53 protein-coding genes, 1 rRNA gene and 2 pseudogenes (1 of these 56 running past the window's edge) are annotated in these 56774 nt (G+C 69.9%); 36 read left to right on the forward strand and 20 right to left on the reverse strand.

The features are described from left to right. Positions 1-85 (forward strand): 5S ribosomal RNA (gene rrf / locus ACGFJ2_RS56045); the annotation flags it as partial. A 237-nt stretch (positions 86-322) separates the two neighbouring features. Here rrf and ACGFJ2_RS56050 read toward each other — a convergent pair. Both ACGFJ2_RS56050 and ACGFJ2_RS56055 read right to left on the reverse strand, forming a co-directional pair. Further along, positions 323-991 carry a methyltransferase domain-containing protein gene (locus ACGFJ2_RS56050; RefSeq protein ID WP_393483115.1) on the reverse strand — a complete coding sequence of 223 codons (669 nt, stop codon included), beginning with the start codon at positions 989-991 and terminating at the stop codon, positions 323-325. 238 nt (positions 992-1229) lie between these two features. Then, complete coding sequence (locus ACGFJ2_RS56055) at positions 1230-3125, reverse strand: hypothetical protein (protein ID WP_393483118.1); 1896 nt, start codon at positions 3123-3125, stop codon at positions 1230-1232. Here ACGFJ2_RS56055 and ACGFJ2_RS56060 point away from each other — a divergent pair. After that, positions 3075-4370, forward strand: a complete 1296-nt coding sequence (locus tag ACGFJ2_RS56060) for a hypothetical protein (protein ID WP_393483121.1) — start codon at positions 3075-3077, stop codon at positions 4368-4370. The two genes, ACGFJ2_RS56055 and ACGFJ2_RS56060, sit on opposite strands and share 51 nt — an antisense overlap. Before the next feature lie 70 nt (positions 4371-4440). Here ACGFJ2_RS56060 and ACGFJ2_RS56065 read toward each other — a convergent pair whose 3' ends face one another. Then, positions 4441-5367 carry an MBL fold metallo-hydrolase gene (locus ACGFJ2_RS56065; RefSeq protein ID WP_393483124.1) on the reverse strand — a complete coding sequence of 309 codons (927 nt, stop codon included), beginning with the start codon at positions 5365-5367 and terminating at the stop codon, positions 4441-4443. Positions 5368-5475: 108 nt separating this feature from the next. Between ACGFJ2_RS56065 and ACGFJ2_RS56070 the strand changes: the two genes are divergently transcribed. Continuing rightward, positions 5476-6021, forward strand: a complete 546-nt coding sequence (locus ACGFJ2_RS56070; RefSeq protein ID WP_357958322.1) for a single-stranded DNA-binding protein — start codon at positions 5476-5478, stop codon at positions 6019-6021. 557 nt (positions 6022-6578) lie between these two features. Here ACGFJ2_RS56070 and cpt read toward each other — a convergent pair. From cpt to ACGFJ2_RS56085, 3 genes and pseudogenes are all read right to left on the reverse strand, one after another. Then, positions 6579-7115, reverse strand: coding sequence for a chloramphenicol phosphotransferase CPT (gene cpt / locus ACGFJ2_RS56075; RefSeq protein ID WP_357958323.1), 537 nt, complete (start codon positions 7113-7115; stop codon positions 6579-6581). Positions 7116-7698: 583 nt separating this feature from the next. Beyond that, positions 7699-9555, reverse strand: a complete 1857-nt coding sequence (locus ACGFJ2_RS56080) for a DUF1015 family protein (RefSeq protein WP_393483292.1) — start codon at positions 9553-9555, stop codon at positions 7699-7701. A gap of 246 nt (positions 9556-9801) precedes the next feature. Continuing rightward, positions 9802-10110 (reverse strand): annotated as a pseudogene (locus tag ACGFJ2_RS56085) (DUF1015 family protein); the annotation flags it as partial. On the opposite strand from ACGFJ2_RS56085, the gene ACGFJ2_RS56090 reads away from it, so the two are divergent. Then, positions 10109-10531, forward strand: a complete 423-nt coding sequence (locus ACGFJ2_RS56090) for a tetratricopeptide repeat protein (RefSeq protein ID WP_357958326.1) — start codon at positions 10109-10111, stop codon at positions 10529-10531. The pseudogene ACGFJ2_RS56085 and the gene ACGFJ2_RS56090 overlap by 2 nt on opposite strands. Positions 10532-10906: 375 nt before the next feature. Here the strand turns inward: ACGFJ2_RS56090 and ACGFJ2_RS56095 are convergent, their stop codons facing one another. Then, positions 10907-11497 carry a plasmid pRiA4b ORF-3 family protein gene (locus ACGFJ2_RS56095; RefSeq protein WP_357958329.1) on the reverse strand — a complete coding sequence of 197 codons (591 nt, stop codon included), beginning with the start codon at positions 11495-11497 and terminating at the stop codon, positions 10907-10909. A gap of 519 nt (positions 11498-12016) precedes the next feature. On the opposite strand from ACGFJ2_RS56095, the gene ACGFJ2_RS56100 reads away from it, so the two are divergent. Further along, the gene (locus ACGFJ2_RS56100; RefSeq protein WP_357958331.1) at positions 12017-12988 is read left to right on the forward strand and encodes an HAD-IIA family hydrolase; all 972 of its coding nucleotides are present in this window, start codon (positions 12017-12019) and stop codon (positions 12986-12988) included. A gap of 3 nt (positions 12989-12991) precedes the next feature. On the opposite strand, the gene ACGFJ2_RS56105 is transcribed toward ACGFJ2_RS56100, so the two are convergent. Beyond that, the gene (locus ACGFJ2_RS56105) at positions 12992-13339 is read right to left on the reverse strand and encodes an SCP2 sterol-binding domain-containing protein (RefSeq protein WP_357958333.1); all 348 of its coding nucleotides are present in this window, start codon (positions 13337-13339) and stop codon (positions 12992-12994) included. Positions 13340-13466: 127 nt separating this feature from the next. Here ACGFJ2_RS56105 and ACGFJ2_RS56110 point away from each other — a divergent pair, with 127 nt between their 5' ends. The 13 genes from ACGFJ2_RS56110 (at position 13467) to ACGFJ2_RS56170 (ending at position 26144) form a co-directional block, all read left to right on the forward strand. Next, positions 13467-13673 carry a hypothetical protein gene (locus ACGFJ2_RS56110; RefSeq protein WP_357958335.1) on the forward strand — a complete coding sequence of 69 codons (207 nt, stop codon included), beginning with the start codon at positions 13467-13469 and terminating at the stop codon, positions 13671-13673. Continuing rightward, positions 13670-14482, forward strand: coding sequence for a TlyA family RNA methyltransferase (locus tag ACGFJ2_RS56115; RefSeq protein ID WP_357958337.1), 813 nt, complete (start codon positions 13670-13672; stop codon positions 14480-14482). Before ACGFJ2_RS56110 ends, ACGFJ2_RS56115 begins: the two co-directional genes overlap by 4 nt. Continuing rightward, positions 14479-15378 (forward strand): NAD kinase, encoded by a 900-nt coding sequence (locus ACGFJ2_RS56120; protein ID WP_357958339.1) that lies wholly within the window; start codon positions 14479-14481, stop codon positions 15376-15378. The genes ACGFJ2_RS56115 and ACGFJ2_RS56120 overlap by 4 nt, the downstream gene beginning before the upstream one ends. Before the next feature lie 64 nt (positions 15379-15442). Then, entirely contained in the window at positions 15443-17152 is a 1710-nt protein-coding gene (gene recN, locus ACGFJ2_RS56125; protein ID WP_357958341.1) for a DNA repair protein RecN, read from the forward strand. 73 nt (positions 17153-17225) lie between these two features. Continuing rightward, complete coding sequence (gene steA, locus ACGFJ2_RS56130; protein WP_357958343.1) at positions 17226-18422, forward strand: putative cytokinetic ring protein SteA; 1197 nt, start codon at positions 17226-17228, stop codon at positions 18420-18422. Then, positions 18419-19393: a copper transporter gene (locus tag ACGFJ2_RS56135; RefSeq protein ID WP_358195101.1), complete on the forward strand. Its 975-nt coding sequence runs from the start codon at positions 18419-18421 to the stop codon at positions 19391-19393. Before steA ends, ACGFJ2_RS56135 begins: the two co-directional genes overlap by 4 nt. Before the next feature lies 1 nt (position 19394). Next, the gene (locus tag ACGFJ2_RS56140) at positions 19395-20255 is read left to right on the forward strand and encodes a hypothetical protein (protein ID WP_357958347.1); all 861 of its coding nucleotides are present in this window, start codon (positions 19395-19397) and stop codon (positions 20253-20255) included. A 126-nt stretch (positions 20256-20381) separates the two neighbouring features. Further along, positions 20382-22010 (forward strand): murein biosynthesis integral membrane protein MurJ, encoded by a 1629-nt coding sequence (gene murJ, locus ACGFJ2_RS56145; RefSeq protein WP_393483134.1) that lies wholly within the window; start codon positions 20382-20384, stop codon positions 22008-22010. Positions 22011-22019: 9 nt separating this feature from the next. After that, the gene (locus ACGFJ2_RS56150; RefSeq protein ID WP_393483137.1) at positions 22020-23117 is read left to right on the forward strand and encodes a glycosyltransferase family 4 protein; all 1098 of its coding nucleotides are present in this window, start codon (positions 22020-22022) and stop codon (positions 23115-23117) included. Between the two features lie 181 nt (positions 23118-23298). Then, positions 23299-24279 (forward strand): TerC family protein, encoded by a 981-nt coding sequence (locus ACGFJ2_RS56155; RefSeq protein WP_357958353.1) that lies wholly within the window; start codon positions 23299-23301, stop codon positions 24277-24279. Positions 24280-24383: 104 nt separating this feature from the next. Then, on the forward strand, positions 24384-25025 hold the full coding sequence (locus ACGFJ2_RS56160) for a phosphatidylserine decarboxylase (RefSeq protein WP_357958355.1): 642 nt from the start codon (positions 24384-24386) through the stop codon (positions 25023-25025). Continuing rightward, positions 25012-25833, forward strand: coding sequence for a CDP-diacylglycerol--serine O-phosphatidyltransferase (gene pssA / locus ACGFJ2_RS56165; protein ID WP_357958358.1), 822 nt, complete (start codon positions 25012-25014; stop codon positions 25831-25833). The genes ACGFJ2_RS56160 and pssA overlap by 14 nt, the downstream gene beginning before the upstream one ends. A gap of 38 nt (positions 25834-25871) precedes the next feature. Then, on the forward strand, positions 25872-26144 hold the full coding sequence (locus ACGFJ2_RS56170) for a hypothetical protein (protein ID WP_393483141.1): 273 nt from the start codon (positions 25872-25874) through the stop codon (positions 26142-26144). 12 nt (positions 26145-26156) lie between these two features. Here ACGFJ2_RS56170 and ACGFJ2_RS56175 read toward each other — a convergent pair whose 3' ends face one another. Further along, positions 26157-26813 carry an MBL fold metallo-hydrolase gene (locus tag ACGFJ2_RS56175; RefSeq protein ID WP_357958362.1) on the reverse strand — a complete coding sequence of 219 codons (657 nt, stop codon included), beginning with the start codon at positions 26811-26813 and terminating at the stop codon, positions 26157-26159. Further along, positions 26810-27577, reverse strand: a complete 768-nt coding sequence (locus tag ACGFJ2_RS56180) for a maleylpyruvate isomerase family mycothiol-dependent enzyme (RefSeq protein WP_358195137.1) — start codon at positions 27575-27577, stop codon at positions 26810-26812. The genes ACGFJ2_RS56175 and ACGFJ2_RS56180 overlap by 4 nt, the downstream gene beginning before the upstream one ends. A 218-nt stretch (positions 27578-27795) precedes the next feature. On the opposite strand from ACGFJ2_RS56180, the gene uvrA reads away from it, so the two are divergent. The 8 genes from uvrA to whiA all read left to right on the forward strand — a co-directional run bounded on the left by uvrA (position 27796) and on the right by whiA (position 37407). Continuing rightward, complete coding sequence (gene uvrA / locus ACGFJ2_RS56185) at positions 27796-30636, forward strand: excinuclease ABC subunit UvrA (protein WP_357958366.1); 2841 nt, start codon at positions 27796-27798, stop codon at positions 30634-30636. Between the two features lie 309 nt (positions 30637-30945). Then, positions 30946-31371, forward strand: a complete 426-nt coding sequence (locus ACGFJ2_RS56190; RefSeq protein WP_393483146.1) for a Rieske (2Fe-2S) protein — start codon at positions 30946-30948, stop codon at positions 31369-31371. Positions 31372-31475: 104 nt separating this feature from the next. Beyond that, entirely contained in the window at positions 31476-31931 is a 456-nt protein-coding gene (locus tag ACGFJ2_RS56195; RefSeq protein WP_357958370.1) for a Rieske (2Fe-2S) protein, read from the forward strand. Between the two features lie 74 nt (positions 31932-32005). Next, on the forward strand, positions 32006-32416 hold the full coding sequence (locus ACGFJ2_RS56200; protein ID WP_363994490.1) for a Rieske (2Fe-2S) protein: 411 nt from the start codon (positions 32006-32008) through the stop codon (positions 32414-32416). Between the two features lie 72 nt (positions 32417-32488). Continuing rightward, positions 32489-34423, forward strand: coding sequence for an excinuclease ABC subunit UvrC (gene uvrC / locus ACGFJ2_RS56205; protein ID WP_357958374.1), 1935 nt, complete (start codon positions 32489-32491; stop codon positions 34421-34423). A 22-nt stretch (positions 34424-34445) separates the two neighbouring features. Beyond that, positions 34446-35312 (forward strand): RNase adapter RapZ, encoded by an 867-nt coding sequence (gene rapZ / locus ACGFJ2_RS56210; protein ID WP_357958376.1) that lies wholly within the window; start codon positions 34446-34448, stop codon positions 35310-35312. Positions 35313-35437: 125 nt separating this feature from the next. Next, positions 35438-36355: a uridine diphosphate-N-acetylglucosamine-binding protein YvcK gene (gene yvcK / locus ACGFJ2_RS56215; RefSeq protein WP_357958576.1), complete on the forward strand. Its 918-nt coding sequence runs from the start codon at positions 35438-35440 to the stop codon at positions 36353-36355. A 71-nt stretch (positions 36356-36426) separates the two neighbouring features. Beyond that, a complete protein-coding gene (gene whiA / locus ACGFJ2_RS56220) occupies positions 36427-37407 on the forward strand; it encodes a DNA-binding protein WhiA (protein WP_357656688.1) in 981 nt (326 codons plus the stop codon). Positions 37408-37720: 313 nt separating this feature from the next. Here the strand turns inward: whiA and ACGFJ2_RS56225 are convergent, their stop codons facing one another. Then, a complete protein-coding gene (locus tag ACGFJ2_RS56225; protein WP_393483151.1) occupies positions 37721-38332 on the reverse strand; it encodes a hypothetical protein in 612 nt (203 codons plus the stop codon). A 186-nt stretch (positions 38333-38518) separates the two neighbouring features. Here ACGFJ2_RS56225 and gap point away from each other — a divergent pair, with 186 nt between their 5' ends. The 5 genes from gap (at position 38519) to ACGFJ2_RS56250 (ending at position 42232) form a co-directional block, all read left to right on the forward strand. Beyond that, a complete protein-coding gene (gene gap / locus ACGFJ2_RS56230; protein WP_225291408.1) occupies positions 38519-39523 on the forward strand; it encodes a type I glyceraldehyde-3-phosphate dehydrogenase in 1005 nt (334 codons plus the stop codon). After that, on the forward strand, positions 39523-40710 hold the full coding sequence (locus ACGFJ2_RS56235; protein ID WP_358195207.1) for a phosphoglycerate kinase: 1188 nt from the start codon (positions 39523-39525) through the stop codon (positions 40708-40710). Before gap ends, ACGFJ2_RS56235 begins: the two co-directional genes overlap by 1 nt. After that, positions 40707-41489 carry a triose-phosphate isomerase gene (gene tpiA, locus ACGFJ2_RS56240; RefSeq protein WP_357958579.1) on the forward strand — a complete coding sequence of 261 codons (783 nt, stop codon included), beginning with the start codon at positions 40707-40709 and terminating at the stop codon, positions 41487-41489. The genes ACGFJ2_RS56235 and tpiA overlap by 4 nt, the downstream gene beginning before the upstream one ends. Before the next feature lie 99 nt (positions 41490-41588). After that, positions 41589-41819 (forward strand): preprotein translocase subunit SecG, encoded by a 231-nt coding sequence (gene secG / locus ACGFJ2_RS56245; protein ID WP_214636246.1) that lies wholly within the window; start codon positions 41589-41591, stop codon positions 41817-41819. Between the two features lie 68 nt (positions 41820-41887). After that, complete coding sequence (locus tag ACGFJ2_RS56250; RefSeq protein ID WP_214636247.1) at positions 41888-42232, forward strand: RNA polymerase-binding protein RbpA; 345 nt, start codon at positions 41888-41890, stop codon at positions 42230-42232. Between the two features lie 229 nt (positions 42233-42461). Here ACGFJ2_RS56250 and ACGFJ2_RS56255 read toward each other — a convergent pair whose 3' ends face one another. The 5 genes from ACGFJ2_RS56255 to ACGFJ2_RS56275 all read right to left on the reverse strand — a co-directional run bounded on the left by ACGFJ2_RS56255 (position 42462) and on the right by ACGFJ2_RS56275 (position 48454). Then, positions 42462-44165: a hypothetical protein gene (locus ACGFJ2_RS56255; protein WP_393483156.1), complete on the reverse strand. Its 1704-nt coding sequence runs from the start codon at positions 44163-44165 to the stop codon at positions 42462-42464. Then, complete coding sequence (locus ACGFJ2_RS56260; RefSeq protein WP_358195227.1) at positions 44158-44868, reverse strand: hypothetical protein; 711 nt, start codon at positions 44866-44868, stop codon at positions 44158-44160. Before ACGFJ2_RS56260 ends, ACGFJ2_RS56255 begins: the two co-directional genes overlap by 8 nt. A gap of 27 nt (positions 44869-44895) precedes the next feature. Continuing rightward, positions 44896-45351 (reverse strand): hypothetical protein, encoded by a 456-nt coding sequence (locus ACGFJ2_RS56265; protein WP_363994473.1) that lies wholly within the window; start codon positions 45349-45351, stop codon positions 44896-44898. An 82-nt stretch (positions 45352-45433) separates the two neighbouring features. Further along, on the reverse strand, positions 45434-47038 hold the full coding sequence (locus ACGFJ2_RS56270) for an amidohydrolase (RefSeq protein ID WP_393483159.1): 1605 nt from the start codon (positions 47036-47038) through the stop codon (positions 45434-45436). Between the two features lie 24 nt (positions 47039-47062). Continuing rightward, complete coding sequence (locus ACGFJ2_RS56275; protein ID WP_393483162.1) at positions 47063-48454, reverse strand: NAD(P)/FAD-dependent oxidoreductase; 1392 nt, start codon at positions 48452-48454, stop codon at positions 47063-47065. A gap of 96 nt (positions 48455-48550) precedes the next feature. Between ACGFJ2_RS56275 and ACGFJ2_RS56280 the strand changes: the two genes are divergently transcribed. Next, positions 48551-49573 carry a GNAT family N-acetyltransferase gene (locus ACGFJ2_RS56280; RefSeq protein WP_357958392.1) on the forward strand — a complete coding sequence of 341 codons (1023 nt, stop codon included), beginning with the start codon at positions 48551-48553 and terminating at the stop codon, positions 49571-49573. Between the two features lie 213 nt (positions 49574-49786). Here ACGFJ2_RS56280 and ACGFJ2_RS56285 read toward each other — a convergent pair. After that, a pseudogene (locus ACGFJ2_RS56285) lies at positions 49787-50212 on the reverse strand (Clp protease N-terminal domain-containing protein); the annotation flags it as partial. A gap of 72 nt (positions 50213-50284) precedes the next feature. Between ACGFJ2_RS56285 and ACGFJ2_RS56290 the strand changes: the two are divergent. The 4 genes from ACGFJ2_RS56290 to add all read left to right on the forward strand — a co-directional run bounded on the left by ACGFJ2_RS56290 (position 50285) and on the right by add (position 53711). Further along, the gene (locus tag ACGFJ2_RS56290; RefSeq protein WP_393483165.1) at positions 50285-51130 is read left to right on the forward strand and encodes a hypothetical protein; all 846 of its coding nucleotides are present in this window, start codon (positions 50285-50287) and stop codon (positions 51128-51130) included. 35 nt (positions 51131-51165) lie between these two features. Then, positions 51166-52035 carry an oxidoreductase gene (locus ACGFJ2_RS56295; RefSeq protein WP_393483168.1) on the forward strand — a complete coding sequence of 290 codons (870 nt, stop codon included), beginning with the start codon at positions 51166-51168 and terminating at the stop codon, positions 52033-52035. Positions 52036-52039: 4 nt separating this feature from the next. After that, positions 52040-52618, forward strand: a complete 579-nt coding sequence (locus ACGFJ2_RS56300; RefSeq protein ID WP_358195265.1) for a TetR/AcrR family transcriptional regulator — start codon at positions 52040-52042, stop codon at positions 52616-52618. Positions 52619-52691: 73 nt separating this feature from the next. Further along, positions 52692-53711 carry an adenosine deaminase gene (gene add / locus ACGFJ2_RS56305; protein WP_393483172.1) on the forward strand — a complete coding sequence of 340 codons (1020 nt, stop codon included), beginning with the start codon at positions 52692-52694 and terminating at the stop codon, positions 53709-53711. Between the two features lie 15 nt (positions 53712-53726). On the opposite strand, the gene pgl is transcribed toward add, so the two are convergent. From pgl to zwf, 3 genes are all read right to left on the reverse strand, one after another. Then, positions 53727-54500: a 6-phosphogluconolactonase gene (pgl, locus tag ACGFJ2_RS56310; protein WP_357656666.1), complete on the reverse strand. Its 774-nt coding sequence runs from the start codon at positions 54498-54500 to the stop codon at positions 53727-53729. An 86-nt stretch (positions 54501-54586) separates the two neighbouring features. Then, complete coding sequence (opcA, locus tag ACGFJ2_RS56315) at positions 54587-55501, reverse strand: glucose-6-phosphate dehydrogenase assembly protein OpcA (protein WP_357958402.1); 915 nt, start codon at positions 55499-55501, stop codon at positions 54587-54589. Further along, positions 55501-56774 carry the 3' portion of a glucose-6-phosphate dehydrogenase gene (zwf, locus tag ACGFJ2_RS56320; RefSeq protein WP_357958404.1) on the reverse strand. It continues 349 nt past the right edge of the window, so the window shows 1274 of its 1623 coding nt (coding positions 350-1623); the start codon falls outside the window, past its right edge — the gene reads right to left on this strand; it ends in the stop codon at positions 55501-55503. The genes opcA and zwf overlap by 1 nt, the downstream gene beginning before the upstream one ends.

Here is a 56774-nt window from a genome sequence, read left to right on the forward strand (position 1 = left end):
TTACATTCCGAACCCGGAAGTTAAGCTTCCCAGCGCCGATGGTACTGCACTCGGGAGGGTGTGGGAGAGTAGGTCACCGCCGGACAATCTTTGATTGCAGAAAGGGCTCCACGCACACGCGTGGGGCCCTTTCTGCGTTGCGGGTCAGGCGCAATAGGTCGGGCACAAGCAGCGGTGGGCTCTGCTCTACGGGAGTGGCCTGTTTGCGGCCAGGAAATGTACAAGCTTCGGATTGCAGCCCTGAACCGCGGTGTGGCCGATTCAGGACGTAGCCGACCGCACCGCCGAGCAGCCGCAGGCGCCGGATCGTACAATCAACGGCTTACCCGCGGAGAACGAAGACGCCCCAGCCGATGTAGTCCCTGCCGTACTCGAGATAAGAGTCGCGTGCATGGTCCAAGAATTGCCGCAAGGCCGACGCATCGGGGTCGTCCGGATTTTCGCGTAGCCATTCGCTCAGTGTCCACCATTGAGCGGCGACGTACCTGTCCCAGGTGTCGTGGTTCGCCAGGATCATTTCCACCAACTCGTAGCCGGCGTCTTCGATGAGCTTGGCCGTACCGGACAGCGAAGCGAAAGAATCTTTCGGCACTTGGAGCGATGCACAGGCTTCGGGCGGTGGCGGGCTGATCCAGTAGCAGTCACCGACCAGGGCGAGTCCGCCGGGGCGGAGCAGGCGGCGTATGAGGGTGAGGGTGCCGGCGAGGCCGTCGCCGATCCACGCGGCGCCTATGCACGAGACGATGTCGTACGAGTGCGGCTCGTCCTCATAGGTCCCGGCGTCCGCCTCGATGAAGCGTACCTGGCCGGTCACATCGAGCTCGTCCGCGCGATCTCTGGCGGCGGTGAGAAAGACCTTGCTGATCTCCACGCCTACCCCGTACGAGCCGTAACGGGCGGCCCATTGGGTGAGCATTTCCCCCTTGCCACAGGCGAGATCCAGGTGGCGCGCGCCTGGTGTGATGCGGCAGATTTCGCCGAGGAGTTGCAATTTTTCGTCAGTGATGGGTTCAGAATGCGGTGCTGGGCCTCGGCGATCTCATGGAAGCGGAGTGACATGTCGAGCAGTTTTCCCGAAGCGGTCCATCACCGCGGCCGAATATGCGGGCCGGGCCAGGCTCGGTGACATGCTGCGGCTTGCTAGGCTGGTGGTACCGGGCCATCCCACCGCGGGTGGCCTTCGTCGCGTAAGGCCCGAAAATCGGGCGGCGACCTGCCACGGCGGACCGTCATGTGACGCACGGGTCTGCTGAGTGAGCCAACGAAATGGACCAGAAGTGAACAGTGATAACGGATCGGACGGCGGACAGCGCGAACGGGGCGACGGCGGAGACAAGCGTCCCCAGGGCGGCGACAGGAGCGGCGGGTATGGCTCCCGCGGGCGCGACCAGCGCGACTCCAGGGGCGACCGTCCGTTCCGTTCTGACGACAGGCCGCGCTCCGGCGACCGAGGGCCACGACGCGACGGTAGCGACCGAGGGGCGTCGCAGGATCGCGGATACGGCGAGCGTTCCGGATACCAGGGGCGCGGCGACCGGGGCACCGGGCGCGACGGCGGAGGATATCGCGGCCCGCGTCGTGAGGGTGCCTCCGGCGATGACCGGGGACCTCGTCGCGAAGGCGGGTTCGGTAGTGACCGCGGCCCTCGCCGCGAAGGTGGTTACGGCGGTCCGGGCCGCGAGGGCGGATTCAGCGGAGACCGTGGCCCCCGCCGCGAGGGCGGTTACGGCGGTCCGCGCCGTGAAGGCGGATTCGGTGGTGACCGTGGCCCGCGTGGCGAGGGCGGTTACCGCGGCGGCGACCGCGGTCCGCGTCGCGAAGGTGGATACGGTGGCCCGCGCCGAGAGGGTGGCTTCCGTGATGACCGGGGCGGGCGCGGTGGCGATGACCGACGTCCCTTCCGTGACCGTGACGACCGTGGCCCGCGTCGTGACGCCGGCTCCGGCGATGACCGTGGCCCCCGTCGTGAGGGTGGTTACGCTGGTCCTCGCCGTGAAGGCGGTTACGGCGGCGGGCCGCGCCGTGAGGGCGGGTTCGGTGGTGACCGTGGCCCGCGTGGCGAGGGCGGTTACCGCGGCGGCGACCGGGGTCCGCGTCGCGAAGGTGGATACGGCGGCCCGCGCCGTGAGAGTGGCTTCCGGGACCGTGATGACCGCGGCCCTCGTCGCGAGGGTGGTTACGCCGGTCCGCGTCGTGAGGGCGGTTACAGCGGCCCCCGTCGCGAGGGCGGCTTCCGCGACCGTGACGGCGGTGGGGATCGTCGTGGTTTCCGTGACCGTGATGACCAGCGCCCGGGTGGGTTCCGCAGCGACCGGGGTCCGCGCCCCGAGGGCGGCGGTGACCGAGGTCCCCGCCGTGAGGGCGGCTTTGACCGGGGTCCGCGTGGCGGCGACGACCGCCGTCCGTTCCGGGACCGCGACGACCGTGGCCCCCGTCGCGAGGGTGGTTACGGCGGTCCGCCCCGTGAAGGTGGGTTCCGCGACGACCGCGGTTCGCGCCCTGGGGGTGGCGACGATCGTCGTTCGTACCGGGATCGTGACGACCGCGGCCCTCGTCGTGAGGGCGGTTACGGTGGCGGTCCGCGCCGTGAGGGCGGTTACGGTGGTCCGCGCCGCGAGGGTGGCTTCCGTGACGATCGGGGTCCCCGGCGCGAGGGTGGCTTCCGCGACCGTGACGATCATCGGCCGGGGGGGTTCCGTGAGCGTTCTGAGGGTGGCGACGATCGTCGTTCCTTCCAGGATCGTGACGACCGTGGCCCTCGCCGCGAGGGCGGTTACGGCGGCCCGCGCCGCGAGGGTGGCTCCCGTGACGATCGGGGTCCCCGCGAGGGTGGTTACCGCGACGACCGGGGCCCGCGTGGCGATGACCGTTCCCGCCCGTTCTCGCGCGACTCCCGTGATGACCGGGCGTCCAGCGGCACTCGTGCCAGGTTCGGCCGTACCGAGGACGACGCTCCGAAGCGCGAGCCGCTGCCCGAGGTCGCGCCCGACATCACCGCCGAAGAGCTCGACAAGGAGGTACGCGACGAGCTGCGCTCCCTCCCCGGCGACCTCGCCGAGCTGGTGGGCAGGCACATGGTCGCCGCCGAGCGTGCGCTGGAGGAGGACGACCCCGATCAGGCTCACGAGCACACCAAGGTGGCCCGCCGGTTCGCGGCCCGCATCGGTGTCGTACGTGAGGCGGCGGGAATCGTCGCCTACCGGGCTGGGCACTTCTCCGAGGCCCTCAGCGACCTGCGCGCGGCGAGGCGGATGACCGGTTCGGACGCGTACCTCGCGGTCATGGCCGACTGCGAACGCGGCCTCGGCCGTCCGGAACGCGCCCTCGACCTGGTCCGTTCGCCCGAAGCCGAACGCCTCGACAGGGCGGGACGCATCGAGCTGTCCATCGTGGAGTCGGGCGCCCGCCGCGACCTGGGCCAGAACGACGCCGCCGTCATCACCCTGCAACGTCTGCCCGAGCTGCGCGATCCGCAGGCGAAGCCCTGGTCGGCTCGTCTCGCGTTCGCGTACGCCGACGCGCTGGCCGACGCGGGTCATCAGGAGGCCGCGACCGATTGGTTCGCCAAGGCGATGGCCTTCGACGAGGACGGCGAGACGGACGCCGCCGAACGGTACGCCGAGCTGACGGGTGCCGTCATCGAGGACGTCGAAGAGGACTTCGACGACGAGGACGTCGATGACTACGAGGACGACTCCGACGACGCGGGTACGGCCGGCCAGGCCGACGCCATGATCGAGCTGGACGAGGACGTCGACGAGGACGCGGCCCTGGCTGAGGCAGACGACCTTCTCGACGACTCCGAGCCCACCGACGATCAGTCTGCGGAAGCCGAGCCGGAGGACCAGGAGGATGAGCCGCTCGGTCGGCAGGATGCCGATGATGAGCAGGACGGCGCGGAGGACCGGCAGGGCGCCATCCGTGAGCAGGACGGCCCTGCCGACCGGGAGGACGCCGACGACGAGCAGAACGGCTCTGCTGACCGGGAGGACGCCGACGACGCGCAGGACGGGCCTGCCGCCGAGGCGGAATCCGCTCCTGAGCAGGTGAAATCCGCTTCCGAGCTGGAGGCCGCCGAGTCCGGCGAGCTCCGGGACGGTTCGGCGAACGCCTCGAAGGACGTCCCGAAGGGCGCCTCAAAGGACGCTTGGAAGGACGCCTCGAAGGATGCCGAGCCCGATGAGCTGCTGGACGACGAGTCCGGCACGGCAGAGTCGAGCGTCCCGGAGTCCAAGGCCTCTGCGATTGAGACCCCGATGGCGCTAGGCATCACTCCGGCGTTCATCGAGCCCAACTTCGGCGACATCCTGGACCAGCCCGACGAACCAGCCGAGGACGCCGCCAAGCGCGACTCCCAGCGCGAAGACTGACGTCCTGCTCCGCCGTACACCTTCCACGGTGTACGGCGGAGTTCTGGTACGGCACTTCGCGTACCAGAAGTCAGGGCGAGACGCGGTCGAGCCAGTGGTAGATGCCCGCGACGTTAGACGGAGCGCCACTCAGGAGCTCGAACTGCTCCGCCGTGTCATCGTCCGTCTTGAGCGCTTGGTACCGCTCCATGGTCCGGTCCCTGACCATGGCGATGGCGTGGTCGAGGTCGAGGCCCTCCGTGTGTACCTGGCGGGTGAGATCGACCCAGACGCGAAGTTCCTCCGCGGAGCGTTCGAGCGTCTCCTGTACGGCGCCGACCGGTCCGTAGTGGCTGAACAGCAGCCGCTGCGGGCCGAGTGACTTGAACAGCGAGATCGAGTTGAGCGCCGTCTCCAGGTCGAAGTCCGGAGGCGGGGTGGCCGGGCGCAGGTCCCCGGTCTGAGGCAGGTACACGCCGGCGGCGTCACCTACGTACAGATCGCCAGTGGCGGAATCGATGAGACCCACATGGTGCTTGGCATGACCGGGGGAGTAGTGGCTGTTCAGCGTCCTTCCGTTGCCCAGGTCGATGGATCCGGTGTCGCCGAGCGCAACGATGCGGTCGGCCTCGGTGGGCGATAGTTCACCAAATAGCGTGTCAAGGCGGTCACCCCACACCATCCTCGCGCTGGCCATCAATCTGGACGGATCGGCCAGGTGCCTGGCCCCCTTCTCATGCACCACGATCTGGGCGGACGGGAAGTACCTCGCCATGTCCCCAGCGCCGCCGGCATGATCGAGATGGATGTGCGTGACCACGACCGTGGCAAGGTCCTCAGGGCCCACGCCGAGCGAGGCGAGTGCGTCACGGACCACGGGCGCCGAGGTCGAGGTGCCGGTCTCGACCAGACATGGGCGGTCACCCAGGATCAGGTATCCAGCCGTGATGCCCGAATAGCCGGCCATCTTCGTATCGATCTCATAGACGTCGCCGCCCAGGGCGGTGATGTTGTCCACAGTCACTCCTGATCCGCTGCCGTTATCCCCAGAATGGCGTTCGAGCCGATCCGGCGTACCCCTCATCGTAAAGAGTGATCTCACCAGAACCCCGATGGGAGGACGACAGTGGACCGCAACGAGGTCGTACTGGTGGGAAGGCTGTCCGCGACGCCAGAGGAAAAGCCCCTGCCGAGCGGCGACATCCTCACGAAATGGCGCCTGATCGTGCGCCGCCCGGAAAACAGACGCGGCCAGACGATGACGGACAGCGTGCCATGCGCGACCTTCGATCCCGAGGCGGCCGCCTTCGTCCGCAACCTCAGACCCCGCGACACCATGGAGATCAAGGGCGCTTTCCGCTGCCACGTCTACGGCCCGACCGCCGCCAAGATCTGGCGCTACGAAGTCGAGGTCACGATGGCGAAGGCAGCCCCACCTGACCCAGCTGACCAGCCGAGGCCCTCACGACCGCGCCGAAAGCCTTTCCCACTCGCACAGAGCCGACGGCTCGGCAACGACCCGGAACCGCCGGACGCTCAGGAGTGCCGACGAGGCCCGGCCCCTCCGCCAACCCCAAAGCCATCCGGAAACGCGATGATCCAGGACAAGCGCGACATCCTCCCGTCCATCCCCTCGCCACGCCCAGCCCCGGACCTGGCCCCGACCGGCTAGCTCGCTATTCGGGCGTGGCACCTCGTGGAATTGTCCGGCGGTCGCCTGCCGATCGCCGGACGATCGACAGCGGGGTCCGGGGCCGGGGGTCGTGACAGGGGAGCGCGCCGAGCCGCACCGTTCCTACAGGTAGTCGCACTGCTCGCCACCCGTGGGCTGTTGACATCCCGCAGACTGGTGTAGTTGCCTTAGCCACTCGGCCCTATTCGCCCTGGTAGAAGCCATACAGCCAGATCGTGGATCCACCACTCAGCGGGACGTCATCGCGGCAACCGCCTACGCTCGTGAGGACGCCATGGATCTTCGGCTGGGGACGAAAGTCCACCACTTGATGGGCCGTCATCTTGCGGGTAACCGCCGTCGCTGGTCCAGAAGATGACGGCCCATCGAAGGCGTATCTCCTGGGCTTATGCGCTCAGGCCCATTAGATCGTTGATCCACCGCTCGGCGGGGACACAAGCGTCCAGATCGGTGCAGTTAGGTCGTGGTGCGGCACGACTCAGGAGGTCGGTATCGCTATTGATCGTCTACCGCGGTGGCCGGAAACGTTCATCGGCTTACGATATGTAACCGGCGATGGTCTTCGCGCACACCAGCGACTCGGTACGCGTGGTGTCCACCTCCAGGTCATAGACCACACCGTCGTGTACCGCCTCCGCCTGGGCCACGGCCATGCCCGGGATGCGGTCTCCCCGAGCCCGCTCGCGGTCGGCGGCGACCGCGCTGTCACACCTGACGCCGACCCACAGGACGTCGAGCCCGCCGAGAACTCTCTGCCACTGCTGCTGGGAGTCCCCTCCCCCGAGAAGGACATCATCGATGATGACCCGGGCTCCGGCACGGGCCATCATGGCGATCCCCTCCCGCCACGCCGTCTGCAGTTGCAGGAACTCCGGCCCGACGGTCACAGCTCCGTCGGAGGCGATCTTGAGTCCCGTGTCCGATGTCATCATGGATTCGGGCATCGCCTCGATCATCGAGTCGACACCTCCGATGGCAAGCCAGGGCTGCGGCAGTACAGCCTGCAGGCTCCGGACGATCGAGGACTTGCCCGCGCTGGATCCGCCATTGAGCACGATCACCTGCGTTGTCACGGCGTACACAGTAGGGGCGCCGCCTCAAGGAAGTGAAACGATTTTCGGCCGACGCTGCCCTGCCGCTGCGACCCGGTGAACGTTTCCGGTCACTGCGCCGGCCGGGCCGTTGCGTCGCCGATCAGCAGCGGTACACGAGGACGGAGCAGTTGAGCGGTGACTGCTCTGGTCGCTACGCCATTCTCGTACTTACAGCCTGCGCTCAGAGGGGCTCTTTACAGTGCTGAGTGGTGTCCCATCCAGTGGTGGATCAACGATCTCGCTGTGCGTTTCCTACGTGGGCGAACAGGGCTGAGCGGGGGAGAAACCACACCGCTCTGCGGGACTTCGTCGTGGTATGCGGTGATGGAGCCGTCCAGGCCGCCGTCGTCGAGCTGCCAGCGCTGCTCCAGCCGGCGGCATTCGTCCTTGCGGAACGGCGCGGGATTGTCGGTCAGCAGGCTGCCGAAGGCCCGCTTCAGCCCGTCCTCGCTCGTGCCCTCCGGAGCGGGCAGGAGGGACGCGAGCGCGGCCAGCTCGCGATCGGCGGTGGCCCGACTCGCCTCAGCCGGTGGCGAAGGTGCCGGCGGTGGCCCGAGTCGCCTCAGCCGGTGGCGAAGGTACGGAGGACGAGGCCCGTAATGGGCTTAGGGCCGAAGGAGGTTGATTTGCGAGGCACGCGCTCGCCCCCCGCCGCGATGGCCAGCACGTCGTCGACGGCTAGCGGCTTCAGAATCACGGCGGTGCCGCCCGTATCGAGAGCCAGCTGCAGGGCGGCCTCCGGGTCATGATGCACGATCCGTACGGCCTGCTGATCGTCCTGCATGCCCCACACCTTGGGCAGGACGAACTCACTGAGGATGGAGATGTTCAGCGAGTTCCACAGATCGGAGCGGTCCGCAGGCATGGCACGGGCGAGCTGGACCGGATCAGGGTTGGTGAGCAGGTGGCAGCCTCCTTCGCCGGCGAGCAGAAATGCGGGCTCCCCTGCCGCCTGGAGCGCGGCCAGGCCCTGGTCGAGGGTGGCATGATCGTGGACCCGCCATGACCCCTTGGCCTTGGCCGCCGCCTCGGTCAGGGGCAGGCCGGGGATGACGCGGTGAATGGCCTTGAGATCGGGCGGGTACGCGGTCGAATCGACGAGCAACGCCAGCCCGAAGTCCCATGGACCAAAGGTGGACTGTCCCTGCTCGCCGCCACGCGCGTGCTGCCCCGTGGGCTGCTGGACGCCAGACACTGATGCGGTGGCGGGTCCTGGCACCTGGCCTGGTTCGGTGCTGGTTGCTGGGCTTGGTTTGGTATGGCTTGCTGGGCCCTGAGCTGGTGTCGGGTTGGTTGCCGGAACCTGAGGAGGTGCGGCATCGGGCGTTGAATGCCGAACGGGTGTGGCAGGGGGCGCTGACGGCTGGGCCGATGCGACGGAAGGCTGAGCGCCGTGGAGTGGCGCGGGTGTTGGCTCTGCTGGCGCGTTGAGGTGCGGTGTGTTCAGCGGCGAGGTGAGCGGAGGCTGTGGGGTGGTGGATGCCGGTGTTGTGGGAGCAGGCCATGAGGTGGAGGCGGGGACCTGGCTGGCACGGGCCGCGTGCTCCTGGCGTTGGAGGACCCGGTATGTCGCGTACCTGTGGTGGCCGTCGGCGATGAGGGCTTGGCGGTTTCGGAGGTCGGCGTTGACGGCGTCGATCTCGGCCGGATCCGTGATTGCCCAGAGGCGGTGGCGGAGACCGTCCTGCGTATCAGCAGTCACCAGAGGCGGGCGTGTCGACGCCACGTGATCCACCAGGAGGGTTGCCGTGCCTTGGCCGCCGTCGTAGAGGAGGAAAATGGGTTCGAGGTTGGCCTGGGTAGTGCTCATGAGGGCGAGCCGGTCGGCGACGGGTCCGGGGAAGATGTTCTCGTGGGGGAGGATGATGCGTCGAGCCGGGTCCGCCAGGGCCACATCCCCGATGAGGCCGCGCTGTAGGACGCCCGGTCCGTGCTGTTCGTACACATATAGAGCTGGTTGCTCGTCAGCGACCAGCACCTTCGCGTCCAGCCAGGCGAGGAGGGTGTCGCGAGCTTCGCAATAGCGCTCGTTCGCTGAGTGTTCGGGAGTGTCGGCAGACGGCTGGACCGCTGCATCCCCATGCGCCTCACCCTGAGGCTCATCGCTGGGTCGAATGTCGTCGAGTTGCTTGTCACTGTCAGCGGGCTGCTCGTCATCAGGCCGCCTGCCGCCGGGGTGGTCGTCGTGGAGCTGTTCGGCGGTTTCTCCCGGCGGGGTGTCGTATTGGCCGACGGCTGGGTTGGCGCGTGTTCCGGCGGGGTGGTGACCTATCGGGGCCGGAGATGTGTCGCTGTCGTGATCGCCGGCTGCGATTCCGGCGCCGTGCTCGTGGGTGCTGATGGAGTCATGGGGTTGGGGGATGGTGACGGCAGCGTCGGGTGCGCTCTGATCGTCAGGTGCGCTCGGACGGGTGTTCACCGCTGGGTCCAGCGCGGGGCTCACCGCTGTGGCAGCGGGTTGTTCGTCGGCTGTCGTCGCAGCGGTGGCAGCGTGGTGGGAGGCGGCGCTGGGCGTCGTGCTGTGGTGGGAGGTGGCGCCAGGCGTCGTGCTGTGGTGAGGGGCGGCACTGGTGGGGGTCTTGTTGTGGTGGGTGGCGGCGCCAGGTGTCGCGCTGTGTTGGGGGGAGTCGGGAGCGGGTGGGTGTCCTTCGGGGGACTGGGGTGGCGATGAGCAGGGAAGGATGAGGCGGACGACGTTGTTGGGATGGGAATCCAGGAGGGCGCGTACATCACCCTCAGCGATCAGGTCGTACGGCGGGGAGGTCACCTTGGCGGGATCGTCGACCGTGAAGCGGACGCCGCGGAAGGGGCGTAGGAGCAGTCCATCAGGCGCTGGCAGTTCAGGATTCCCCATACCGGGCATGCTCCCATAAGTGTCCGGGTCTTCCGAAAGTCGCCCCCAAGCTCCCCACGCTCCTGATTCCGCGGCGAATTCAACGGAACCCTGTCGGCCGATGAAGGAGGCCTCACGCATGGTCCAAGGTAGAAACGTGCACGATGAATCCCCTGGGGCTCCAGGGGGTGGCGTTTACGACTGGTATCAGCGCGGGGTGAAGCTTTTGAAAGAGGGCAGTCCGGCAGCTGCTGCCGCTCTGCTCGAGCGTGCCGCTGCTGCGGAGCCCGATTCGCGCAGCATCAGGGAGGCTCTTGCGCGAGCGCAGTTCAATTCGCGGCAGTACGCGGAGGCTGCGGCGAGCTTCCGCCAGATCGTCGATGCCAATCCGACTGAGGATTACGCCTATTTCGGGCTTGGGTTATCGCTGTGGCGAACGGGCGACATTGAAGGGGCCCAGGAACCCCTTGCGATCGCTGTGGCCATGCGGCCGGATGAGCGTCACTACGTGTCCGCGCTGAAGAGCGTCCGTGCCACTCTGCGGGCTCGGCGTGAGATGTAGACGCCTATCCAGATAGGACTATCCAGATAGGCGGTTGGCCGCAGCGGTGGCGATCGGCGTTCGTATCGGCTGCGCCCTGGAGCGGGCGGCAAGCCGCATGATGGGCTCGCGGTTCAGGTCGCCTCGGTGCTCGACTACGGTGTTGTCCTGCTGCGGGCCGCCGATTCGGAGCCGCCGTCTCCTACCACCGGCAGCAGCTCACGGGAGCCTCGCCCTACGACCGTCCATCGCTGAGGGATTGGCAGCACTTCGCGTACGTGCTTCGCATCAACGGCGAGTTGGAGGAAGCCGTCCGGCACGCGGGACGCCGCCCCCGTGATCGGTGCTGCGTGTTGATCGTGCGAGTGGTTCGATTTCGTTGGAGATGGCGGGTGGTCAGTCCTTGGTGAGGACGATCGCCAGGCCGGAGAGTACGTCGTTGATCTTGTTGGCGTCGAAGCTGGCGGGGTTGAATTGGTCGGCTGAATCGAGGCCGAGCCATTCCAGGCGCTCCTGGTGTTCGTCGTGGGTGGGATCGGCGAGGATCTCGAGGAGATATTCGTAGCCCCAGACGCCACCGGAGTCCTCAGGTGGTCCCGCGCGGCGTCCGGTCAGGCAGCGTGGATAGGCCGTGCCGGGTTCGGCGTCGGTGATGGCTTCGACCAGGATGTCGTGTTCCCAGTCGTCGCCGAAGTCGTAGGTGTAGCGGAGTCGGTCATTGGCCCGGGGAGCGACCTGGTCGAGCCGGGTGGAGGCCGCGCTGCGGATCTCCAGTTCGCGGTCGGTGTCGCCGAAGCGGCCGGTTGCGGTGTCGAAGACCCACATGTGGTAGTTCTGCCAGCCGAAGGACGCCTGGATGACGTCGTGCAGGTGCCGCAGCGTACTGTCCGAGGCGACCTCCAACCGGCGCCAGACCGGTGGTCGGGAACCGCGCAAGGTGACCTTGATCGTGTGAACCGTCTGCTTCGCGCTGGGGGTGTTCGTCACAGCGATTATTCTGCCGCGCGGCTGGGTTCGGCGTGGGTAGTGGGCTTAACTAGGCTGCTTGTGGACGGCTCTGAAATGGCATATTTGGGGTATTTAGCTCGTTCGGTCGCATGGGGTGCCGTCATTGGTGTCGGTGTGCGAGATCAAATCCATGTGCGGTGTGCGGAAAGTGGACCTGGCATTACGGGCGTGCTGCTTTCAGGTGGCCGATTCGTGGCATCCAGCTATCCGCCCGAATCCGTGCAGCGCTCCATGCGCGGCCTTCGCCCCATATGGCACCTCTGCCTCATGTGCCTCGTGGGCACCGTTCGCCTGCGTGGCCATCCGTGCCGTGCAGCGCTCCTCGGTCTTGGCCGCGTGCGTCGCGGGGTTGAGGTCGCCGGGCAGATCGGCGGGTTCTGGGAGGTCGAAGGGGGAAGTCGAAGGGGGATCTGTGGACAGGGTCAGCCCTTCTCCAGATGAGTACGGACGCGACGCTAAAGTCTCACGCGGCGTGACAAGTCAACGGGAAGAGGCGCAGTGCTGATCGACGGTTATGACACCCTGCTGCTCGACCTCGACGGGGTCGTCTATCTGGGCGCCCACGCGGTTCCCCATGCGGTCGAGTCGCTGGAGGAGGCGCGGGGCAGGGATACGCGGCTGGCGTACGTCACCAACAACGCCTCACGCACCCCCGCCGCCATCGCCGCGCACCTGCGCGAGCTCGGCCTTTCCGCCAGGGCCGAAGACGTCGTGACCTCGGCCCAGGCCGCCGCCCGGCTGGTGGCCGAGCGGGTGCCGGCCGGCTCCCCGGTGCTCGTGGTGGGCGGTTCCGGACTGCGGTTGGCCGTACGGGATCAAGGGCTGAGGCCCGTCACCACGGCGGCGGACGCGCCGGTCGCGGTCGTGCAGGGCATGGCGCTCGGTCTCGCGTACGGGCTGCTGGCGGAAGGCGCGCTGGCCGTCCGGCAGGGCGCGTTGTTCGTGGCCGCCAACAGGGACAGCACGCTGCCCACGCGGCGGGGTGAGCTGCCCGGCAACGGGGCGATGGCGCGGGTGATCGCCACCGCGACCGGGGTGGAGCCGGTGTTCGCGGGCAAGCCGGATCCGCCGCTGCATCGGGAGTCGATGATCCGTACGGAGGCGAAGCGGCCGCTCGTGGTGGGCGACCGGCTCGACACCGACATCGAGGGCGCCGTCAACGCGGGCGTGGACGGACTGCTGGTGCTCACCGGGGTCGCCACGCCGCTCGACGTGCTCACGGCTTCTCCTCAGCAGCGGCCGACGTACGTGGCCGAGGATCTGTCCGCGCTGCTGCGACCCTATCCGGAGGTACGGCAGGGCGTCTGCGGGGGATGGCGGGCCCAGTGGGCCGACGGAGTCCTCACGCTGGAGGGTGACGGCAGCCGCATCGACGGGTTGAGGGCCGCCTGTGACGCGGCCTGGACGTATGCGGGCGAAAGTCCGGCCGAGGAGGACGCGGTCAAACCGGTGCTGGATCGGATCGGCTGAGGGTCAGAGGAGGCGGCGTAGGCGGAGCAGGTCGCCGAAGCTGGCGTCGATCCGTACCCGGCCGCCGAGCAACGCGCGTGCCAGATCGAGCTCCCCGTCCACAAGGGCGATCAGGTCGTCGCTGACGATCGTCAGCTTCACGTCGGCCGACCTGCCGTTCGAGGGCGGCTCTTCACTGAACGGGTCCAGCCCGTCAGGATGCAGCCGGCCGTAGAAGATCAAGTCGAGGTCGGAGACCCGGCAGCTCACCGTACGCTCGACCACGTGCTTGGCCCGGTCCTCCTCGCCGATCTCGTCGAACTGGTCGACGAGCTTGGCCAGTGCCGCCCGGCACTCCTCGACGCTTGCCATGTTGGGATCCTTTCTTCCATTTCAGGACGGTAGCGTTCCACATCAGTGGCACCCCCGTGTGACCCTTCAACGTGTGACACACCTGCCAAGGTGCCGGGTGCTCGCATGAGGCGTTACGGTCGTTGTCATGAGTGAGGTACCGGAGGAGACCGGCGACGAGCGAGTCGACGCGGTCCTCGCCGGTCTCGGTGACCTGGCCGGGCGGCCGGTGGGTGAGCACGTCGCGGTGTTCGACGAGGCGTTCTCCGGGCTCGAGGCCGCGCTGGGGGCCGTGGACGGCCAGGTGGATGGGCAAGTGAACGGCCAGGTGGACGGCCGGACGGGCGACCGGTGAGCCGACGCATCCGGCTGGACAGCGAGCTGGTGCGGCGCGGCCTGGCCAGGTCGCGTGAGCAGGCCGGCCAGCTCATCGAAGCCGGCCGGGTCACGGTCGGCGGACGGCGGGCGGGCAAGGCGGCGACCCAGGTCGACACCGCCTCGGCCATCGTCGTGGCCGAGTCCGCCGACGGTCCCGACTACGTCTCGCGCGGCGCGCACAAGCTGCTCGGCGCGATCGAGGCGTTCGGCGCGCTGGAGATCCGGGGCCGCCGCTGCCTCGACGCGGGCGCGTCCACGGGCGGGTTCACCGACGTGCTGCTGCGGCACGGCGCCGAACGCGTGCTGGCCGTCGACGTCGGTTACGGGCAGCTCGCCTGGTCGTTGCGGACCGACGAGCGGGTGACCGTGATGGAGCGCGTCAACGTACGTGATCTCACCCCGGATCTGGTCGGTGAGCCCCCTTCGCTGATCGTAGGCGATCTGTCGTTCATCTCGCTGCGGCTGGTGCTGCCCGCGCTGGCCTCGGTGGCCGCCGCTCGGGCAGACTTCGTGCTGCTGGTCAAGCCGCAGTTCGAGGTGGGCAAGGACCTGGTGGGTGCCGGTGGCGTGGTGCGAGACCCGGTGTTGCGGGCGGGCGCGGTGCGACAGGCCGCGGCCAAGGCGCGCGAGCTCGGCCTGGTGGTGCGCGGCGTGACCGCGAGCCCGCTGCCAGGTCCGTCGGGAAATGTGGAGTATCTGCTCTGGCTGGGCAAGGGGGAGGGCGAGCCGCCGGTCGCCGACCTCGAGGCCGAGATCGAGCGGGCCGTCGCGGAAGGGCCACAATGAACCGTACTGTGCTGGTCACCGTGCACACAGGGCGGGAGGCCGCGGTCGACAGCGCCCGCCTGGTCATCGACCGCCTGGTCACGGCCGGGATCCGGGTCAGGGTGCTCGATGTGGAGGCCGACGACATCGGCTGTCGCGGCGCCGAAGTGGTGCCCTGCGATTCCGGTGCCGCCAAGGACGCGGAGATGCTGATCGTGCTCGGCGGCGACGGCTCGCTGCTGCGCTCGGCCGACCTGGCCAGGCCCACCGGCACCCCGCTGCTCGGCGTCAACCTCGGGCACGTCGGCTTCCTGGCCGAGGCCGAGGTCGCCGACCTGAAGTCGGCGGTCGACAGTGTGGTCGCGGGCCGCTACGACGTCGAGGAACGCATGACGATCGACATTCTGGCCAGGCAGAACGGCCAGGTGCTCGCCGACACGTGGGCGCTCAACGAGGCCAGTGTGGAGAAGGGCGAGCGCATGCTGGAGGTGGTCGCCGAGATCGACGGGCGGCCGCTGTCCCGCTGGGGCTGCGACGGCGTGATCTGCGCGACCCCGACTGGCTCGACCGCCTACGCCTTCTCCGCCGGGGGTCCCGTCGTGTGGCCGGAGGTCGAGGCGCTGCTGATGGTGCCGATCAGCGCGCACGCGCTGTTCGCCAGGCCGATGGTGATCTCGCCGCGGTCCACGCTCGCCGTCGAGATCCTGCCCGACACACCCGGTGGCGTCCTCTGGTGCGACGGGCGGCGCCGTTTCGACCTGCCGTCCGGCAGCCGGGTGGAGGTACGCCGCGGCTCCCAGCCGGTACGTCTGGCCCGGCTGCACGGGGTGGAGAGCACCGGCGCCCCCTTCACCGACAGGTTGGTCGCCAAGTTCGAACTACCCGTCCAGGGCTGGCGCGGAAGGGTGCGTCCCTGACTCAATTACAGGTGCAGCGCGTACAGTTAGATCGCACAAGCGTTCGGAGCGACGGGAGTGGGCAGTGCGACCAAGGGTCGAGGAGGTCCGCATCCAGGGGCTCGGCGTCATCGACGAGGCCGTTCTGGAGCTTTCGCCAGGCTTCAACGTGGTCACCGGCGAAACCGGTGCCGGCAAGACGATGGTCGTCACCGGGCTCGGGTTGCTGTTCGGCGGCCGGGCCGACCCTTCCCGCATCCGGCCGGGCACCGACAAGGCCACGATCGAGGGCACGCTGGTCATCGAAGCCGGCGGCCGCGTCTCCCAGCAGGTCGAGGACATCGGCGGTGAGATCGAGGACGGCGAGCTCATCATCTCCCGCACCGTCTCGGCCGAGGGCCGGTCGCGGGCCTGGCTCGGCGGCCGGACGGTGCCGGTCGGCACGCTGACCTACCTGGCCGACGACCTGGTCGCCGTCCACGGGCAGATGGACCAGCAGCGCCTCCTGCAGCCGGCCAAGCAGCGGGCCGCCCTCGACCGCTATGCCGGTGACGATCTGGTCAAGCCGCTGCGCGCCTACTCCCAGGCGTACAAACGGCACAAGCAGGTGGGAGCGCTGCTCGACGAGCTCACCACCAGGGCGCGTGAGCGCGCTCAGGAGGCCGACCGGCTGCGGTTCGGCCTGGAGGAGATCGAGAAGGTCGAGCCGAAGGCCGGCGAGGACGTCGAGCTGCGCGGCGAGGAGGAGCGGCTCTCGCACGCCGACGCGCTGCGCGGTGCCGCGACGACCGCGCACACGGCGCTGCTCGGCGACCCGATGGAGGCCGCGAGCGGCGCGCGCGACGTGATCTCCCTGCTGGGCGAGGCCCGCTCGGCCGTGGAGGCGGTGCGCGACTACGACACGCAGCTCGCCGGGGTGGCCGACCGGCTGGCCGAGGCCGGCTACCTCATCTCCGACGTCGCCACCGACCTGGCCGCGTACGCCGAGTCGATCGAGGCCGACCCCGCGCGGCTCGCCGCCGTGCAGGACCGCCGGGCTCTGCTGTCCGGACTGGTCCGGAAATATGCTGAAGATAGCGCTGGTGTCCTGCAGTGGGCTCAGGAGGCGTCCGCCCGGCTGGTCGAGCTGGAGGGCGACGACGAGCGCATCGACGAGCTGACCCGCGAGCACGACGAGCTGACCGCCCGGCTCACCGAGCTGGCCGCCGAGCTGACCCGGGTGCGCGAGGGCGCCGCCGAGCGGTTCGGCCAAGCCGTCACCGACGAGCTGACCGCGCTGGCCATGCCGCACGCCAGGGTCATCGTCCAGCTCACCCAGGTCGCGGACTTCGGCCCCGAAGGCGTCGACGAGGTCGAGCTGCGCATGGCCGCCCACCCCGCCGCGCCGCCGCTCCCGCTCAACAAAGGCGCGTCCGGCGGCGAGCTGAGTCGGGTCATGCTGGCGATCGAGGTGGTGTTCGCGGGCGCCGATCCGGTGCCGACGTTCGTGTTCGACGAGGTCGACGCGGGAGTGGGCGGCAAGGCCGCGGTCGAGATCGGGCGCCGCCTCGCCAGGCTGGCACGGACCGCTCAGGTCATCGTCGTCACCCACCTGCCACAGGTGGCCGCGTTCGCCGACCAGCATCTGGTGGTCGAGAAGGCCAGTGACGGCAGTGTCGTCCGCAGCGGCGTCCTCACCCTCAATCACGAAGGCCGGGTACGCGAGCTCTCCCGCATGCTGGCGGGGCTGGAAGACTCCGAGCTGGGCAGAGCACACGCCGAAGAACTCCTCGGGCTGGCGGCCGCCGATCGGTGATCCTGAGTGACATAGCGGACACGCCGCGCAATGCGTGGCCTCTGCGCTGCTTCACTCTGGCAGGATGGTCTTGATGAAGGTTCCGGGGAGCAGGATGCCGGGCCTCCGCGCTAGGAAGGTCACAGACCTTCCCGGTGTCACGGCAGTGGCGAGAGTCGATCGGCGGACTAAGAGGCTGACCAAGCGCCTCCAGCCCGGTGAAATAGCGATTATCGACCACGTCGACGTGGACCGGGTCAGCGGGGAGGCGCTTGTCGCGTGCGGAGTTTCGGCGGTGGTCAACGTCGCCGCCGGCATCAGTGGGCGCTATCCCAATCTCGGCCCGCAGATCATCATCGAGTCCGGGGTGCCGTTCGTCGACAACGCCACCCAGGATCTGTTCGAGCGGGTCAAGGACGGCGACGTCGTCCGGATCCACGACGGGGTCGTCTACCTCGACGGTGATGTGGTCGGCAAGGGCGAGGAGCAGACCCCCGACGCGGTCGAGGCCGCCATGGCCGAGGCCCGCGCCGGTCTCGCGGTGCAGATCGAGGCGTTCGCCGTCAACACGATGGAGTACGTCCGGGGCGAGGGCAAGCTGCTCATCGACGGAGTCGGCGTGCCGGACATCCGCACCCCCATGGAGGGCCGGCATGTCCTCATCGTGGTGCGCGGCTATCACTACAAGGAAGACATCGCCACCCTGCGCCCCTACATCAGGGAATATCGCCCGGTGCTCGTCGGAGTCGACGGCGGCGCCGACGCGCTGCTGGAGGCCGGCTACCTTCCCGACGTGATCGTCGGCGACTTCGACTCGGTCTCCAACAAGGCGCTGAGCTGCGGCGCCGAGCTCGTCGTGCACGCCTACCGCGACGGAAGGGCGCCCGGCCTGGAGCGCGTCCACCAGCTCGGCCGCGAAGCGGTGATCTTCCCCTCCACCGGCACCAGCGAGGACATCGCGATGCTGCTGGCCGACGACAAGGGCGCCGAGCTGATCGTGGCGGTCGGCACCCACGGCACGCTGGAGGAGTTCCTCGACAAGGGTCGTTCGGGGATGGCCAGCACCTTCCTCACCCGGCTGCGGGTCGGCAGCAAGCTCATCGACGCCAAGGGAGTGAGTAGGCTCTACCGAAGCCGCATCTCGACGTCCCAGCTGCTGCTGCTCGTGATCACCGCGCTGATCACGATGGGCGTCGCGCTCTTCCTGTCGCCGATCGGCCAGACCTGGCTGAACGGCATGCAAGATTTCTGGAACGCCTTCATCTTCTGGTTGGTCGGACTCTTCTCGTGATCGATTTCCGCTATCACCTCGTGTCCATCGTCGCGATCTTCCTCGCGCTGGCGGTCGGCATCGTCATGGGCACCACGTTGCTCCAGTCGCCCGCCATCGAGTCGGCGCTGCGGACGAGCAACCAGATGACCCAGGACAACACCCAGCTCAGGGCCCAGCTCGACGCGCTGCGCGGCCGGGAGGCGGGCAACGACTCCTTCGTTACCGCGCTCACCCCGCAACGCGTCGCGGGCGAGCTGACCGGCCAGCACGTCGTGCTCATCGAGGCGCCGGGTTCCAGCACCACCTACCGCGAGGCTGAGCAGCAGGTGCTCGCCCAGGCGGGTGCCCTGGTCACGGGGCGGGTCCTGCTGGACGAGAAGTTCGCCGATCCCAAGCAGAGCGGCGTGATCGACGGCCTGGCCAACAGCCTCAAACCCGAGGGCATGACCTTTCCCGCGGCGGCCACTCCGTACGCGAAGGCCGGTGCCGTGCTCGCCGCCACCGTCCTGACCACCGACCCGGCTCAGGCCAGCACCGCCAACCCGGCCACCGGGGCCGTCCTCGGCGGTTTCGAGGAGGGCGGGTTCCTCAGCATCGAGGGTGACCCCAACAAGCGGGCCACGCTCGCCGTGATGTTCGCGCCGGAGAAGCCGTACGAAGGCGAGAACGCCGAAGCCCAGGCCGACGCCCTCGTCAAACTCGCGGGCGGCCTCGACGCCGGTGGCAAGGGCACCGTGGTGACGGCCTCGGCCGCCACCGCCGCCGCCTCCGGAGGCGTGATCAGCGCGCTGCGTGACGACAGCGAGGTCGCCAAGCGCGTCTCGACCGTCGACACGCCCGACATGCCCGCGGGTCGGATCGTGATCGTCGACGCGCTCCGCGAGCAGCTGAGCGGCCGCGCCGGCCACTATGGCATCGGCACGGGAGCTCCTACATTCCAGCCCGCGGCACCGACCGCGACCCCGTCCCCCACCCAGTCAGGGAGCTGACATGGCTCGTGGCCTCCTCTACGCCCTCGCCGGCGCCGCGATCGGCGCCGTCGCGGCCCGCGCCGCCTACACCGCCTTCACCCGCCTGGCGCCGCGCGCCGACGAGAAGGAGCCGGGCCGCTGGACCCGCACCAACCACCGCGGCGAGCCGATCACGCTGCTGGAGGGCCCCGCGTTCGTGGCCGGCTCCGGCGCGGCGGCCGCGCTCGCGCCGGGTCTTCCGCCCCGCGTACGCCTGGCGGCGCTGCTGGCCGGGGTCGGCAGCGGAGCGCTCGGCGCCTACGACGACCTTTACGGCACGACCAAGTCCAAGGGCTTCAAGGGGCACCTGACCGCGCTGGGCCGCGGCGAGGTGACCAGCGGTGCGGTCAAGATCCTCGGCATCGGGGCCACCGGGCTGGGCGCGGCGGCGCTCGTCTCGCGGGGGCCGGTCGACACGCTGGTCAACGGCGCGGCCATCGCGGGCACCGCCAACCTGGCCAACCTCTTCGACCTGCGACCCGGTCGGGCGATCAAGGTGGGCCTGCTCACGGGCGGGCCGCTGCTGGCGGCGTCGCTCTTCCGCGACGCGCCGCTGACCGCCGCGCTGACCGCCGTGCCTCTGGGCGCGGCCGCCGCGCTGCTTCCCGACGACCTCGGCGAGCGGGCGATGCTCGGCGACGCCGGGGCCAACGCGCTGGGCGCGCTGCTCGGGCTGGCCGCGGTGACCAAACTGGGGCGTCGGGGGCGGTTCGTGCTGCTCGGTACGGTGGCGGCGCTGACGGCGGCCTCGGAGAAGGTCAGCTTCACCAAGGTCATCGCCGGCAATCCGGTGCTCAACCGGCTGGACATGCTCGGTCGCCGTCCCGTCGACCCGGCGTGAGTAGCCGTCCCGTCGCTGTGGCGTGGTGTGAGTCGGTGTCCTGTTAGGTGATGGGGCGCTCTGCGCGATTGTCGGTGCGGCCTGCCAGGATGTTCGCGTGATCGGGTTCGGGGCGGGGCGGGTGTGGTGAGGGAGCGGCTCGTCCGCGGCGTCGCCGGTGGGGCGCTGCTCATCGGGGCCATCACCGTGCTGGCCCGGGTCGCCGGGTTCGCCAAGCAATACGCGTTCGCCCAGACGGTGGGCACCAACTGCCTGGCGACGGCCTACGCCACGGCCAATGGGATCCCCAACATCGTCTTCGAGGTCGTCGTCGGCGGCGCGCTCGCCGGGATGGTGGTCCCGGTGCTCGCGGGAGCCGGGCCGGGGCACGATTCGAGCGGCGGCCCGGACCGGGAGCGGATCGGGCGGATCAGTTCGGCGCTGCTGAGCTGGGTGCTCGTGGTGCTGGTGCCGCTCGGCGTGCTGACCGCGGTGCTCGCCGGGCCGATCCTGGGGCTGTTCTTCGGTAACGCGGTGCCCGGCTGTGACTTGAGCGAGGTGACCGCGGTCGCCACCCGCATGCTGGTCGTCTTCGCCCCCCAGATCCCGCTGTACGGCGTCGCGGTCGTCCTCTACGGCGTGCTCCAGTCCCACCACCGCTTCGCCGGGCCCGCCGTCGCCCCGCTGGTGTCCAGTCTCGTGGTCATCGTCGCCTACCTGCTGTTCGTGCCGCTCAGCGGGGGCGTCACCGATCCTGGCCGAGTGCCGGTGCCCGCCGAGCTCGCGCTGTCCGTGGGCACCAGCCTCGGGGTGCTGGCCCTGGTGCTGACCGTGATCGGACCGGTCGCCGGGCTCGGGTTGCGGTGGCGGCCCACGCTGCGCTTCCCCGACGGCGTGGCTGTCCAGGTGCGCAGGCTCGCGCTGGCCGGGGTGGCCGCGCTGATCGCCCAGCAGGCCGCCATGGCCATGGTGGTCGTGCTGTCCAACCGGGAGGTCGGCAACGGGGCCATCGTGGTCTACAACTACGCCTGGGCGATCTACCTGGTGCCGTACGCCGTGCTGGCCGTGCCCATCGCCACCAGCGCCTTTCCGCGGCTGTCCGCGCAGGCGGGAAGCGGTGACACGGCGGGGTTCGCGGCGCTCGCGGCGCGGACCACGCGGGCGGTGGTACTGGTGTCGGGGCTGGCCGCCGGGGTGCTCGCCGCGGTGGCCGAGCCCGGGGCGGTGGTGTTCCTCGGCTTCAAGAGCGACGTGCCCGCGCCGGATTTCGCCCGCGCGATCGCGCTGTTCGCGCCCGGGCTCGTCGGCTACGGGCTCATCGCGCAGCTGAGTCGTGTCCTGTACGCGGCCGGGCGCGGGCGGGCCGTGGCGACGGGCACCGTGCTGGGGTGGGGCGTCGTCATGGTGGCGCAGACCGTGTTCGCGCTGACGTTTCCCGGCGGCTGGAAGCTCGGGGGACTGGCGCTCGGCATGACCACCGGGATGACCGTGGGGGGCGCGCTGCTGCTCGCCTCGGTGGTGCGGGCGCGGGGGCGCGTCGCGGTGGCCGGGCTGGGCCGGGCCGCGCTGGCCTCGGTCGCCGGTGGTGGCGCGGGTTACCTCGCTGGAGCGGCGGTCGTGGGGGTGCTGGGGGCGCGGGGCATCTGGCCCAATGTCGGGGCGACCGTGCTGGCGGCGCTCGCGGCGGCCGTCGCCGGTGGCGTGGTGGTGGCGCTGGTGGACCGGCCGACGGCTCGGGCGGTGGCCGGTTCGTTCAGGCGTGGATCTGGGAAGTGAGGAGCGGCTGTGCGGGTGGCGTTCGTGCTGGGCACCACGTCCGGGGGGACGGGACGGCATGTCCGGATGCTGGTCGAGGGGCTCATCCGGCGTGGCCATCGCGTGGTGGTCGTGGGGCCGGGCAGCGTCGAGGAGCAGTTCTCGTTCGAGGAGACCGGGGCCCGGTTCGTGGAGGCGCCGATGTCGGATCGGCCGCATCCGGTCAATGACCTGCGTGCCGTACTCGCGATCCGGCGGGTGACCAAGGACGCCGACGTGGTGCACGCCCACGGCCTGCGGGCCGGGGCGCTGGCCGGGCTGGGGCTGTGGGGCCGGTCGGCGAGCCGGGTGCCGCTGGTGGTGACGCTGCACAACGCGCTCACCGCCGGAGGGCTGATCGGGGTCGTCTATGGCGGGCTCGAACGGATCGTGGCCAGGCGGGCCGATCAGGTGCTGGTCGTCTCGCCCGACCTGGGGGAGCGGATGAGGGTGCTGGGGGCGCGGGAGGTGGGGCCGGCCGTGGTGCCCGCGCCCGTGCCGCGGGCCGCCCGGCGGTCGCCGCAGGAAGTCAGGGCCGAGTTGGGAGCCGGGCGGCGGCCGATCGTCCTGACCGTCGCCAGGCTGGCCCAGCAGAAGGGCTTGGAGACCCTCCTCGACGCCGCTCGCGGGCCCTGGGCGGGCGAGGATGAGACGCCGCTGTTCGCGGTGGCGGGGGATGGGCCGTTGCTCGGCGAGTTGCGGCGCAGAATCGAGGCCGAGGCGCTGCCCGTGGTGCTTCTGGGCAACCGGGATGACGTGCCCGACCTGCTCGCCGCCGCGACCGTCGTGGTGTGGGCGAGCAGATGGGAGGGCCAGCCGTTGAGCGTGAGCGAGGCCCTCATGGTGGGGCGGCCGGTCATCGCGACGGCGGTGGGCGGGGTGCCCGATCTGCTGGCCGGGGCGGGGATCCTGGTGCCGTACGGGGACGTGGCGGCGCTGCGGGGTGCCGTACAGGATGTGGTCGGAGACGGCGCCGAGGCGGCGCGGCTGGCCGCGGCGGCGGCGCGGCGGGGGGCGGAGCTTCCCGATGCCGACGAAGCGGTGGAAAGTGTGCTGAACGTCTACGGACGGTCAAGACAGCACGAATGATTAGGCGAGACTTACGCGTTCTCATATACTGCGTGCGTTAGGGAGGGGAGTATCCCTTCGCGGCAGCCTCGTCATCACGGTGTAGTCCCGCTCCACGGGGCCCCCGGGGCTGCCGGTCCGCGTGCTTGGCGGGCGGGAGAGACCTCCGGCGCTCTGTTTTTGCATGCCGGAGGTAGACCACGTGATCGTACCTGTTTGGGCCTGGATCGCCGTCATAGGCGGCCTGCTGGTCGTTCTCGCCATCGACCTCTGGATCGTCGACCGCGGTGAAGCCCGTGAGTTCTCGATGCGGCAGGCCGGGTACTGGGTCACGTTCTACGTGCTGCTCGCCGTGGTGTTCGGCGGTCTGCTGTGGGCCACGCTCGGCGGCGCCAAGGCGGGGGAGTTCTTCGCCGGCTACATCACCGAATACAGCCTGAGCGTCGACAACCTGTTCATCTTCTTCATCATCATGAGCAGGTTCGCGGTGCCCAAGGCGTACCAGCACAAGGTGCTGCTCGTCGGGATCCTGCTGGCGCTGGTCATGCGCGGCATCTTCATCGCGCTCGGCGCGGCGGCACTGGAGCGGTTCAGCTGGTTGTTCTACGTCTTCGGCGCCTTCCTGGTCTACACCGCGATCAACCTGATCCGGCAGCACCTCAAGGGCGACGAAGAGGAGTTCAACGAGAACATCCTGCTCAGGTGGGTGCGCAAGGCCTTCCCCACCACCGAGGGCTACGTCGGGTCGAAGGTCACCGTCAAGATCGACGGGCGTCGGATGGTCACCCCGATGCTCATCGTGATGGTCGCCATCGGCAGCACCGACCTGCTGTTCGCGCTCGACTCGATTCCCGCCATTTTCGGACTCACCAAGGACCCGTTCATCGTCTTCGCGGCCAACGCGTTCGCGCTGATGGGACTACGTCAGCTCTACTTCCTGCTGGGGGGCCTGCTTCAGAGGCTGGTCTACATCAGCTATGGACTTGCGTTCATATTGGGCTTCATCGGGGTTAAGCTCATATTGGAGGCACTGCATGCCAGCGAGGTCTCCTGGGCGCCCGAAATCCCCATCTGGGTCTCGCTCACGGTCATCGGCGCCACCATGGTCATCACCACCGCGGCCAGCCTGATCAAGGCCCGTGTCGATGTGCGCAAGGGCGAGGAAGCCAGCAGGGCTAGCTAAATGGCTTTCGAGGCGCTTTGCTTGAGAAGTTGCGCCGTGTAATAGTTGCTGACTCTGTAACATCACGGCAAAGCGCCCAGTCCAGTCACCATCGAAGGTTGTACGTGTCAGACGATTCTGCCAAGACGGGCCGCGTGCGGCTCGCGCGCGGGGTGTCCCCGTGGCTCTTCCCCACCGTCGCCGCCGCGGCCACCACCGCGCTGCTGACGCGCCGGGACCGTCGATGGGCGCTGGCGGCCGTGCCGCTGGGCGCCCTCACCGGTGCCATGCTCTGGTTCTTCCGTGACCCGGACCGCACGCCGGGCGAGGGGCGGATCCTGTCACCGGCCGACGGCGTCGTGCAGAGCATCGACCCGCAGGCCGACGGGCGTACCCGCGTCGCGATCTTCATGAGTCCGCTGAACGTCCATGTGAACAGGGCCCCCCTTGCGGGAAATGTCACCTCCGTGCAGCATGTGGCGGGTGGGTTCCTGCCGGCTTTCAACAAGGACAGCGACCAGAACGAACGCGTGGTGTGGCATTTCGCGACGGCGCTCGGCGACGTCGAGATGGTGCAGATCGCAGGCGCGGTGGCGCGCAGGATCGTGCCATACGTGACCGTCGGCGCCAAGGTCTCGCAGACCGAGCGGATCGGGCTCATCAGGTTCGGTTCGCGGGTCGACATCTACCTTCCCGAAGGGATCTCGTCCGCGGTTTCCGTGGGCGAGAAGACGGTTGCGGGGGTGACCAGAATTGACCGCGGCTGACGCCGGCAGCTGGCAGGCCGACGACGAAGAACCTCGAGGACCCGTCGGCAAGGCGTTCCGCCTGTCCGCGGCGGACTCGCTCTCGCTGGGCAACGCCATCTGCGGGTTTCTCGCGGTGTGCGTCCTGGCCTCATCGGCGATCCAGTCGCTCAAGGCCGGGGGCGACTTCACGCCCGCGCCGAGCTACTTCGCGACCGCCGTGGTGCTGCTGCTCATCGGCGCCACCTGTGACCTGTTCGACGGCCTGGTCGCGCGGCGCTTCCGCGCCTCCGCCATGGGCGCCGAGCTCGACAACCTCGCCGACGTGATCAGCTTCGGGTTCGCGCCCGCGTTCATGGTCGTGATCTGGGGTGGTTTCACGGACAAGGTGCCGTTCGCCGCTGTGGTGGCCGCCGCCGCGGCGGTGCTGGTCGCCGGCGTCGTCCGGCTGGCGCGGTTCGCCTGCGTCAAGACCAAGAGCGGCGACTTCATGGGCCTGCCCATTCCCATGGGCGCCATGACCGTCATCTCGATCGTGATGCTCTTCCAGCCGAGCCTTTACTCGTTGCTCGCGGTGCTCGGCGTGGCCTGGCTGATGGTGAGCCGGATCGAATACCCCAAGCCCAAGGGGCAGCTCGCCGCGGTGGTGCTCGGGTGGATCATGATCAATGTGGCCTTCCTGACCTTCTGGGTGGCCTGGCCCGAGGGTGGCGACCTGCCCATCAAGATCGGCGCCACCATGCAGATCGCGCTCGTGGCGGCGATCCCGCTGCGGGTGCTGTTCTACAAGCGTGAGCAGCGCAGGGAAGCCGAGCGCATCGGCAGCTGAGCGGATACGTCCGCCGTCATCCGGGTGGTGATGGAGCCATGTCGGCCACGCCGCGCGAGCACACGCGTACGTACTTTCTCGCGAAGCTGGCCAGGGAGCTGGAGCTGCACGGGCTGACCACCACCCTGCTGCCATACCCGCCCGCGCTGCGGGTCAGCGATCCCGACACCGCGATGCTCGTCGAGACCGTCGACTGCGTGCCGCTGCCGGAGGGGTGGTTCTACCGCTGGTCGTGGGGCGAGGTCGTCGGTCTCGCCGACGATCCCGCCCTGGCGGCTCAGCGGATCGCCCGAGTCCTGGCGAGCCGCTGAGGTTGGCGGGTCTTACCAGCCTCGGGCCTTCCATTCCGGCAGGGACGGGCGCTCGGCGCCGAGCGTGGTGTCCTTGCCATGGCCCGGGTACACCCATGTGTCGTCGGGCAGCCGGTCGAAGATCCGCTCGGCGACATCGCCGAAGAGCTGGGCGAAGCGCTCCGGGTCCTTCTGCGTGTTGCCCACCCCGCCCGGGAAGAGCGAGTCGCCGGTGAACAGGTGCCGCCCCTCGTCGCCGCCGTCGTACAGCAGGGCGATCGAACCCGGCGTGTGACCGCGCAAGTGGATCACCTCGAGGTCGGCCACGCCGACCGTGATCCGGTCGCCGTGCTCGACCGTGCGGTCCACCGGGATCGGCAGGCCGGGCGCGTCGAGCGGGTGCGCGATCACCTGGGCGCCCGTCACCTTGGTCACCTGCTCCAGCGCCTGCCAGTGGTCGCCGTGCTGGTGGGTCGTGACGATCGCGCTGATCGGCTGGTCGGTGATGAGCGCCAGCAGCCGGTCGGCCTCCGCGGCGGCGTCGATCAGCAGGCCGTCACCGGTCTGGGTGCAGCGCAGCAGATAGGCGTTGTTGTCGAACGGCCCCACTGCCAGCTTGCAGATCGACAGCTTCGGGAGCTCGCGTACGTCGGCGGGACCGCCGACCTGGACGTCACCTGTGTAGGTCATGGATAGTCCTTCGGGGGCGTCGCGGGCAGATCAGCGGGGGCGGGCATCGTCATCCAGGGCGGCGCCACGGGAACCGGCGTTGACAGCCGCCCCTCCGTCACCACCCTAACGCCCGTGCCGTCGGATCTCCCGATGAGCCATGCCAGAACGTCGGCCGCGTCGCCCTCGACCGCCGGCCCGGGGCCCAGGTCGCGCCACGTCCGCCCACCGCGCAGGGTGATCTCGCTGACGGTGCTTCGCGCGTACGGCCAGCACCGCAGGCAGTCGTGGAGCTCCCGGTCGACGAACGTCTCCGGCCAGTCCGCCGGGCCGTAGCCCGCGCCGAGGTCCACATGGTGCACTTCGACCTCGCGCAGCCGCCGTACGAGGATGTACCAGGCGGGGTGCGGCGGCGGGCGCATGCCCGAGACGGTCGCCCGCCACGCCGCCTCCGGGAGGTCGTGGATCTCGGCGGCCAGCCGGGCGTTGGCGGCCGCCAGCTCGGCGACGTGCTCGGCGGGGGTACGGCCCGCGCCCGCCTCGATGCCCTCCTCCCGCGCCGCGCCGGTCGCGTACTGCGGCGTCTCGACGCCGGTCCTGGCCCAGGTCAGCAGGTTGATGTGGCTGTCGGCGTTCCCCGCCACGTGGGCGAGCACATGGCCCCTGGACCAGCCCGGAAGGAGCGAGGGGGCGGCGACGTCGTCCTCGGTGAGGGAGGCCGCCGTGGCCTGGAAACGGGCGGTCGACGCGGCCAGCTCGGCCTGGAGCGTCAGCAGAACGGTCATGCCGGATATTTCATCATCCGGGGGGTTCTGGGGGCCGCTGGGGGCATAAAATGGCTGGTCACGCGGTTGACAGCTAAAGGCCACCTGCAGGGGTGGGAGTAGGCCGTAACCTGGTAGCGACGGATTTTCGGGGTTCGACGAGCGGGCCGCCGAAATTGTCGGAGTCCCCGTCTACCATCCCCCGTGGACCTATCCGCCTTTCGACATCCGGGATCGCCGTGGCAGACCGCCTGATCGTGCGTGGTGCACGAGAACACAACCTCAAAGACGTCTCGCTGGACCTGCCGCGAGACTCTCTGATCGTCTTCACCGGCCTGTCCGGATCGGGCAAGTCGAGCCTGGCCTTCGACACGATCTTCGCTGAGGGCCAGCGGCGCTACGTCGAGTCGTTGTCGGCCTACGCCCGCCAGTTCCTCGGCCAGATGGACAAGCCCGACGTGGACTTCATCGAGGGCCTGTCGCCCGCGGTGTCGATCGACCAGAAGGCCACCAGCAAGAACCCCCGCTCGACCGTCGGCACGATCACCGAGGTCTACGACTACCTGAGGCTGCTGTGGGCGCGCATCGGCAAGCCCCACTGCCCGGTGTGCGCGCGGCCGATCGCCAGGCAGATGCCGCAGCAGATCGTCGACCGCGTGATGGACCTGGAGGAGGGCACCCGCTTCCAGGTGCTGGCCCCGGTCGTCAGGGGCCGCAAGGGCGAATACGCCGAGCTGTTCCGAGAGCTGCAGACCAAGGGCTTCGCCCGGGCGCGGGTCGACGGCGTGATCATCCGGCTGGAAGAGCCGCCCACGCTGAAGAAGCAGGAGAAGCACGACATCGAGGTCATCGTCGACCGGCTGTCGGTGAAGGAGTCGTCGCGCCGGCGACTCACCGACTCGGTCGAGACCGCGCTGCAGCTGTCCGGCGGCACGATCACGCTGGAGTTCGTCGACCTGCCCGAAGGCGATCCCAACCGGGAGCGCTTCTACTCCGAGCATCTCTACTGCCCCTACGACGACCTGTCGTTCGAGGAGCTGGAGCCCCGCTCGTTCTCCTTCAACTCGCCCTTCGGCGCCTGCCCGGAGTGCACGGGGCTCGGCACCAAGATGGAGGTCGACCCCGACCTGGTCGTACCCGATCCGGAGTCCACGCTCCGAGACGGCGCGCTCCACCCCTGGTCGGGCGGCCACACCAGCGAATACTTCGTCAGGCTCGTCGAGGCGCTCGGCCACACCATGGGCTTCACCCTCGACACGCCGTGGGAGAAGCTGCCCAAGGCCGCGCAGAAGTCCCTGCTGTTCGGCCACGACGAGCAGGTGCACGTCCGCTACAGCAACCGCTACGGCAGGCAGCGCTCCTACTACACGACCTACGAGGGCGTCATCCCGTGGGTCCAGCGACGGCACGTCGAAGCGGAGAGCGACTCGACCCGCGAGCGGTTCGAGGGCTACATGCGCGAGATCCCGTGCCCGGCCTGCAAGGGCGCCAGGCTCAAGCCGGTCACGCTGGCCGTCACCGTCGCGGACAAGTCGATCGCCGACGTGTCGTCCATGTCGATCGGCGAGTGCGCGGAGTTCCTGTCCGAGCTCAAGCTGTCCGACCGCGACATGCAGATCGCCGAGCGGGTGGTCAAGGAGATCAACGCCCGCATGGGCTTCCTGCTCGACGTCGGCCTCGACTACCTGACCATGGACCGCGCCGCCGCCACCCTGGCGGGCGGCGAGGCTCAGCGCATCCGGCTGGCCACCCAGATCGGTTCCGGTCTGGTCGGCGTCCTGTACGTCCTGGACGAGCCGTCGATCGGCCTGCACCAGCGTGACAACATGCGGCTGCTCGACACGCTGATCAGGCTGCGCGACATGGGCAACACGCTGATCGTCGTCGAGCACGACGAGGACACGATCGCGGCCGCCGACTGGGTGGTCGACATCGGTCCGGGCGCGGGCGAGCACGGCGGCCAGGTCGTCGTGTCCGGCACCGTCCAGGAGCTGCTGGCCAGCGAAGAGTCGATGACCGGCCAATACCTGTCCGGGCGCAGGAGCATCCCGATCCCCGCCAAGCGCCGCAAGCGCGACAGGAAGCGGCAGATCACGGTCAAGGGCGCGCGCGAGCACAACCTCAAGGGCGTCGACATCGAGTTCCCGCTCGGCCTGTTCACCGCGGTCACCGGCGTGTCGGGGTCCGGCAAGTCGACCCTGGTCAACGACATCCTCTACAACGCGCTGGCCAAGGAGCTCAACGGGGCGCGCACCGTGCCCGGGCGGCACTCCCGGATCAACGGCATCGACCAGGTCGACAAGGTCGTCCACGTCGACCAGTCGCCGATCGGGCGCACCCCGCGCTCCAACCCGGCCACCTACACCGGCGTGTTCGACCACGTACGCAAGCTGTTCGCGGCCACCACCGAGGCCAAGGTGCGCGGCTACCAGCCGGGCCGCTTCAGCTTCAACGTCAAGGGCGGCCGCTGCGAGGCGTGCGCCGGCGACGGCACCATCAAGATCGAGATGAACTTCCTGCCCGACGTGTACGTCCCGTGCGAGGTCTGCCACGGCGCCCGCTACAACCGGGAGACGCTGGAGGTCCACTACAAGGGCAAGACGATCTCCGAAGTGCTCGACATGCCGATCGAGGAGGCGCTCGGCTTCTTCGACGCGATTCCGGCGATCAAGCGCCACCTGCAGACGCTCAACGACGTCGGCCTCGGCTACGTACGGCTCGGGCAGCCCGCCACGACCCTGTCCGGCGGCGAGGCGCAGCGCGTCAAGCTGGCCTCCGAACTGCAGCGGCGGCAGACGGGGCGGACGATCTACGTGCTCGACGAGCCGACCACCGGGCTGCACTTCGAGGACATCCGGCGGCTGCTCGGAGTGCTCGGGCGGCTGGTCGACGGCGGCAACACGGTGATCGTCATCGAGCACAACCTCGACGTCATCAAGACGGCCGACTGGGTGATCGACATGGGGCCCGAGGGTGGCTCGCGGGGCGGCACGCTGGTCGCCACGGGGACGCCTGAGGAGATCGCGCTGGTGGACGAGAGCCACACGGGGCGCTTCCTGCGCAAGATCCTCTCGCTCTGAGGTTCCCTTTCCTCCAGGGTCTTTCTGTACGGCGGGTGGCCGCCGTACAGAAACCCGGGGATCGGCCGTGTCCGTCGGTACGGGACGGTCGGAGCTCGGCCTGGTGATGGCCGGGGCCTGAGGGGGCGTCATGGGATGGCGGCCGGGCGGGCCTGCGGGGTCTACGTCGGGTGAGGGGCGCCGGCTCGGGATTCTCGGCCTTGCGGCGATGACCCGGACGGGGGACCGAGGGGTGTCGGCAATAAAGTTGACCAGACGATAGCGGCCTGGCCTGCAGGGGGTCAGTGGCCACGGGGAAGGGCTGACACCATGGGGATTACGGAGCTGGGCAGCGCCATGCCCGAAATCGGGCGTCGCGAGGCGCTGGGCGCGGCCGGACTGGCGGTGTGCGGTCTCGCGGTCGCGGGGTGTGGCGGCGGCGCCAGCGCGGAGCCGGCCGGGATCAAGGGGCAGGTGCTCGCCAAGACCGCGGACGTTCCCGTGGGCGGCGGCGTCCTGGTGGAGCAGTACAAGATCGTGGTCACCCAGCCGGCGAAGGGCGTCTTCAAGGCGTTCAGCGCGGTCTGCACGCACAAGGGCTGCACGGTCGGCTCGCCCGAGGAGAACGTGATCACGTGCGGGTGCCACGGCAGCGAGTTCGCCGCCGACACCGGCAAGGCGCTCAAGGGGCCGGCGACCGCGCCGCTCGTGGCCTACAAGATCAAAGTCGTGGGTGACGGCGTCGTGGTGGCCTGAACAGGTAATTCTGCGTGGTTCCCGGGATTGGCGTACGGCACGCTGAACCGGCGCGAGGGCGCTGGCCGTACCTGAAGTGAGAACTAGACCTGGGAGGACGCAATATGACCGAAACGACGCGCCGGGCGGTGGTGCTCGGGGCCGGAGGCGCCGGGCTCGCAGTGGTGATGACCGCTTGCGCGAGCTACGGCTCGCCGACGACCCAAGCGAGTGAGGCACCCGCGGCCGACGAGCCGTCGTCCGCGGCCCCGAAGAAGAAGAAGGCCGCCGGCGGCAAGGCGCTCGCCGAAACCGGCGACATCCCCAGCGGGGGCGGCAAGGTCTTCGAGAGCCAGAAGGTGGTCGTCACCCAGCCGACGGAGGGGGAGTTCAAGGCGTTCACGGCGATCTGCACCCATCAGGGATGCACGGTCGACGAGGTCGCGGACGGCACCATCAACTGCCCGTGCCACGGGAGCAAGTTCAAGATTTCGGACGGTTCCGTCGCAGGTGGCCCGGCTTCCAAGCCGCTCGAGGAGAAGAAAATCAAGGTCAGCGACGGTAAGATCACGCTTGCCTAGCGGGTCCTCATGAATTTCTCACCTGTGTGCGGTTGGGTGAGCTCATGGGAGATGACTTTCAGAGTCGCAGAGCGATGATCGCCGGTGTGGGCGTGGGTGGCCTGACACTGGCGCTGACCGCGTGTGGCAGTAACGACGCCGCGAGCGGCGCGCAGACCTCGACCGCCGACACGCAGTCGAGTGCTCCGGCGGCCGCGGGTGGCGCATTGGCGAAGACCTCCGACATCCCCGTGGGCGGGGGGACGGTCTTCAAGGAGCAGAAAGTGGTGGTGGTGCAGCCCAAGTCGGGCGAGTTCAAGGCGTTCAGCGCGATCTGCACCCACCAGGGCTGCACGGTCGGCGGCGTCGCGAACGGGATGATCGACTGCCCGTGCCACGGCAGCAAGTTCAAGATCGACGACGGATCCGTCTCCGCCGGACCGGCCAAGAAGCCGCTTCCTGAGCAGCAGATCAAGGTCGAGGGAGACCAGATCACGCTCGCCTAGGCGCACGCCCGCCGTACCAGGACGACTGGTACGGCGGGCCGCCTTGTCGGTGGGGCCCGTTAGTCTTTGAACGTGGCGAGATCAGTGCGCAGTCCCCTGAGTTTCCGCCCCCAATCGGGGTCCATTCCCGACTCTCCGGGGGTCTACCGGTTCAGGGACGCGCATGGCCGGGTGATCTACGTCGGCAAGGCCAAGAGCCTGCGGCAACGGCTCAACTCCTACTTCGCCGACTTCTCCGCCCTGCATCCGCGCACGCAGACCATGCTCACCACCGCCGCCGACGTCGACTGGACGGTGGTCGGCACCGAGGTCGAGGCGCTGCAGCTCGAATACTCCTGGATCAAGGAGTTCGACCCCCGCTTCAACGTCAAATACCGCGACGACAAGTCCTACCCCTACCTCGCCGTCACCATGGGCGAGGACTTCCCGCGCGTGCAGGTGATGCGGGGCGCCAAGCGCAAGGGCACCCGCTACTTCGGCCCCTACTCCCACGCCTGGGCCATCCGCGAGACCGTCGATCTGCTGCTGCGCGTCTTTCCCGTCCGCACGTGCAGCGCGGGAGTGTTCAAGCGCGCCGGGCAGATCGGCCGGCCGTGCCTGCTGGGCTACATCGACAAATGCTCGGCGCCGTGCGTGGGCCGGGTCACCCCGGACGAGCACCTGGCCCTGGCCGAAGACTTCTGCGACTTCATGGCGGGCAACACCGGCCGCTTCATCAAGCGGCTGGAGCGCGACATGCGCGAGGCCGCCGCGGCGCAGGAATACGAGCGGGCCGCCAGGCTCCGCGACGACATCCAGGCCCTGCAGCGCGCGCTCGAGAAGCAGGCCGTCGTCCTCGGCGAGGGCACCGACGCCGACGTGATCGCGCTGGCCGAGGACCCGCTCGAAGCCGCCGTCCAGGTCTTCTACGTGCGCGGCGGCCGCATCCGCGGTCAGCGCGGCTGGGTGGTCGACAAGGTCGAGGAGAGCTCGCCGGGTGAGCTGGTGGAGCAGTTCCTGCTGCAGATGTACGGCGAGGCGGGTGCCGAGTCGATGCCCCGCGAGGTCCTCGTGCCCGTGCTGCCGCCCGACAACGAGGCGATCACCGAGCTGCTGTCGGAGCAGCGCCGCGCCCGGGTCGAGGTCCGGGTGCCGCAACGCGGCGACAAGAAGTCGCTGATGGAGACCGTCGAGCGCAACGCCAAGGAGTCGCTCGCCCAGCACAAGATCCGCCGAGCCGGCGACCTGACCACCCGCAGCAAGGCGCTGCAGGAGATCGCCGACGCGCTCGACCTCGACCAGGTGCCGCTGCGTGTCGAGTGCTACGACGTCTCCCACCTGCAGGGCGAGAACGTCGTGGCGTCGATGGTGGTGTTCGAGGACGGCCTGGCCCGCAAGAGCGAATACCGCCGCTTCGCCGTCAAGACCAAGGAAGGCGACGTCGCCTCCATCTACGAGGTCATCCAGCGGCGGTTCCGGCGCTACCTGGAGGAGCGCTCGAACACCGGGGAGCTGGCGGCCGACGACGACGCCGACGGACCCAACGGGCCGATCGATCCGGAGACCGGAAAGCCGCGCAAGTTCGCCTACCCGCCCAACCTGGTCGTGGTCGACGGCGCGGGCCCCCAGGCGGCCGCCGCCCAGCGGGCGCTCGACGAGCTCGGCATCGATGACGTCGCCGTGTGCGGCCTGGCCAAGCGGCTCGAAGAGGTGTGGCTGCCCGGCGACGACCAGCCGGTGATCATGCCGCGCTCCAGTGAGGGACTCTACCTGCTGCAACGCGTGCGGGACGAGGCACATAGGTTCGCCATCACCTACCATCGTGCTAAGAGGTCCAAGACCGTGAAGGAGAGCGCGCTCGACACCGTGCCCGGCCTCGGACCGGCGCGTCGGCAGGCGCTGCTCAAACACTTCGGCTCCGTGAAGAAGCTGCGCGAGGCCACCGCCGCCGAAATGTGCGAGGTCCCCGGCATCGGCCCGGCCATCGCCGAGGTGATCGCGTCGACGCTGAAGGGGGAGGGACAGTGAGCCCGCCGAACGGAGTGAGGCAATGAACACCGAGCCGGCGTTCGTCATCGTCACCGGCATGTCAGGCGCGGGTCGCAGCACCGCGGCCAAGGCGTTGGAAGACCTGGGCTGGTTCGTCATCGACAACCTGCCGCCAGGACTGCTGTTCGCCATGGCGGAGGAGGCGGGCAAGGTCAAGCTGGCCGCCGACAAGGTGGCCGCCGTCGTCGACGTGCGCAGCCTGGCCTTCACCAGCGACCTCAACGCCGCCATCGAAGAGCTCGAGGGCCGCGGCGTGCGGGTGCGCGTGGTCTTCCTGGAAGCCAGCGACGAAGGGCTGGTGCGCAGGTTCGAGAACGTCCGCAGGCCCCACCCGCTCCAGGGCGAGGGCCGGCTCGTCGACGGCATCGCCCGCGAACGCGGCATCCTGCGCGAGGTGCGCGCCAACGCCGACCTGGTGATCGACACCTCCTCGCTCAACGTGCACGAGCTACGCAACAAGATCGTCAACTTCTTCGGCGGCGAGGACCGGCCGGGGCTGCGGCTCAACGTGGTCTCGTTCGGCTTCAAGTACGGCCTGCCGGTCGACGCCGACCTCGTGGTCGACTGCCGCTTCCTGCCCAACCCGCACTGGGTGCCGGATCTGCGGCCGATGAGCGGGCTCGACGCCCCGGTGCGCGACTACGTGCTCGGCCAGCCGGGCGCCAAGGAGTTCCTCGACGCGTACGAGGAGGTTCTGCAGGTGATCGCCGCCGGTTACGCGCGCGAGGGCAAGAGCTACGCCACGCTGGCGGTGGGCTGTACGGGTGGCAAGCACCGCAGCGTGGCGATGGCCGAGCAGGTCGCCGGCCGGCTGCGTGACCGCGGCATGGAAGTCCAGGTCAGCCACCGGGATGTGGGGCGGGAGTGACCGATGAAGGCCAAGACCAGGGCGAGGCGGCCGTAGCCGAAGCGACGCCGGGTGAGGCGATTGTGGCTGGCGCGGCGCTGGGTGACGCCGTCGTGGCCGGGGCGCCGCCGGATGATCGGCCGCGGGTGGTGGCGCTGGGTGGGGGGCATGGGCTCTATGCCTCGCTGTCGGCGCTGCGCGGCGTGGTGGGCGACCTGACCGCGGTGGTGACGGTCGCCGACGACGGTGGCTCCAGCGGGCGGCTCAGGCGTGAGCTGGGCGTGCTTCCTCCCGGCGACCTGCGGATGGCGCTGGCCGCGCTCTGCGGCGACGACGAGTGGGGGAGCACCTGGAGCGAGGTCGTCCAGCACCGCTTCCGCAGCGAGGGTGACCTGCACGGCCACGCCGTCGGCAATCTGCTCATCGTGGCGCTGTGGGAGCTGCTCGGCGACCCCGTGGCGGGCCTCGACTGGGTGGGCCGGCTGCTCGGTGCCCATGGCAGGGTGCTGCCGATGGCGTCGGTGCCGCTCGACATCGTGGCCGAGGTGGAGCTCGACGGCGTCACCTCGACCGTACGCGGGCAGGTGGCCTGCGCGCTGACCCCCGGCCGGGTGCAGGCGATCTCGCTGGTGCCGGAGGATCCGCCGGCGCGGCCCGAGGCCGTACGCGCGGTGCTGGAGGCCGACTGGCTGGTGTTCGGGCCGGGGTCGTGGTTCACCAGCGTGTTACCGCATCTCAAGGTGCCCGAGCTGGCTCGGGCGCTGCATGAGTCGAAGGCTCAGCGGCTGGTGACGCTCAACCTGGCGCCGCAGCCCGGCGAGACCGACGACTTCTCACCCCAGCAGCACCTGGAGGTGCTCCGGCAGCACGCGCCCGGCCTGCGCGTCGACGTCGTGCTCGCCGACACCGGCGTGGTCGATGACCGCGACGCTCTGGAGAAGGCCGCCACCGCGCTCGGCGGGCGGCTCGTCATGGCCGACGTCGCGGCCGCCGACGGCTCCCCCCGGCATGACTCACGACGTCTTGCCTCCGTCCTGGACGAGATTTTCCTCCAGAAGCGTTGATCCTGGTCGGCGCGGCGCAAAGGTGCGAGACACTGCTGAGAGCCGGTCTGAATGGGGGAGGACTAACGCTTATGGCGATGACGGGTGTGGTGAAGGACGAGCTGAGCCGCCTGCCGGTGCTGAAGCCTTGCTGCCGGAAGGCGGAGGTGTCGACGCTGTTGCGGTTCGCCAGCGGGCTGCACCTGGTGGGCGGGCGCATCGTGATCGAGGCGGAGCTCGACACCAACGCCACCGCGCGGCGGCTGATCAAGGACATCGGGGAGGTGTTCGGTCACAAGGCCGAAGTGCTCGTGCTGGCACCCGCCGGGCTGCGCAAGGGCTCACGCTATGTCGTGCGCGTCTACCGCGACGGTGAGGCGCTGGCCCGGCAGACGGGTCTCATCGACAACCACGGGCGCCCGGTCCGCGGCCTGCCTCGTCAGGTGGTGGCGGGGGCCGCCTGCGACGCCGAGGCCGCGTGGCGCGGGGCGTTCCTGGCGCACGGCTCGCTGACCGAGCCGGGGCGCTCCATGTCGCTGGAGGTCACCTGCCCGGGGCCCGAGGCGGCGCTGGCGCTGGTGGGCTCGGCGCGGCGGCTCAAGATCCACGCCAAGGCGCGGGAGGTGCGGGGCGTCGACCGGGTCGTGGTACGCGACGGCGACGCCATCAGCGCGCTGCTGACGCGGCTCGGCGCGCACGACAGCGTGCTGGCCTGGGAAGAGCGCCGGATGCGCCGCGAGGTGCGGGCCACGGCCAACCGGCTCGCCAACTTCGACGACGCCAACCTGCGCCGCTCGGCGCGGGCCGCGGTGGCGGCGGGGGCGCGGGTGCAGCGGGCGCTGGAGATCCTGGGCGAGGAGGCGCCCGACCACCTGGTGATCGCGGGGCGGCTGCGGGTGGAGCACAAGCAGGCGTCTCTGGAGGAGCTGGGGCAGATCGCGGATCCGCCGCTGACCAAGGACGCGATCGCCGGACGCATCCGGCGGCTGCTGGCGATGGCCGACAAACGTGCCACCGACCTGGGCATCCCCAACACCGAGGCGAACCTCACCGTGGACATGCTCGCCCAGTGAGCGTTCTCTGAGCGGCCTCTGCGCGGCGCGGTGGCCCCCTGACCGCGGGCACGTGACCGCGCGTGTCGGGCGGGTCTCCGGCGGTGCGGCAGGACTGTTCTGGGCGGGCTTCTCCGTGCGGGGTTCTTCCTGTGGGGGCTCTGCCGTGCGTGGCTTTCCGTCAAGGCGGTTCATGCATTACGGCAGGCACGGTGGGCGCCGATCGCCGTCGTGGGCTGGGCCCCGTCCAGGGGAACGCTCCTCCGGTGGCGGGACTTCCCGCCGTGACGTGCGCATGCTTGGCCGTCTCCGTGGATCGGGCCGGTGAGCCGTTTCAGGACCGGCCCGAGTCCCTCGGGGTGAAGAGGTCGCCTGTGGGGCGTGAGGGGTTGGTGGGGCTTTGGAGAGGCTCGAAGGGGGCCCGGTACTCCGGTTCGGCCGGGGTCGGGTCCTCCGGTGGGGTGAGGGAGGCTCGGCGGGCTCGGACGCGGCGTACTCGTATGCGTACGAGGAAATAGGCCGTCAAAACCGCCACTACCAGCGGGAGCCAGGGCTCCCACGAGTCCTTCAGGGAGGGCCAGAGACCTGCCAGCTCGGCCGGGATGTTGGTGATGAGGCGGTCGAGGCTCAGGTCGGGCCGGCCGCCGGTGGTCATCGCGCGGGCGGTGGTCCATCCCAGGGCCACCGCCGCCGCCGAGCAGAGGCCCGACCACCACGGCAGGAGCCGGCTGCCCGGCCTGAACAGGCATACCAGGAGAGACAGGAGCAGGGCCGAGGCGAAGGCGATCGTGGTCATCGCCCAGAGGCCGTCGCCGGCGGTCAGGAAGGCAGCCGGGATGAAGCGGTCTCCGTACAGGAGTACCGCCGCTTGCGCGATGGCGCAGACGAGCGTGGCAACGAAACCCACGATCAGGCCAGACAGCAGGCCGGACCTAGGTTGTGACATCTCAGCCCCCAGAGAATGCCGGAACTTACTCCGATGAGTCGGGCACTTTACTCGAAGCTCACAAATTACGCCGCCTGATCGCGGATTCACGGTAGGGGGAGTCGAGTGGTCTAAACCAATTTGGTTCCGATAGGGTTTGGCATTGAGGTTTTTAGCTCGCCATCACGTACGAGGAGATCGGTTCCCGTGAGCATCCGCGTAGGCGTCAACGGCTTCGGCCGCATCGGTCGCAACTTCTGGCGTGCGGTGGCCGCCAGTGGCAAGGACATCGAGATCGTTGCGGTCAATGACCTGACCGACAACGCGACGCTCGCCCATCTGCTGAAGTACGACAGCATCCTCGGCCGCCTGCCGTACGAGGTGAAGGTCTCCGGCGACGAGATCACCGTCGACGGCAAGACGATCAAGGTCTTCGAGGAGCGCGACCCGGCCAAGCTGCCCTGGGGCGACCTCGGCGTCGACGTGGTGCTGGAGTCGACCGGCCTGTTCACCGACGCGGCCAAGGCCAAGGTGCACGCCGACAACGGCGCCAAGAAGGTCATCATCTCCGCCCCGGCGAAGAACGAAGACGTCACAATCGTGATGGGTGTCAACGACAACACCTATGACGCCGCCAAGCACACGATCATCTCCAACGCCTCCTGCACCACCAACTGCCTGGCTCCGCTGGCGAAGGTCCTGAACGACGCCTTCACCATCGAGAAGGGCCTGATGACCACCATCCACGCCTACACACAGGACCAGAACCTGCAGGACGGCCCGCACAAGGACCTGCGCCGCGCCCGCGCCGCCGCCGTCAACGTGGTGCCCACCTCGACCGGCGCCGCCAAGGCCATCGGCCTGGTGCTGCCCGAGCTCAAGGGCAAGCTCGACGGGTTCGCGATGCGCGTGCCGATCCCCACGGGCTCGGCCACCGACCTGACCGTCGAGGTCTCCCGTGACGTGACCGTCGAAGAGGTCAACGCCGCGTACAAGGCCGCCGCCGAGGGGGCGCTCAAGGGCGTGCTCAGCTACACCGAGGACGAGATCGTCTCCAGCGACATCGTCACCGACCCGGCCTCCTGCATCTTCGACGCCGGCCTGACCAAGGTCATCGGCAACCAGGTCAAGGTCGTCGGCTGGTACGACAACGAGTGGGGCTTCTCCAACCGCCTCGTCGACCTCATCCAGTTGGTGGGCGCGGACCTCTGATGCGTACGCTCGACGATCTCGATGTGAAGGGTCGGCGCGTGCTCGTGCGCGCCGACCTCAACGTCCCACTCGACGGTGAGACGATCACCGACGACGGCCGCATCCGCGCGTCGGTGCCGACGATCAAGGCGCTGACCGGCGCGGGCGCGAAGGTCGTCGTCTGCGCTCACCTGGGCCGCCCCAAGGGGCGCCCCAACCCCGGCCTCTCGCTGAAGCCGGTCGCCGAGCGCCTCGCCGAGCTGCTCGGCGAGGACGTGGCCTTCGCCACCGACGTGGTCGGTGACAGCGCCCAGGGCGTCGCCGACGCGCTGGAGGAGGGCCAGGTCGCCCTGCTGGAGAACCTCCGGTTCGAGGCGGGCGAGGAGTCCAAGGACGAGGCGGAGCGCGGGGCGTTCGCCGAGAAGCTGGCGGGGCTCGCCGAGCTCTACGTCGGCGACGGCTTCGGCGCGGTCCACCGCAAGCACGCCAGCGTCTACGACGTGCCCCGGCTGCTGCCGCACGCGGCGGGCAAGCTCATCGTGGCCGAGCTGGAGGTGCTCAGGAGGCTCACCGAGGACACCGAGCGCCCCTACGTGGTGGTGCTGGGCGGCGCCAAGGTCTCCGACAAGCTCGGCGTCATCGCCAACCTGCTGGCCAAGGTCGACCGGCTGCTGATCGGCGGCGGCATGGCCTACACCTTCCTCAAGGCCCAGGGCTATGAGGTCGGCAAGTCGCTGCTCCAGGAGGACCAGCTCGACCAGGTGCGCGGCTTCCTCAACGAGGCCGCCGAGCGCGGTGTCGATCTCGTGCTGCCCGTCGATGTGCTGGCCGCGACCGGCTTCGCCGAGGACGCGCCGCACGACGTGGTCGAGGCCACGGCGATCCCGGCCGACCGTGAGGGGCTCGACATCGGTCCCAGGACCCGTGAGCTGTTCGCGGCCAAGCTGGCCGACGCCAAGACCATCTTCTGGAACGGCCCCATGGGCGTCTTCGAGTTCGACGCGTTCTCCGGCGGCACCCGGGCCGTGGCCGAGGCGCTGATCGGGGCCGACGCCCTGACGGTGGTCGGCGGCGGCGACTCGGCGGCTGCCGTACGCAAGTTCGACCTGCCCGAAGACGGCTTCTCGCACATTTCCACCGGTGGTGGCGCGAGCCTGGAATATCTCGAGGGCAAGACCCTGCCCGGACTCGCCGCCCTGGAGGACTGACCGTGAGAAAGCCGCTTTTCGCCGGCAACTGGAAGATGAACCTCAACCACCTTGAGGCCATCTCGCTGGTCCAGAAGCTCGCCTTCGCGTTCACCGACAAGGACTTCGACAAGGCGGAGATAGCCGTCCTGCCGCCGTTCACCGACCTGCGCAGCGTCCAGACGCTCGTCGACGGCGACAAGCTGCGCATCGTCTACGGCGCCCAGGACCTGTCCCAGCACGAGGCGGGCGCCTACACCGGCGAGATCTCGGGCGCGATGCTGGCCAAGCTGAACTGCACGTTCGTCCTGGCCGGCCACTCGGAGCGGCGGCAGTATCACAGCGAGGACGACGACCTGGTCAACGCCAAGGTGCACGCCGCGTTCCGCCACTCGCTCACGCCGATCCTGTGCGTCGGCGAGGGCCTGCCCGTGCGCCAGGCGGGCGAGCAGGTTTCACATTGCCTGGCTCAGCTTGACGGCGGACTGCGCAAAGTCTCCGCTGAGCAGGCACAATCGATGGTAGTGGCCTACGAGCCGGTGTGGGCGATCGGCACCGGCGAGGTGGCCACTCCCGAGGACGCCCAGGAGGTCTGCGCGGCGCTGCGAGGAAGACTCGCTGAGCTGTACGACCCCGAAGTGGCCTCCGCAGTACGTATCCTTTACGGAGGGTCGGTCAAGTCAGGCAACATCGCTGGGATCATGGCTCAACCCGATATCGACGGCGCGCTCGTGGGCGGTGCCAGCATCGATGCCGGGGAGTTCGTTAAGATCTGCCGTTTCTCCGATATGTCTGGCTAACTGAGTCGTTCCGGGGGTGCGACTTGACAACAAGCCGTACCCTCTAGAAGCAAGTTTGAATCGTCACGCGTGACAGAGCATTGAAGGACTAGGCATACCGTGGAAATCGGAATCTCCATCGCCCTCATCCTGGCGAGCTGTCTCATGATCCTGCTCGTCCTGCTCCACAAGGGCAAGGGTGGTGGCCTGTCTGACATGTTCGGCGGCGGTTTCTCGTCGAACTTCGGTGGTTCCTCGGTGGTGGAGCGTAACCTCGACCGGTTGACCGTGATCACGGGCACCGTCTGGTTCGTCTGCATCATCGCTCTGGGTCTGCTTCTGCGGCCCTGAGTCAGATTGACGCGTGACAGTGATTCTCCCCCCGTGTGTCACGGGGCGATCGAGCGAGGAGTTCATCCGTGGGTAGTGGCAACGCGATCCGTGGCAGCCGTGTCGGCGCCGGCCCGATGGGGGAGGCCGAGCGCGGCGAGGCAGCTCCGAGAGTGCGGGTCTCGTTCTGGTGCGCCAACATGCATGAGACGCGGCCCAGCTTCGCCAGCGATGCGGCGGTGCCCGAAATGTGGGACTGCCCGCGCTGCGGCCTCCCGGCCGGCCAGGACGAGCAGGCCCCGCCTGCCCCGCCCCGGAACGAGCCGTACAAGACGCACCTGGCTTATGTGAAGGAGCGCAGGAGCGACAAGGACGGCAAGGCGATCCTCGAGGAAGCGCTGGAGCGTCTGCGCAACAACAAGTCCCCCTGGTAGGACCTTGTTAGCTCAGAGTTATCTCCGAAGGACCCCGGCACACTGCGCCGGGGTCCTTCGCTGTTCGTGGCGTGGGCCGTCACGGGCGACCCCCGGGTTTCACCGGATGGGGTTCGGCGGTGCCATGGGCGGCCACCTGCGTCGTGGGTTTGGCGGGGTGCCGGATCCGTGGGGTGCGCGGGATGCTGGGGGGGTTGGCGGGTTCGGGGTGCCGGGCTCTGTGGAGTGGTCAGGGATCTGGCTGGTGCCGTAGGGCTGAGACGCGGTCGCGGACCTGAGACAGGCGGCGTTCGATCTCCGGGAGGAAACGCGGGTCGAGCGAGTCCCGGTCCGCGCTCAGGCGGTGGGCGGCCTCGTCCGTGACCTGTTCCACCAGTCGCAGCACGTCGGCCCGGCCGCTGAGGTAGCCCTCGCGCACCGCCGCCGCGTGTTCGGCGGTCAGTTCGTGGTCCACCCCGCTGGTGTCCAGGTCCAGCAGGTCGCGCACCGCCGAGGCGCCGATCGTGAACGCCAGCGGCCATACCAGTCCCGCCAGGTCGGCCCAGTGCAGCGGTACGGGCAGCAGCCACACGCAGACGCACAGGATCGACGCCACCGACGCCACGGCCGCGATCCGGCGTCCCAGCCCCAGGTCGCGCCAGTACATGACCGTCAGCGGGACGGCGAAGAGCATCGCGTGCAGGAACGGCATCCGGGTGAGCCCGCCGGCGGCCATCGTCCGCATGAGGGACGTCGAGACCAGCGCGTCCACGGCGCCGAAGCAGAGTCCCGCGGCCAGCACCCGCGCGTGTGCCGCCGTGCCACGGGCGAGGACGCGCCGGTGCGCCCACAAGGCGACCAGCAGCCCGGTCACCGTGAGGGCCGCGCAGGCCGGGAGCGGCACGCCGTCCATGTCGCGCCACGAGTGGCTGAGCGAGCCGACGGCGCCGAGGGCGATGGCGATCGGTCCCGCGTCGAACGGCGGAGTGTTCGGGCGGGCGTCCTCCGGCAGGACCACTTTCCTGGAGCCGATCCGCAGTTCCTGCCGTCGCCCGAGCGGCCGTGGCTCGTCCGCGGTGACGGTGAGCGAGCCCGTGGGCGCCAGACGTACCAGGGCGTCGTGCAGGGCGGCCGTCTGGGCGGGGGAGAGCAGCAGCGAGCCGCTCTCGTCCGTGGGACGGAACTCCACGTCGCGGGAGAGGTCCGGGCTGGCCAGGTTGTGGCGCTGCTCCCAGCGCAGCAACGCGACCGCCAGGTACTCGGCGTGATCGGCCGTCTCCTCCGCCAGCCGCTGCCGCCAGGCCGACAGAGGCGACGCCACCTGGCGGCCCGGTCCCGCCAGCAGCGGCCAGGTACGGGTCAGCAGGTCCACCACGGTGTCGGCGCCCATGGCCACGCTGTGCCGACCGGCCAGCTCGGCGCGGCTCCTGGCCGCCTGACGTTCCGCCGCGGCCACGCGCAGCCGTTGCCGCAGCCGCCCGCGCAGGTAGCGGCCGATGAACACACCGCCCGCCACGCCGCCGGCGGGCCAGAGAAGGGGCGCGGGACTGTACGACCAGCCCGCCACGGCCAGTGCCACGTTGGCCACCGCGCCCGACGTGAGCGGTACGGCCAGCGCCGTCCAGCCGTGCGCCAAGGCCAGCTCGTAGGCCAGGGGTGCGGCCAGCAGGGCGGGGGCGTCGATCGGGTCGCCGGCCAGCGCGGACCAGACGGCCACGTCGGCGACGTCCAGCGCCAGCCGTACCGGGACGGGGATGCCGTGGCGTCTGAGGGCGCGGAAGACCAGCACGTCGTACAGGCACGAGGCGAGCAGGGTGAGCAGCGCCACGGGTGGCGTGAGGGGCTCCCAGAGGGTCACGCAGATCGTCACCCGCGAGGCCAGCCGCAGGTTGAGGAAGAGACGGACGGCGGTGAACGAGGTGGACCGCGTAGCGCCCCTGAGCGATTCATTCATCCGGTGGCGGTGGGGGTGTTTTCACTCTTGTCGCCCAGGTCAGGAAGCGGGCGATCTGTGGCAGCGACGGCAGTGACTGGGTGCGGTCCGGAGCGCGGCCGTCGGAGGTCGTCGGCGCGAGCCGGGCCTGCCGGTTGAACCGCTCCCGTAACCGGATCCAGGCCCGCGACCGGGGACTGACCCGCTCGCCCAGCCGTTCCGGCAGGTGCTCCGCCAGCGCGTGCGCCACGGCCGCGTTGACCCGGCTGACGGGGGAGACGCCGAGCCTGATCTCCTCTTCGGGATCGGCGGGGCCGGGCACGCCCCCAGACGGTTGGAGTACGGCGGCGCGCAGGCGGGCCGCGTCCCCGAGCTGGCTGCGGTGGTAGAAGTAGTCGGCCCTGGCCTCCCGCATGCGCCGCCGGACCGCGCCGTCGAGGAAGTGTCCGGTGAGCACGATGACCGTGGTCTGCTGACGGCTCCGGACGCGGCGGACGGCCTCCACGACCGCCACACCGGGGAAGTGGTCGTCGGGGCTGCGCTCGTCGGCGGCGTCCACCAGCACGACGTCGACGCCCTCGTACGACCAGCCGGCCGCCGCCCGATGATCGAGTCCCGCGATCACCTCCACACCCGGCGTCGCGGACAGGATGGCGACGATGCCGGTGCGGCTGATGTCGTCGTCGTCCACGACGACCACGCGCTTGCCGTGTGTCCCCGTCACACGGTCATTACACTCCCGACCTGATGGCTAGTGCCAGATCCTGATGATCAGCGCGCCCGCGTTGTCACCGAGGCAGCGGTTCTGATCGTTGATCCTCATGAACAGCCGGCCACCGGAACCGGCCCGCCAGCTCCGGTGCGCGCCCAGGGCACGCGAGCCGCCGTTGATCCGGGACAGGAGCCTGCCGTAGGGGGAGCTGTCGTGGATCTTGCAGCCCTGGTAGATGTGCGAGTCGGTGTCCCAGTCGTAGCCGTCGGCGCCCACCCACGGGAAGGAGTTGTTGTCGACCGTCCAGCTGCCGCCCACCTGCGCGACCCGGACGCGGTCGCCCGCGTACACGTAGATCCCGGTGTCCTGCCAGCCGCGCCTGGACGTGATCACCACGTCCCTGCCGCTCTGGGTCGTCGCCTGTGCGACGCCGGGAATGGTCACCGTCATCGCGCAGGCGAGCGCCGCGACGGCCCACGTTCGCCGCATCACCATGTCAGCCTCCACTTGTGTCGGAGGCGACCGTACGCGGGAAGGGTGCGCGTTCCGTAGCGCCGGATCGCGCACCCACCCTGGCCTACCTTTCGTGTACGGCGACGCCGTCCACGAACGTCATGCGTACCCCGGTGGTCCAGATGTCGCGCTCCGGCAGCGTGAACGGGTCGCGGTCCAGGACGACGAGGTCCGCCGGGCGGCCCGGTGCGATCACCCCGGCGGGGGAACGGTTGATCCAGGCCGAACCGGCCGTGTACGCGGTCAGCGCGGTCGCCAGGTCGAGGCGCTGGCCGGGCAGGAACGGCGTCTGTGCCGTGGGGTAGCCGGCGTGCACCGAGCTGCCGGGCTCCGTACGGTTGACGGCCACGTGCATGCCCTGCAGCGGGTCGGCGCTCGACACCGGCCAGTCGCTGCCCGCGCAGAACCGCGTCCCGTGGGAGAGCAGGTCGGCGAAGGGGTACTGCCACGAGGAGCGGGGCTCGCCCAGGAACGGCAGCGTCAGCTCGTCCATCTGCGCGTGGTGGGTCGCCCAGAGCGGCTGCAGGTTGGCCGTCACGCCGAGCGCGGCGAAGCGGGGCACGTCCGACGGCTCGATGATCTGCAGGTGCGCGATGTGGTGCCGGTTGGCGGGCGAGGTGCCCTCGAAACTGTCCAGCGCCTCGCGTACGGCCCGTTCGCCGATCGCGTGGACGTGCGCCTGGAAGCCGAGGCGGTCCAGCTCGGCCACGTACGTCCTGAGCTTGTCCGGGTCGACGTAGGACAGGCCCGTGCCGCCGCAGAGGCAGTAGGGCTCCAGCGTCGCGGCGGTGAAGTTCTCGGTGATGCCGTCCTGCATGATCTTCACCGAGGTCGCGCGGAACCGGTCCAGCCCCTCCGCCGAGGCGCGGCGCGCGGTCAGGTCGTCGATCTGGTCGAGGCCACGGGTACGGTCCCACCACAGCGCGCCCACCACGCGGGCCCGTAGCCTGCCGGAGCCGGCCGCCGACAGGTAGGTGGGAAGCTGGTCCACCGAGCCCGCGTAGGAGCCCACGATGGCGTCCTGCCAGCCGGTGATGCCGAGCGAGAACAGGTAGCGCTCGGCATCCGCCAGCGCCCGGTCCAGGTCGAGAGGGGAGGGGCGCGGGGTGAGGAGGCCGACGAGGTCCATCGCGCCCTCGTGCAGGACGCCGCTGGGCGTGCCGTCGGCGTCGCGTTCGATGCGGCCGTCGGCGGGGTCGGGGGTGTCTGCGGTGACGCCGGCCAGCTCCAGGGCACGGGCGTTGACCCAGGCGGCATGATGGTCGCGCTGGATGAGGTAGACGGGCCGGTCGGCGAAGGCGAGCTGGTCGCGGTGCGGCAGCCCACCCGGGAAGGCCGACATGTCCCACCCGCCGCCATCAATCCACTCTTTTTCAGGATTTTTCGCCGCATAGTCAGCGATCTTCGCCAAATAGGCATCGAGTCCGTAAATTTCGGATAGGTCGCACTTGGCGCGCTCCAGGCCCGCCTGTACCGGATGCACATGCGCATCGGTGAACCCGGGCACCAGCAGACCCCCGTCCAGGTCCACGGTCTCGTGCCCCGGCGCCAGCCGTACCAGGTCCCGCTCGTCGCCAACGGCGGCGATCACGCCGTCGCGGACCAGCACGGCCTCGGCGAAGCCGGTCTTCGCGGTGAAGACCCGTCCCCCTCGAAAGAGCGTGTTCATAGTGCTCCCCAATCTCAACGTGATTCAGTGGCCGGTGATCAGATCGGCCATGCGGGCCAGTACGGACGTGCCCGGCATCGACTGCTCCCGGTGGTCCGCCACCCGGTACAACCGGTACATCGCGTGCACCCCCAGCCAGCGCAGCGGCTCCGGCTCCCAGGCCCGCACCCGGCGGCCCACCCACGGCAGCTCCGTCAGCGCGGTCCGCTCGCCCAGGACGAGGTCCCGCATCGTCCGGCCGGCCAGGTTGGCCGTCGTCACCCCGTGCCCGGTGTAGCCGCCCGCCCAGCCCAGGCCGGTGGCCGGGTCCACGTGCACGGTCGAGCACCAGTCGCGCGGCACCCCCAGGACTCCCGACCACGCGTGCGCCACCGAGGAGGACGCCGCGGCGGGGAAGAAGTCGATCAGCAGCCGCCAGAGCGCCTCGACCGTCTGCTCGTGCGTGTGCCCCCTGGCGTCGACCCGCGAGCCGTACAGGTACGGCCGGCCGCGCCCTCCGAAGGCGATGCGGTCGTCGGCGGTCCGCTGCGCGTACATGTAGTAATGGGCCATGTCCCCGAGCAGCTCGGACCCCGCCCAGCCGACCGTCTCCCAGAACGAGGCGGGCAGCGGCTCGGTGACGATCAGCGAGCTGTTCATCGGCAGCCACTGCCGCCGCAGGCCCTTCAGCCGCGAGGTGAACCCCTCGGTCGCGCGGAGCACGTGGCGCGCCCGGACCGTCCCGAACGGCGTCACGGCCAGCCCCGGGGCGATCTCCGTGACGGGCGTCCGCTCGTAGACGGTCACCCCGAGCTCCCGTACGGCGCGTGCCAGCCCTCGTACCAGCTTGGCGGGCTGGACCCGCGCGCAGTGCGGACTCCAGGAGGCGGCCACGGCCCCCGCCACCCGCAGCCGTTCGGCGGGATCGACCAGCCGCAGGTCCGCCTCCTCGATGCCCCAGGCGCGGGCGGCCGACACCGAGGCCCGCAGGCGGGCCGCCTGAGAGGGAGTGCGGGCCACGTTGACCACGCCGCCCTTGACGACGTCGGCGTCGATGCCCTCCTTCTCGCAGACCTGGATCACCTCGTCGATCGAGGCGTACATCTCGCGCTGCAGCCGCCGCGCCCCCTCCACCCCGTGCGTCCTGGCGTAGCGCTGATGCGAGCCGGCCAGGTCGCCGGTCAGCCAGCCGCCGTTGCGCCCCGAGGCCCCGAACCCGGCGAAGTCCTTCTCCAGCACCACGACGTTCAGCGACGGCTGGGCCTGCTTGAGGTAGTACGCGGTCCACAGCCCCGTGTAGCCCGCGCCGACGATCGCCACGTCCGCCTGGAGGTCGCCGTCGAGTCGCGGACCAGGGGCCGGCACGCCGGAGGAGCGGTACCAGAAGGAGACGTCGCCGTTCACGAATCCGGACGACAGGGAGACATGCGCGTTCATGGCCGGTATCCTCCTATACGCCGCATCTAGCTACGAAACTCGCATTCGAAACACGGCGTTAGCGGCCAGGTAACACCTCCCCGGCATCCTCTTCCTATGGGATTCTTGCGCATTCGCACGACGGTGGACGAGCGTCCGGGACGACTGGCCTCCCTGGCCGCGGCCCTGGCGGACAGGGGCGGCAACATCCTCGGCCTGAGCGTCCAGTCGGACGCGGACGGCACCGTCGACGAGTTCGTCGCCGACATCCCCGCCGCGCCCGAGGCCGTGCGTGCGGCCCTGGAGGAGGCCGGTGGCCGCCGCGTCCAGGTGGTCCCGGCGACGGCGCACGAGCTGACCGACGAGCCCACCCGCGCGCTGCTGCTGGCCTCCCGGCTGCGGTCGATGCCGTGGCGGCTGCCGGAGTTCCTGGCCGAGTTGCTGCGCGCCGACGATGCCAGGTGGATCTATGGTGAAGCGGTGAGTGATCTTCCCGACCCGACCCTGCTCGTGGTGCCCGTCGCACCCAGGCGCGCCGTCCGGCTGCGCCGTGCCGAGCTGCCCTTCACCCTGACCGAGGCCGCTCGGGCCGCCTCCTTCGTCCGGCTCGCGCAACCGCCGGTCGAGCAGGACGCCGCCGACCCCACGGTCAAGCTGGCCGACGGCGAGGAGGTCACGGTCCGGCCGCTCACCTCGATCTACCGCGAGGCCGTCCGCGACCTGCACGACAGGTGCTCACCCGAGGCGCGCCGGTTCCGCTACTTCACCTCGATGCCCGAGCTGCCGCCGCGGATGTTCGACCGGCTCTGCGACCGCAGCCGCGGCCGCTCGATCGTCGCCGGGCACGACGGCCAGGTGGTGGCCATGGCCTCCCTGATGTTCACCCCCGATCCGGGCATCGCCGAGATGGCCTTCCTGGTCGAGGACCGCTGGCAGGGGCGCGGTCTGGGCACGGAGCTGGCCAGGACACTGGTGCGCGAGGCGCGCGATCTCGGTTACGCCGAGGTCAGGGCCACGATGCTGTCCGACAACGTACGGATGCGGCGGCTGCTGCTGTCGCTGGGCGCCACACTCGGCTACACCGAGGACCCGGGCGTGATCGAGGCCAGGCTGCCGGTCTGCGCGATGGCGTCAGCCTGAGGCGCTCTCGCCCCGCTCTTCGCCCCGCTCGTCCTCGTCCGGCCCGGAGTCCTGTTCTGCCGGTTCCGCGTCGGGCGTCGCCTGGTCCGGCTGCCGGATGCCCAGGTGGCGCTCGATGCGTTCGAGGCTCTCCTGGATCTGCGTGAGCCGCTCGCCCAGCGCCATACCGCCGGCGAAGAACATCTCGGCCGGCCGGTCCTTCGTCCCCTGCCCGAGCCGGGTGAGCACGCGGTGCCGCAGCTCGCCCAGCTCCACGCCGGCGTCCACGATCGCCTGGGCGGCCAGCCCCTCGCCCTCTCTGATCACCCCGAGCAGGATGTGCTCGGTGCCGATGTAGTTGTGGCGCAACTGCAGCGCCTCGCGCAGCGAGAGCTCCAGGACCTTCTTGGCGCGCGGGGTGAACGGGATGTGCCCGCTCGGCGCCTCGTCGCCCTGGCCCACCTCGCGGGTGACGAAGGCGCGCACGCTCCCCAGCTCGATGCCGAAGCTGTCGAGTGTCAGGCCCGCCACGCCCTCGCCCTCGTGGATGAGGCCGAGCAGGATGTGCTCCGTGCCGATGTGGGCGTGGTTCAGCGTCCGCGCCTCCTCCTGGGCGAGGACGACGACCCGGCGGGCACGGTCAGTGAAGCGCTCGAACACCGAAGGCCTCCGTTCGGGTGGCGTGTCTCCACTATGCGCTACAAACCAGCGGATGTGGGGTAATTGACAGGTGTGGATCTTGACGAGGTGGCCGGTCGCCTGTACGGGCTCCCGCCGTCCGAGTTCACCGCCGCGCGCGACGCCGAGGCCCGTGCCGCCAAGGACGCGGGCGACGTACGGCTGGCCCGCGACATCGCCGGGCTGCGCAAACCCACGGTCTCCGCGGCGGCCGTGAACCGGCTGGCCCGCGAGCACCGGGACGACCTCGGGGAGCTGCTGGCGCTCGGGCAGGAGCTGCGCGAGGCGTGGGAGAGGCACGACGCCGAGGCTCTGGCGGAGCTGACCCGGCGGCGCGGCGAGCTGGCGGGACGGCTGTCCCGGCTGATCAGGCGGGACGCCGGGCTGTCGGCCGCCGCGGCGGCCGAGGCCGAGCAGACGCTCGACGCCGCCGTCGTGGACGCGGGCGCCGCCGAGGAGGTACGGCGCGGCCGCCTGGCCAAGCCGCTCAGCTACAGCGGCTTCGCCCCAGCCCCAGCCCCGGCGGCGCCGCGCGGCAAGCCCGCCAAGAAGCCGACGGACTCGACAGCATCGGCCGAATCGGCCTCGGAGGCGAAGGGCGCGGCGGCCAAGAGTGCGGAGGCGAAGCGCGCGGAGGCCGAGAAGCGAGAAGAGGCGGAGGCGAAGAGGCGGGCGGAGGCTGAAGCCAGGAAGGCCGCCGAACGACAGGAGGCGCTGGACGCCCACCGGGAGTGGGTCGCCGCCCTGGAACAGGCCGTACAGGAGCACGACGAGCGTGCCGAGCGGGTCGCGGGGCTGGAGCGGAAGCTGGCCAAGGCCCGCAAGCGGCTCGCCGAGAGTGCGCAGCGGCTGGAGGTCGCCAAACGGGAGGAGCGGCACGCTCGGCACCGCATAGGTTAAGGTGTACGAAACGGTTTCGTACACCTGGAGTGGCGATGAGAACCTGGACCCCCGCCGACATGCCCGACCTGAGCGGCAAGACGGCCATCGTGACCGGCGCCAACAGCGGCATCGGCCTGCCCACCGCGCTCGAACTCGCCAGGCACGGCGCCCGCGTCGTCGTCGCCACCCGCTCGGCTGCTAAAGGTGGCGCGGCCGTCGAGGAGATCCGCCGGGCCGTCCCCGGCGCCCAGGTCGAGCACGGCGCGCTGGACCTGGCCGATCTCGCCTCGGTCAGGAGCTTCGCGGCCGGCGTCGATCGGGTGGACCTGCTGGTCAACAACGCGGGCGTCGGCATGATCCCGCGCCAGCTGACCCGTGACGGCTTCGAGATGCAGTTCGGCACCAACCACCTGGGCCACTTCGCGCTCACCGGACTGCTGCTGCCCCTGCTGCTGGCCCGTCCCGGCGCGCGGGTGGTCAACGTCTCGAGCGACGCGCACAAGATGGGCAGGCTGGACCTCGACGACCTGGGCCTGGAGCACGGTTACAAGAAGATGAGCTCGTACGGCCGCTCCAAGCTGGCCAACCTGCTCTTCACCCTGGAACTCCAACGACGCGCTCAGCGGGCCCAGGTGGACCTCGTCAGCGTTGCCACCCATCCTGGTGCCACGGCCACCAACTTCTTCAGCGTGGGGCCGCTACAGCCCCTCGTGGGGCTGTTCCTGAAGAGCGCGGCGGCCGGTGCGGTGTCCTCCCTCTACGCGGCCACCTCGCCGGAGATCCACGGCGGGGAGTTCGTCGGTCCCAAGACCCAGCTGCTCACGCCGTCGGAGGCGGCCCGTTCCGAGCAGCTCGCCGCCGACCTGTGGGAGGTCTCCACGCGGCTGACCGGCGTACGATTCGAGGAGATCGCCTACAGCTGAGGACGTGCACGTGCCACCACTCGACCCCGAGCGGGAGCGGGCCATCCTCGACGCGACGCTGGAGTTGCTGTCCGAGATGGGCTACGACCGTATGTCGGTCGACCAGATCGCCAAGCGGGCCAAGGCCAGCAAGGCGACCATCTACCGCCGGTGGGCGGGCAAGCCGGAGCTGGTGGTCGACGTCATCTGCCGCCGGTTCGACATGGACACGCCGGCCGCCGAGGACACCGGCTCGCTGCGCGGCGACCTCGCCTCGGTGCTCGGCGGCCTGTGCGGCGCGGTCGAGCGCAAGCACGGGCTCATCATGGGGCTGTCCTCGACGCTGGTCTCGCACCAGGAGCTGGCCAGGACGCTGCGCGAGCACATGCCGGCCAAGGACCTCGGCGGGGTGGAGGCGTTGCTGGAGCGGGCCAGGAAGCGCGGCGACCTGCCGGGGCCCGTGGACCCCGGCCGCCTGTTCGGGGTGGCGGAGGCGCTGGTCTGGCACCGCATGATCTTCCTCGGACCGCTGTTCGACGAGTCCTTCGTCGCGGAATCGGTGGACGAGGTCCTGCTGCCGCTGGTGCGCGCCTGGGCGCAGTAAACCTAACATTCTTATGTGATATTTCGCCTCAAGCCATGGCTTGAGGCGAAAAGTCGAGCTTAGGGTCGTCGCCATGACGACCCCCATTGGCGCCTTCATCGACGCGCTCCCCAAGGTGGAGCTGCATGTGCACCTGGTCGGCTCCGCCTCCGTACCCACCGTGCTGGAGCTGGCCCGCCGCCACCCCGGCGGCCCGGTTCCCACCACGGAGGAGGAGCTGCGGGCGTTCTACGCCTTCCGCGACTTCCCCCACTTCGCGCAGGTGTACCAGGCCGTCAACGCGCTGGTCCGGGAGCCGGAGGACATCGCCGCCCTCGTGCTCGGCCTGGCCCGCGACCTGGCCTCCCAGGGCGCTCGTTACGCCGAGCTGCAGGTCACCCCATATGCCCACAGCATCGTCGGGATGCCCATGCGCGAGGTCACCGAGGCGCTCGACCTGGCCGCCCGCCGGTCGGAGAGCGACCACGGGGTGGAGATGGCCTACATCTTCGACTTCCCCGGCCAGTTCGGCGAGGAGGCGGCCAAGATCACGGTCATGCACGCTTTGGAACAACCTCCCGCCGCTTTGGTAGGTTTCGGCCTGGCCGGGATCGAGCAGAGCCGGACGCCGTACCGTGACGTCTTCCGCGACGCGTTCGCGGCGGCGCGGGCGGCGGGCCTGCACAGCGTGCCGCACGGCGGCGAGATGACCGGTCCCGAGACCATGTGGGAGGTCATCGAGGGGCTGGGCGCCGAGCGCATCGGGCACGGCATCTCCTGCCTGGAGGACCCGCGCCTGGTGGCTCACCTGCGCGAGACGCAACTGCCGCTGGACGTCTGCCCGACCTCCAACCTCCGTACGGGACAGGTGGCCCGGATCGAGGAGCACCCGCTGCCCAGGCTGCTGGAGGAGGGGCTGTTCGTCACGCTGAACAGCGACGACCCGCCCATGTTCGCCACCACCCTGGCCGGCGAGTATCGCGTCGCCGCGCACGTCTTCGGCCTCGGCGAGCCGGAGCTGGCCCAGCTCGCTCGCAACGGCGTGAACGCGTCCTTCCTGCCGCCGGCGCGCAAGCAGGCCCTGCTGGCCGAGATCGACGCGCTCACCAACTGAGGACGCTACGAAAACTCAGGGAGAGGCGATGCGGCCCAACCCTGGCGGGAGCTTGGCGGCGGCGGTCCGGTCGAGCAGGAACAGCGTCCGCACCCGGCCCCTGGCCCCGGCCGCGGGCACCTGCACGGGCCCGGAGTCGGACAGCGCCAGGCGTACGGCACCCGACTTCTCCTCGCCCGCCGCCACCACCCACACCTCGCGCGAGGCCTGGATGGTCGGCAGCGTCAGGGAGATGCGCGTGGGCGGCGGCTTGGGCGCGCCGTGCACGGCCACGACCGGCCGCGTGTCGTACAGGGCGGGCATCCCGGGGAACAGCGACGCCACGTGCGCGTCGGGCCCGATGCCGAGCAGCATCACGTCGAATCCGGGCACCGGGCCGTGGTCCTCGGGCCGGGCCGCCTTGCGCAGCTCGGCCGCGTAGGCCTCGGCCGACTCCTCCGCCGACATCCCCGAGTCGGGCCCGGCCATGACGTGCACCCGGTCGGGATCGAGGTCGACGTGGTCGAGCAGGGCCTTGCGGGCGCCCGTCTCGTTGCGCTCGGGGTCGCCGGTCGGCAGGAAGCGCTCGTCGCCCCACCAGATGTCGAGGTGGTGCCAGTCGACCGCGTCGCGCGCCGGCGTGGCGGCGATCGCGGCCAGCGTCGCGTGGCCGACCGTGCCGCCGGTCAGGACCAGCGACGCCGACCCCTTGGCCGACTGCACGTCGACCAGCCGGGTGATGATCCGCGCCGCCACGGCCTTGGCCAGGACGTCGCCGTCACGATGGACGACCACATTGGGAACGCTCACGTACTCACTCTTTCACGATCGGTGCCCACCGGCCGTGCGCGCCCTCTCGCAAAGACAGGGCCCGCCACGACCGGTGGGAGGAGGCGTCAGGACTTGTACGAGCGGGCCAGCCGCTTGACCGCCGCCTGGTAGATCTCGTCGGAGTCGAGCCGCCGCAGCTCCTCGGCCAGCAGCTCGGCGGTCTGCCGACGGGTCAGGGCCACGTTCCGGTCCGGCTGGCCGGGCCGCGACAGCGTCGCCAGCCGGGCGTCGCTCCTGCACACCGCCAGCACGCCGTCGGCCGTCGTGAGCCGGACGGCGGTCAGGCCGGGCCCGTTGGAGTCGGCCACCTTGACCGGCGCGCCGAGACGTTCGGACAGCCACGCGGCCAGCAGCGGCGCGCTGGGGTTGCCCGGGGACGCCTCCACGGTGCCCTTGCGCACCTTGCCCGTGGGCTGGTCGAAGGCCGCCGCCAGCAGGCTGCGCCACGGCGTCAGCCGGGCCCAGGACAGGTCCGTGTCACCGGGCGCGTAGCCCTTGGCCCTGGTCACCAGCGACTCGACCCCGCCGTCGCGCGAGCCCCTGGCGTCGGAGATGCGGCGCTGGGCGAGCATCCCGACCGGATCCTTGGACATCACCTCGGGCGCCAGTCCCGGCCACCAGGCCACGACCGGCGTGTCGGGCAGCAGCAGCGGGCTGACCACCGAGTCGGCGTGCTCGGTCAGCTCGCCGTAGAGCCGCAGCACGACCACCTCGCCCGGCGTGGACTCGCCGATGCGCAGCTCCGCGTCGAGCCGGTTGGTCTCGTCGGGCTCGCGGTTGATCACCACGATGATGCGCGAGGGGTGCTCGCGCGCCGCCTCGCTGGCCGCGCGGAGCGAGTCGTACTGGTCGCGCTCCTCGCAGACCACGATCAGCGTCAGCACCATCCCGACCGCGGGCGCGCCCATCTGGTGGCGCAGCTGCGTCAGCTGCGAGGAGATCTTCCCCGCTGTCGTGTCGGTGAGCATGAAGGTGGTCATCAGAGTCTCCTCCATACGCGGCCGTCGCCCATCATCGCGTCGGCCGACGGCGGCCCCCACGAACCGGACGGGTAGCCCTCGGGCTGGCCCTGGGTGGCCCAGAACTCCTCGATCGGGTCGAGGATCTTCCACGACAGCTCGACCTCCCGCTGGTGCGGGAAGAGCGGCGGGTCGCCGATCATCACGTCGAGCAACAGCCGCTCGTACGCCTCGGGGGACGACTCCAGGAACGACTCCCCATAGGCGAAGTCCATCGAGACGTCACGTACCTCCATGGCCGTGCCCGGCACCTTGGAGCCGAACCGCACGGTGATGCCCTCGTCCGGCTGGACCCTGATGACCAGCGCGTTCTGGCCGAGGATCTCGGTGTCGTCCTTGCTGAAGGGCAGGTGCGGCGCCCGCTGGAACACCACGGCCACCTCGGTGACCCGGCGGCCGAGGCGCTTGCCGGTGCGCAGGTAGAACGGCACGCCCGCCCAGCGCCGGTTGGCGATCTCCAGCTTGATGGCCGCGTAGGTCTCGGTCGTGGAGTCGGCGGAGATGCCGTCCTCCTGCAGGTAGCCGACGACCTTCTCGCCGCCCTGCCAGCCCGCGTCGTACTGCCCGCGCGCGGTGTTGAGCGCCAGGTCCGACGGCAGCTGTACGGCCTTGAGCACCTTCTCCTTCTCCCGCCGCAGCGCGGAGGCGGTGAAGGACGTCGGGTCCTCCATCGCCACCAGGGCGAGCAGCTGGAGCAGGTGGTTCTGGATCACGTCGCGGGCCGCGCCGATGCCATCGTAGTAGCCGGCCCGGCCGCCGATGCCGATGTCCTCGGCCATGGTGATCTGCACGTGGTCGACGAAGCTACGGTTCCAGATGGGCTCGTAGAGGTTGTTGGCGAACCTCAGGGCCAGGATGTTCTGGACGGTCTCCTTGCCCAGGTAGTGGTCGATCCTGAAGATCGAGCTCTCCGGGAAGGCCGAGGTGGTGATCTCGTTCAGCTCGTGCGCCGACTTCAGGTCGTGCCCGAACGGCTTCTCGATCACCACGCGCCGCCACGACCCGGGAGGCGCCTGGGACACGCCGGTCCGCTTGAGCTGCTCCACCACGACGGGGAAGAACTTCGGCGGCACGGAGAGATAGAACGCATAGTTGCCGCCGGTGCCCCGGGTCTCGTCGATCTCCTTCAAGGCCATCGCCAGCGCGTCGAACGCGCCGTCGTCGGAGAACTCGCCCGGCACGAAGTGGATGCCCTCGCGCAGCTGCTTCCAGACCTCCTCACGGAAGGGCGTCC

The organism is Nonomuraea sp. NPDC049028, from assembly GCF_043197735.1.
Classification (GTDB): domain Bacteria; phylum Actinomycetota; class Actinomycetes; order Streptosporangiales; family Streptosporangiaceae; genus Nonomuraea.

Bases quoted from the DNA above. Each gene is read 5' to 3' on its own strand.
- ACGFJ2_RS56200 (WP_363994490.1), top strand. From the start codon at position 32,006: ATGATCGCCGGTGTGGGCGTGGGTGGCCTGACACTGGCGCTGACCGCG.
- ACGFJ2_RS56170 (WP_393483141.1), top strand. From the start codon at position 25,872: ATGTCGGCCACGCCGCGCGAGCACACGCGTACGTACTTTCTCGCGAAG.
- ACGFJ2_RS56175 (WP_357958362.1), bottom strand. From the start codon at position 26,813: ATGACCTACACAGGTGACGTCCAGGTCGGCGGTCCCGCCGACGTACGC.
- ACGFJ2_RS56105 (WP_357958333.1), bottom strand. From the start codon at position 13,339: ATGGCAAGCGTCGAGGAGTGCCGGGCGGCACTGGCCAAGCTCGTCGAC.
- ACGFJ2_RS56235 (WP_358195207.1), top strand. From the start codon at position 39,523: ATGCGTACGCTCGACGATCTCGATGTGAAGGGTCGGCGCGTGCTCGTG.
- ACGFJ2_RS56270 (WP_393483159.1), bottom strand. From the start codon at position 47,038: ATGAACACGCTCTTTCGAGGGGGACGGGTCTTCACCGCGAAGACCGGC.
- ACGFJ2_RS56195 (WP_357958370.1), top strand. From the start codon at position 31,476: ATGACCGAAACGACGCGCCGGGCGGTGGTGCTCGGGGCCGGAGGCGCC.
- ACGFJ2_RS56190 (WP_393483146.1), top strand. From the start codon at position 30,946: ATGGGGATTACGGAGCTGGGCAGCGCCATGCCCGAAATCGGGCGTCGC.
- ACGFJ2_RS56090 (WP_357958326.1), top strand. From the start codon at position 10,109: ATGGTCCAAGGTAGAAACGTGCACGATGAATCCCCTGGGGCTCCAGGG.
- ACGFJ2_RS56180 (WP_358195137.1), bottom strand. From the start codon at position 27,577: ATGACCGTTCTGCTGACGCTCCAGGCCGAGCTGGCCGCGTCGACCGCC.
- opcA (WP_357958402.1), bottom strand. From the start codon at position 55,501: ATGACCACCTTCATGCTCACCGACACGACAGCGGGGAAGATCTCCTCG.
- ACGFJ2_RS56265 (WP_363994473.1), bottom strand. From the start codon at position 45,351: ATGGTGATGCGGCGAACGTGGGCCGTCGCGGCGCTCGCCTGCGCGATG.
- ACGFJ2_RS56280 (WP_357958392.1), top strand. From the start codon at position 48,551: ATGGGATTCTTGCGCATTCGCACGACGGTGGACGAGCGTCCGGGACGA.
- rapZ (WP_357958376.1), top strand. From the start codon at position 34,446: ATGAACACCGAGCCGGCGTTCGTCATCGTCACCGGCATGTCAGGCGCG.
- ACGFJ2_RS56110 (WP_357958335.1), top strand. From the start codon at position 13,467: ATGAGTGAGGTACCGGAGGAGACCGGCGACGAGCGAGTCGACGCGGTC.
- ACGFJ2_RS56225 (WP_393483151.1), bottom strand. From the start codon at position 38,332: ATGTCACAACCTAGGTCCGGCCTGCTGTCTGGCCTGATCGTGGGTTTC.
- ACGFJ2_RS56255 (WP_393483156.1), bottom strand. From the start codon at position 44,165: ATGAATGAATCGCTCAGGGGCGCTACGCGGTCCACCTCGTTCACCGCC.
- ACGFJ2_RS56120 (WP_357958339.1), top strand. From the start codon at position 14,479: ATGAACCGTACTGTGCTGGTCACCGTGCACACAGGGCGGGAGGCCGCG.
- add (WP_393483172.1), top strand. From the start codon at position 52,692: ATGACGACCCCCATTGGCGCCTTCATCGACGCGCTCCCCAAGGTGGAG.
- ACGFJ2_RS56275 (WP_393483162.1), bottom strand. From the start codon at position 48,454: ATGAACGCGCATGTCTCCCTGTCGTCCGGATTCGTGAACGGCGACGTC.
- whiA (WP_357656688.1), top strand. From the start codon at position 36,427: ATGGCGATGACGGGTGTGGTGAAGGACGAGCTGAGCCGCCTGCCGGTG.
- ACGFJ2_RS56060 (WP_393483121.1), top strand. From the start codon at position 3,075: ATGGTCGCCGCCGAGCGTGCGCTGGAGGAGGACGACCCCGATCAGGCT.
- ACGFJ2_RS56140 (WP_357958347.1), top strand. From the start codon at position 19,395: ATGGCTCGTGGCCTCCTCTACGCCCTCGCCGGCGCCGCGATCGGCGCC.
- steA (WP_357958343.1), top strand. From the start codon at position 17,226: ATGAAGGTTCCGGGGAGCAGGATGCCGGGCCTCCGCGCTAGGAAGGTC.
- ACGFJ2_RS56295 (WP_393483168.1), top strand. From the start codon at position 51,166: ATGAGAACCTGGACCCCCGCCGACATGCCCGACCTGAGCGGCAAGACG.